General features: G+C 62.8%; 55 protein-coding genes (2 of these 55 only partly in view). 34 read left to right on the forward strand and 21 right to left on the reverse strand.

Annotated features, from left to right (window positions below; genetic code table 11):
• The 7 genes from M0H32_RS12035 to hypF form a co-directional block, all read left to right on the forward strand.
• Positions 1-502, forward strand: partial view of an ABC transporter ATP-binding protein gene (locus M0H32_RS12035; protein ID WP_248154227.1) — the end only. It extends 587 nt beyond the left edge of the window; 502 of the gene's 1089 nt are visible here — the last part of the coding sequence; the start codon falls outside the window, past its left edge; the stop codon is at positions 500-502.
• Positions 499-1368: a carbohydrate ABC transporter permease gene (locus tag M0H32_RS12040; RefSeq protein WP_248154500.1), complete on the forward strand. Its 870-nt coding sequence runs from the start codon at positions 499-501 to the stop codon at positions 1366-1368. Before M0H32_RS12035 ends, M0H32_RS12040 begins: the two co-directional genes overlap by 4 nt.
• Positions 1369-1379: 11 nt before the next feature.
• The gene (locus M0H32_RS12045) at positions 1380-2177 is read left to right on the forward strand and encodes a carbohydrate ABC transporter permease (RefSeq protein ID WP_248154229.1); all 798 of its coding nucleotides are present in this window, start codon (positions 1380-1382) and stop codon (positions 2175-2177) included.
• Positions 2177-2455 (forward strand): DUF2160 domain-containing protein, encoded by a 279-nt coding sequence (locus tag M0H32_RS12050; RefSeq protein ID WP_248154231.1) that lies wholly within the window; start codon positions 2177-2179, stop codon positions 2453-2455. Before M0H32_RS12045 ends, M0H32_RS12050 begins: the two co-directional genes overlap by 1 nt.
• A 245-nt stretch (positions 2456-2700) precedes the next feature.
• A complete protein-coding gene (locus M0H32_RS12055) occupies positions 2701-3096 on the forward strand; it encodes a BlaI/MecI/CopY family transcriptional regulator (protein WP_248154233.1) in 396 nt (131 codons plus the stop codon).
• A complete protein-coding gene (locus tag M0H32_RS12060) occupies positions 3083-4270 on the forward strand; it encodes a M56 family metallopeptidase (RefSeq protein WP_248154234.1) in 1188 nt (395 codons plus the stop codon). The genes M0H32_RS12055 and M0H32_RS12060 overlap by 14 nt, the downstream gene beginning before the upstream one ends.
• 127 nt (positions 4271-4397) lie before the next feature.
• Positions 4398-6749, forward strand: coding sequence for a carbamoyltransferase HypF (hypF, locus tag M0H32_RS12065; protein WP_248154236.1), 2352 nt, complete (start codon positions 4398-4400; stop codon positions 6747-6749).
• 183 nt (positions 6750-6932) lie between these two features.
• Here the strand turns inward: hypF and M0H32_RS12070 are convergent, their stop codons facing one another.
• On the reverse strand, positions 6933-7205 hold the full coding sequence (locus M0H32_RS12070) for a hypothetical protein (RefSeq protein WP_248154238.1): 273 nt from the start codon (positions 7203-7205) through the stop codon (positions 6933-6935).
• An 84-nt stretch (positions 7206-7289) separates the two neighbouring features.
• Between M0H32_RS12070 and M0H32_RS12075 the strand changes: the two genes are divergently transcribed.
• From M0H32_RS12075 to hypE, 10 genes are all read left to right on the forward strand, one after another.
• Positions 7290-9170, forward strand: a complete 1881-nt coding sequence (locus M0H32_RS12075; RefSeq protein ID WP_248154240.1) for an NAD(P)H-dependent oxidoreductase subunit E — start codon at positions 7290-7292, stop codon at positions 9168-9170.
• On the forward strand, positions 9167-9895 hold the full coding sequence (locus tag M0H32_RS12080; protein ID WP_248154242.1) for a 2Fe-2S iron-sulfur cluster-binding protein: 729 nt from the start codon (positions 9167-9169) through the stop codon (positions 9893-9895). Before M0H32_RS12075 ends, M0H32_RS12080 begins: the two co-directional genes overlap by 4 nt.
• Complete coding sequence (locus M0H32_RS12085; RefSeq protein WP_248154244.1) at positions 9892-10461, forward strand: NADH-quinone oxidoreductase subunit B family protein; 570 nt, start codon at positions 9892-9894, stop codon at positions 10459-10461. Before M0H32_RS12080 ends, M0H32_RS12085 begins: the two co-directional genes overlap by 4 nt.
• A 14-nt stretch (positions 10462-10475) precedes the next feature.
• A complete protein-coding gene (locus tag M0H32_RS12090) occupies positions 10476-11918 on the forward strand; it encodes a Ni/Fe hydrogenase subunit alpha (protein WP_248154246.1) in 1443 nt (480 codons plus the stop codon).
• Between the two features lie 251 nt (positions 11919-12169).
• Positions 12170-12628, forward strand: coding sequence for a hydrogenase maturation protease (locus tag M0H32_RS12095; RefSeq protein WP_248154248.1), 459 nt, complete (start codon positions 12170-12172; stop codon positions 12626-12628).
• The gene (gene hypA, locus M0H32_RS12100) at positions 12621-12962 is read left to right on the forward strand and encodes a hydrogenase maturation nickel metallochaperone HypA (RefSeq protein WP_248154250.1); all 342 of its coding nucleotides are present in this window, start codon (positions 12621-12623) and stop codon (positions 12960-12962) included. Before M0H32_RS12095 ends, hypA begins: the two co-directional genes overlap by 8 nt.
• Positions 12962-13771, forward strand: coding sequence for a hydrogenase nickel incorporation protein HypB (gene hypB, locus M0H32_RS12105; protein ID WP_248154252.1), 810 nt, complete (start codon positions 12962-12964; stop codon positions 13769-13771). The genes hypA and hypB overlap by 1 nt, the downstream gene beginning before the upstream one ends.
• Before the next feature lie 11 nt (positions 13772-13782).
• Entirely contained in the window at positions 13783-14049 is a 267-nt protein-coding gene (locus M0H32_RS12110) for a HypC/HybG/HupF family hydrogenase formation chaperone (RefSeq protein WP_248154254.1), read from the forward strand.
• Positions 14046-15197, forward strand: a complete 1152-nt coding sequence (gene hypD, locus M0H32_RS12115) for a hydrogenase formation protein HypD (protein WP_248154256.1) — start codon at positions 14046-14048, stop codon at positions 15195-15197. Before M0H32_RS12110 ends, hypD begins: the two co-directional genes overlap by 4 nt.
• 5 nt (positions 15198-15202) lie before the next feature.
• Positions 15203-16231, forward strand: coding sequence for a hydrogenase expression/formation protein HypE (hypE, locus tag M0H32_RS12120; protein ID WP_425607313.1), 1029 nt, complete (start codon positions 15203-15205; stop codon positions 16229-16231).
• 32 nt (positions 16232-16263) lie between these two features.
• On the opposite strand, the gene M0H32_RS12125 is transcribed toward hypE, so the two are convergent.
• The 10 genes from M0H32_RS12125 to M0H32_RS12170 all read right to left on the reverse strand — a co-directional run bounded on the left by M0H32_RS12125 (position 16264) and on the right by M0H32_RS12170 (position 29477).
• Complete coding sequence (locus M0H32_RS12125; RefSeq protein WP_248154261.1) at positions 16264-16524, reverse strand: hypothetical protein; 261 nt, start codon at positions 16522-16524, stop codon at positions 16264-16266.
• 12 nt (positions 16525-16536) lie between these two features.
• Positions 16537-21003, reverse strand: coding sequence for a helix-hairpin-helix domain-containing protein (locus M0H32_RS12130; RefSeq protein ID WP_248154263.1), 4467 nt, complete (start codon positions 21001-21003; stop codon positions 16537-16539).
• A gap of 213 nt (positions 21004-21216) precedes the next feature.
• Positions 21217-21492: an amphi-Trp domain-containing protein gene (locus M0H32_RS12135; RefSeq protein WP_248154265.1), complete on the reverse strand. Its 276-nt coding sequence runs from the start codon at positions 21490-21492 to the stop codon at positions 21217-21219.
• Positions 21489-22859 (reverse strand): metallophosphoesterase family protein, encoded by a 1371-nt coding sequence (locus tag M0H32_RS12140; protein ID WP_248154267.1) that lies wholly within the window; start codon positions 22857-22859, stop codon positions 21489-21491. The genes M0H32_RS12135 and M0H32_RS12140 overlap by 4 nt, the downstream gene beginning before the upstream one ends.
• Positions 22860-23561: a histidine phosphatase family protein gene (locus M0H32_RS12145; protein WP_248154269.1), complete on the reverse strand. Its 702-nt coding sequence runs from the start codon at positions 23559-23561 to the stop codon at positions 22860-22862.
• A complete protein-coding gene (locus M0H32_RS12150) occupies positions 23558-24658 on the reverse strand; it encodes an HprK-related kinase B (RefSeq protein WP_248154271.1) in 1101 nt (366 codons plus the stop codon). The genes M0H32_RS12145 and M0H32_RS12150 overlap by 4 nt, the downstream gene beginning before the upstream one ends.
• A complete protein-coding gene (locus M0H32_RS12155; RefSeq protein ID WP_248154273.1) occupies positions 24655-25545 on the reverse strand; it encodes a GAK system ATP-grasp enzyme in 891 nt (296 codons plus the stop codon). Before M0H32_RS12155 ends, M0H32_RS12150 begins: the two co-directional genes overlap by 4 nt.
• Positions 25538-27184 (reverse strand): phosphotransferase, encoded by a 1647-nt coding sequence (locus M0H32_RS12160; protein WP_248154275.1) that lies wholly within the window; start codon positions 27182-27184, stop codon positions 25538-25540. The genes M0H32_RS12155 and M0H32_RS12160 overlap by 8 nt, the downstream gene beginning before the upstream one ends.
• Before the next feature lie 279 nt (positions 27185-27463).
• Positions 27464-27880: an NUDIX domain-containing protein gene (locus M0H32_RS12165; protein WP_248154278.1), complete on the reverse strand. Its 417-nt coding sequence runs from the start codon at positions 27878-27880 to the stop codon at positions 27464-27466.
• Between the two features lie 727 nt (positions 27881-28607).
• Positions 28608-29477, reverse strand: coding sequence for a MurR/RpiR family transcriptional regulator (locus M0H32_RS12170; protein ID WP_248154279.1), 870 nt, complete (start codon positions 29475-29477; stop codon positions 28608-28610).
• A gap of 147 nt (positions 29478-29624) precedes the next feature.
• Here M0H32_RS12170 and M0H32_RS12175 point away from each other — a divergent pair, with 147 nt between their 5' ends.
• The 7 genes from M0H32_RS12175 to M0H32_RS12205 all read left to right on the forward strand — a co-directional run bounded on the left by M0H32_RS12175 (position 29625) and on the right by M0H32_RS12205 (position 38088).
• Positions 29625-30410, forward strand: coding sequence for an N-formylglutamate amidohydrolase (locus M0H32_RS12175; protein ID WP_248154281.1), 786 nt, complete (start codon positions 29625-29627; stop codon positions 30408-30410).
• A complete protein-coding gene (locus M0H32_RS12180; RefSeq protein WP_248154283.1) occupies positions 30403-30999 on the forward strand; it encodes a TRAP transporter small permease subunit in 597 nt (198 codons plus the stop codon). Before M0H32_RS12175 ends, M0H32_RS12180 begins: the two co-directional genes overlap by 8 nt.
• Positions 30999-32339, forward strand: coding sequence for a TRAP transporter large permease (locus tag M0H32_RS12185; RefSeq protein ID WP_248154285.1), 1341 nt, complete (start codon positions 30999-31001; stop codon positions 32337-32339). Before M0H32_RS12180 ends, M0H32_RS12185 begins: the two co-directional genes overlap by 1 nt.
• Positions 32340-32457: 118 nt before the next feature.
• The gene (locus M0H32_RS12190) at positions 32458-33507 is read left to right on the forward strand and encodes a TRAP transporter substrate-binding protein (RefSeq protein ID WP_248154287.1); all 1050 of its coding nucleotides are present in this window, start codon (positions 32458-32460) and stop codon (positions 33505-33507) included.
• A gap of 122 nt (positions 33508-33629) precedes the next feature.
• Positions 33630-34997, forward strand: coding sequence for a glutamine synthetase family protein (locus M0H32_RS12195; protein ID WP_248154289.1), 1368 nt, complete (start codon positions 33630-33632; stop codon positions 34995-34997).
• Between the two features lie 232 nt (positions 34998-35229).
• The gene (locus tag M0H32_RS12200; RefSeq protein ID WP_248154291.1) at positions 35230-36618 is read left to right on the forward strand and encodes an aldehyde dehydrogenase family protein; all 1389 of its coding nucleotides are present in this window, start codon (positions 35230-35232) and stop codon (positions 36616-36618) included.
• A gap of 306 nt (positions 36619-36924) precedes the next feature.
• Entirely contained in the window at positions 36925-38088 is a 1164-nt protein-coding gene (locus M0H32_RS12205; protein WP_248154293.1) for an iron-containing alcohol dehydrogenase, read from the forward strand.
• Between the two features lie 224 nt (positions 38089-38312).
• On the opposite strand, the gene M0H32_RS12210 is transcribed toward M0H32_RS12205, so the two are convergent.
• Positions 38313-38858, reverse strand: coding sequence for a carbonic anhydrase (locus M0H32_RS12210; RefSeq protein WP_248154295.1), 546 nt, complete (start codon positions 38856-38858; stop codon positions 38313-38315).
• Positions 38859-38882: 24 nt separating this feature from the next.
• The gene (locus tag M0H32_RS12215) at positions 38883-39989 is read right to left on the reverse strand and encodes an NmrA family NAD(P)-binding protein (RefSeq protein ID WP_248154297.1); all 1107 of its coding nucleotides are present in this window, start codon (positions 39987-39989) and stop codon (positions 38883-38885) included.
• 86 nt (positions 39990-40075) lie between these two features.
• Between M0H32_RS12215 and M0H32_RS12220 the strand changes: the two genes are divergently transcribed.
• Positions 40076-40654: a TetR/AcrR family transcriptional regulator gene (locus M0H32_RS12220; RefSeq protein WP_248154300.1), complete on the forward strand. Its 579-nt coding sequence runs from the start codon at positions 40076-40078 to the stop codon at positions 40652-40654.
• A 55-nt stretch (positions 40655-40709) separates the two neighbouring features.
• Here the strand turns inward: M0H32_RS12220 and M0H32_RS12225 are convergent, their stop codons facing one another.
• A complete protein-coding gene (locus tag M0H32_RS12225; RefSeq protein ID WP_248154302.1) occupies positions 40710-41723 on the reverse strand; it encodes a helix-turn-helix domain-containing protein in 1014 nt (337 codons plus the stop codon).
• Between the two features lie 123 nt (positions 41724-41846).
• On the opposite strand from M0H32_RS12225, the gene M0H32_RS12230 reads away from it, so the two are divergent.
• On the forward strand, positions 41847-42935 hold the full coding sequence (locus M0H32_RS12230; RefSeq protein WP_248154305.1) for an alpha/beta hydrolase family protein: 1089 nt from the start codon (positions 41847-41849) through the stop codon (positions 42933-42935).
• A gap of 71 nt (positions 42936-43006) precedes the next feature.
• On the opposite strand, the gene M0H32_RS12235 is transcribed toward M0H32_RS12230, so the two are convergent.
• On the reverse strand, positions 43007-43519 hold the full coding sequence (locus M0H32_RS12235) for a hypothetical protein (protein WP_248154307.1): 513 nt from the start codon (positions 43517-43519) through the stop codon (positions 43007-43009).
• Between the two features lie 175 nt (positions 43520-43694).
• On the opposite strand from M0H32_RS12235, the gene M0H32_RS12240 reads away from it, so the two are divergent.
• Both M0H32_RS12240 and M0H32_RS12245 read left to right on the forward strand, forming a co-directional pair.
• Entirely contained in the window at positions 43695-44138 is a 444-nt protein-coding gene (locus M0H32_RS12240) for a hypothetical protein (protein WP_248154309.1), read from the forward strand.
• Between the two features lie 107 nt (positions 44139-44245).
• Complete coding sequence (locus M0H32_RS12245; RefSeq protein ID WP_248154311.1) at positions 44246-45124, forward strand: PhzF family phenazine biosynthesis protein; 879 nt, start codon at positions 44246-44248, stop codon at positions 45122-45124.
• A 9-nt stretch (positions 45125-45133) separates the two neighbouring features.
• Here M0H32_RS12245 and M0H32_RS12250 read toward each other — a convergent pair whose 3' ends face one another.
• From M0H32_RS12250 to M0H32_RS12270, 5 genes are all read right to left on the reverse strand, one after another.
• Positions 45134-46711, reverse strand: coding sequence for a serine hydrolase domain-containing protein (locus M0H32_RS12250; protein WP_248154313.1), 1578 nt, complete (start codon positions 46709-46711; stop codon positions 45134-45136).
• A 296-nt stretch (positions 46712-47007) separates the two neighbouring features.
• A complete protein-coding gene (locus tag M0H32_RS12255; protein WP_248154315.1) occupies positions 47008-47484 on the reverse strand; it encodes a DUF6505 family protein in 477 nt (158 codons plus the stop codon).
• A gap of 5 nt (positions 47485-47489) precedes the next feature.
• The gene (locus M0H32_RS12260; RefSeq protein WP_248154317.1) at positions 47490-48191 is read right to left on the reverse strand and encodes a biotin/lipoate--protein ligase family protein; all 702 of its coding nucleotides are present in this window, start codon (positions 48189-48191) and stop codon (positions 47490-47492) included.
• On the reverse strand, positions 48188-49285 hold the full coding sequence (locus M0H32_RS12265) for an Mrp/NBP35 family ATP-binding protein (protein ID WP_248154319.1): 1098 nt from the start codon (positions 49283-49285) through the stop codon (positions 48188-48190). The genes M0H32_RS12260 and M0H32_RS12265 overlap by 4 nt, the downstream gene beginning before the upstream one ends.
• A gap of 6 nt (positions 49286-49291) precedes the next feature.
• Positions 49292-49480: a DUF6494 family protein gene (locus M0H32_RS12270; protein ID WP_248154321.1), complete on the reverse strand. Its 189-nt coding sequence runs from the start codon at positions 49478-49480 to the stop codon at positions 49292-49294.
• A 123-nt stretch (positions 49481-49603) separates the two neighbouring features.
• Between M0H32_RS12270 and M0H32_RS12275 the strand changes: the two genes are divergently transcribed.
• Positions 49604-50335: a c-type cytochrome gene (locus M0H32_RS12275; RefSeq protein ID WP_248154323.1), complete on the forward strand. Its 732-nt coding sequence runs from the start codon at positions 49604-49606 to the stop codon at positions 50333-50335.
• A 16-nt stretch (positions 50336-50351) separates the two neighbouring features.
• On the opposite strand, the gene M0H32_RS12280 is transcribed toward M0H32_RS12275, so the two are convergent.
• The gene (locus M0H32_RS12280) at positions 50352-52319 is read right to left on the reverse strand and encodes a 4Fe-4S binding protein (RefSeq protein WP_248154325.1); all 1968 of its coding nucleotides are present in this window, start codon (positions 52317-52319) and stop codon (positions 50352-50354) included.
• Positions 52320-52546: 227 nt separating this feature from the next.
• Here M0H32_RS12280 and M0H32_RS12285 point away from each other — a divergent pair, with 227 nt between their 5' ends.
• From M0H32_RS12285 to M0H32_RS12305, 5 genes are all read left to right on the forward strand, one after another.
• On the forward strand, positions 52547-53092 hold the full coding sequence (locus M0H32_RS12285) for a DUF3305 domain-containing protein (protein ID WP_248154326.1): 546 nt from the start codon (positions 52547-52549) through the stop codon (positions 53090-53092).
• Positions 53089-53766, forward strand: a complete 678-nt coding sequence (locus M0H32_RS12290) for a DUF3306 domain-containing protein (protein WP_248154328.1) — start codon at positions 53089-53091, stop codon at positions 53764-53766. The genes M0H32_RS12285 and M0H32_RS12290 overlap by 4 nt, the downstream gene beginning before the upstream one ends.
• Positions 53767-53829: 63 nt before the next feature.
• Positions 53830-54438, forward strand: a complete 609-nt coding sequence (locus M0H32_RS12295; protein ID WP_248154330.1) for a TorD/DmsD family molecular chaperone — start codon at positions 53830-53832, stop codon at positions 54436-54438.
• A 52-nt stretch (positions 54439-54490) separates the two neighbouring features.
• Positions 54491-54691, forward strand: coding sequence for a twin-arginine translocation pathway signal protein (locus M0H32_RS12300; RefSeq protein WP_248154332.1), 201 nt, complete (start codon positions 54491-54493; stop codon positions 54689-54691).
• 101 nt (positions 54692-54792) lie between these two features.
• On the forward strand, positions 54793-56907 hold the 5' portion of the coding sequence (locus M0H32_RS12305) for a formate dehydrogenase subunit alpha (protein WP_248154334.1). The gene runs 789 nt beyond the window's last position; the window shows 2115 of its 2904 coding nt (coding positions 1-2115); the start codon lies at positions 54793-54795; its stop codon lies beyond the right edge, outside the window.

Below are 56907 nucleotides of genomic sequence, written 5' to 3' on the forward strand. Positions count from 1 at the left end.
CGTCACCCACGACCAGACCGAAGCGCTCACCTTCGCCGACCAGGTGGTGGTGATGCAGGAGGGCGAAGTGGTTCAGATCGGCACGCCGGTCGAGCTTTTTGAACGCCCCGCGCACACCTTTGTCGGTCACTTCATCGGTTCGCCGGGCATGAATGTGCTGCCCTGCGACGTGAAAGGCGGCGCTGCCTTCTTCGGCGGCGAGAAGGTGGAACTGGAAGGCGCAGTCCAGGGCACCGGCGACGGTGCCGCGGAAATCGGCATCCGTCCGGAGTTCGTCTCGATCTCGTCCAACGGCTCCGGCGTTGCCGCCACCGTGCGCAAGGTCTCCGATATCGGTCGCCACAAGGTGGTCGAGGCAGTGGCTCATGACCAGCGCGTCCACGCCATCCTGGAAGGCGAAGCGCCCAATCACGGCGACGCCGTGAAACTCGACTTCAAACAAACCCAGACCCGGCTCTACAAGGACGGTTGGCTGGCAAGCACGCCGGGAGGGGGTGCCTGATGAAAACGCAAAACCAACGCGCCTGGCTGTTCGTCACCCCGGTGCTTCTGCTGGTCGCCTTCAACGCGCTCATCCCGATGATGACCGTGGTGAACTACTCGGTCCAGGAGACCTTCGGCGACAATCTGTTCTTTTGGGAAGGCCTCGGCTGGTTCGAGCAGATCCTGCGCTCCGAACGCTTCCATGCGGCGCTCGGCAGGCAGCTCTTCTTCACCGTGATGATCCTGATCATCGAGGTGCCGCTTGGTGTCGCCATCGCGCTCGCCATGCCCAAGAAGGGCTTCTGGGTGCCGTTCTGCCTGGTCACCATGGCCTTGCCGATGCTGATTCCGTGGAATGTGGTCGGTGCCATGTGGAACATCTTCACCCTGCCGGATATCGGCCTGCTGGGCTACTTTATGAACCACACGCTGGGCATTTCCTATGACATGACCCAGAACCCGGTTGCCGCCTGGGTGACCATCATCGTCATGGATGTCTGGCACTGGACGTCGCTGGTGGTGCTGCTTGCCTATGCCGGTCTCGTCTCGATCCCGAACGCCTATTACCAGGCTGCGGAAATCGACGGCGCGTCCAACTGGGCCGTGTTCCGCTTCATCCAGCTGCCGAAGATGAAAACGGTGCTGACCATTGCCGTGCTGCTGCGCTTCATGGACAGCTTCAACATCTACACCGAACCGTTCGTCCTGACAGGCGGCGGACCCGGCAACTCCACAACGCTGCTGTCGATCGACCTTGTGAAGATCGCCCTGGGTCAGTTCGACCTAGGACCGGCAGCCGCCATGTCCCTCATCTACTTCGCCATCACGCTGTTCGCCTCCTGGCTGTTCTATACGCTGATGACGATGAACGATAACAAGTCCTGAGGAGACCCATCATGCGCATGAAAAGCCTGGTCCCGATCCTCTACATTCTCTTCCTGATGCTGCCGATCTACTGGCTCGTCGCGATGAGCTTCAAGACCACCAACGAGATCCTGTCAGGGTTCACCCTGTTCCCGCAGACCTGGACCTTTGCCAACTATATCGAGATCTTCACCGATCCGACCTGGTATTGGGGTTACATCAACTCGATCATCTACGTGACCATCAACACGGTGATCTCGATCACCGTGGCCCTGCCGGCGGCCTATGCCTTCTCGCGCTACTCCTTCGTGGGCGACAAGCATCTGTTCTTCTGGCTGCTCACCAACCGCATGGCGCCGGCCGCCGTCTTCGCGCTGCCGTTCTTCCAGCTCTATTCGGCTGTCGGCTTGTTCGACACGCACCTGGCCGTCGCCCTGGCGCACTGCCTCTTCAACGTGCCGCTGGCGGTGTGGATCCTGGAAGGCTTCATGAGCGGGGTACCCAAGGAGCTGGACGAAACCGCCTATGTGGACGGCTATTCCTTCCCGCGGTTCTTCATGACCATCTTCCTGCCGGCCATCAAGTCCGGTGTCGGGGTGGCCGCGTTCTTCTGCTTCATGTTCTCCTGGGTGGAAATGCTGCTTTCCAAGACCCTGACAGCCGTTGAAGCCAAACCCATTGCCGCCGTGATGACCCGGACCGCTTCCTCCGCGGGCTATGAACTCGGGCTTTTGGCGGCCGCCGGGACCCTGACCATCATTCCCGGCGCCATCGTCATCTACTTTGTCCGTAACTACATTGCCAAGGGCTTTGCCCTGGGGAGGGTCTGATGCTTGGATGGATGGCCTGGACCTGGCCGACGGCGCTTCTGTTCGTCGGCATCTTTTCCGCGATCGGTTTCCTGACAGTCGTGGAACTCAAATACCCCGGCGGTCATGCCCGCAAGGGTGTCCTTGGACTGGAGACAACTCGCGGCGACCGCCTGTTCATCACGCTTCTGGGCACGGCCTATATCTTCCTGGCCTGGCTCGGGCTGATGGGTGAGCCGCTGTGGTGGCCGCTCGCGCTGAGCATGGCCTGGGGCGTGTTCTGCTTCTGGAAGGTCTGACGACCGCCCGCAAACCTCCGATGTCGTCATCCCGGCCAAGCGTCAGCGCGAGCCGGGATCGGGGAGCCGGGACACAAGCCGATTGGTGGCTCCCCGGCCCCGGATCTCCGCTCCGCTGCGTCCGGGATGACGAAACAGACGCCTGTCAACAAAGGCGACTAACTAAAGGAATAGTAATTTCCGCGGATCTGGTGCATGAATAAAACGGTAAGCCACATCCAATCCGACATGGACACAAGAGTGTAATGAGAAAGCGCAAGAGCAACGAGTTTTTGACCGAAGTCGAACTGGAGTTCATGACCGAACTCTGGAAGCTCGGCGAAGGCTCCGTTCGGGATATTCTGGCGACCCTGCCGCCCGAGCGCAAACTTGCCTATACCTCTTGCGCCACCATCATGCGGATCCTGGATGAAAAGGGCTTTGTGGACAGCCGGAAAGAAGGCAAGACATTCATCTATTCCCCCCGGCTGACCCGCGATACCTACCAGTCCCGTTCTCTCAGAAACCTGTCGGAAAAGCTTTTTGACGGCACACCTGCGTCGCTGGTGGCCCGGCTTGTCGACGAATACGAACTCTCGGGAGACGATCTGGAGGAGATCAGAGCGTTGCTGGACAGGAGGAGGACAGATGACGCTACTTAACCAGGTCTTCGATGTTTACATCGATCTGAACATCACGCTTGCCATAACCGCTCTGGTATGGCTGAGCGTCAAGCTTCTGATGGCCCGTATCGGAAACAAGCTCGACTTCTCGGTCCAGCTTGGTCTTCTGAACGGGCTGTTTGCCTTGATCCTGTTGTCGCCGCTCGCGGTGGTCGGCTACCAGCACCTGCTGGCGGCCGAAATGGTTCCTGCGGCCATGTCCGTCAACCTGGCAGATTACGCGGTCTCGCAATATCTGCGCGGCGGCGTCGCCATCCCGGCAGAAGACTTCCAGACCCTGCTCGGCATGCGCGCCCGCGTCAGCGAGGATGTGCTGACGCTTGCAAACGGGGTCGGGGTCGGCATCGCGTGCGTCCTAATCGCGGGATTTGTCTGGTTCAGTTCCAGGCTGGTGCTGAGTTTCGTGCGCCTCAACCGGATGCTGGCCTCCTGTCACGACTGGCATCGTCAGGGCCGTGTGCATCTGCTGCTCTCGGATCGCGCCTTGGTGCCGTTTTCCGCGCGCGGCCTTTTCAACCATTATGTGGTGGTGCCGTCTGATCTTCTGTGCGAGCCGGACGATCTGAAACTGGTTCTGAAACACGAATTCCAGCATCTGCGCCAGGGTGACGTCACCTGGGAGATCGGCCTGGAGCTGCTGCGGCCGTTGTTCTTCTGGAACCCGTTCTTCTATGTCTGGAAGTCGGAAGTGGAGCGCCTGCGAGAGCTCGCCTGTGACCAGCGGGTCGCCGAGGACGCCCATGTCGATCTCAGATCCTATTGCATGTGTCTCCTGCGCGCCGCGCAGGCCGGCCTGAAGAAGCGGCAGGACCAGATGGTTCGCGAACGCGAGGTCGGTGTTGCCGCCGTGGCCCTGATCGAAGTGCAGGACCGCCTGTTGCGCCGGTCTCCGGCCCAGAAACTGCGCCGCCGCATCGAGGCGTTGCTGGTGACCAACCGGATCCGGCCGCACTGGAGCTTCATGGGGCTCGCCGTCGTGCCGATGACCGCGGTCATCTTCCTGACGGCTTTGTCGATCCAGAAACCGGCCGACTGGAGCCAGGACCGGCTGATGCTGTCGGCGATCATCAATCTGGAACGGCTGGAAACGATCAACGGCAATCTGGAAAAGATCGAAACCGTCAGCGGCTTCGGCCAGCGCCCTCTGCGCTGATATCTCCAGACCTGTCGACCTTTCTCCGGGCGCCTCTGGCGCCCGGACCTTTTTGCGGCCGGCTTGATTTCTCACGGCAAACACGTTCTGAAATGGAAGCTTGATTTCTCGTGAGTTTCCTCAAGACGTGACCCAAACCGGCAATCTCATCGCAGCAAAGACCATCCGCATCACCGGCCTTGTCCAGGGCGTCGGCTTCCGGCCGTTCATCTGGCGGCTTGCCCGGGAGACGGGGGTCACGGGCCATGTGCTCAATGATGGCGCGGGGGTCCAGATCGAGATCCATGGCCGCCCGGACAGTCTTTCGCAATTCGTCTGGCGGCTGAGACCAGAGCAACCGGTCCTTGCCCGGATCGATCGCGTCAAGGTCCGCGATGCTGAATGCGACGTTCACCCGGATGACTTTCGAATTCTGGAGAGCCGGGAAGGCGGGGTGCAAACGGGTGTCGTGCCGGACGCAGCGACCTGCCCGGATTGTCTGGCCGAAATCAACGATCCCTGCGACCGCCGTTATCGCTACGCTTTTACCAATTGCACCCATTGCGGGCCAAGATTGTCGATCCTGCGGCACATCCCCTATGACCGCGCATCCACCTCCATGGCGGTTTTCGACATGTGCCCGGCCTGCCGGGCGGAATACGAAAATCCCGCCGACCGGCGGTTCCACGCCCAGCCGACCGCCTGTCCGGACTGCGGCCCGAGGCTCTGGTTCGAAGGGGCTGAAGGTGGAGAAACGGAGGGTGACCCGATTACCGTTGCGGCTGGCTGGCTGCGCCAGGGAAAGATCCTCGCCGTGAAGGGCCTCGGCGGGTTCCAGATTGCCGTCGATGCAGCCAACGAAGAGGCCGTGGCCGAGTTGCGCCGCCGCAAGCACAGGCCCGCAAAGCCTCTCGCCTTGATGGCGAGGGACTTGGATCAGATCCGGAAACATGCTCTGGTCTGCGACGCGGAGGCGGCCCTCCTGCAAAGAGCGGCGGCGCCGATCGTGCTTCTGGAAAAGGCTGGATGCCCACTGGCGGACAGCGTGGCCGGCCCTTTCGACCGGCTCGGTGTCATGCTGCCAAACACACCGCTGCATCACCTTCTGATGGCGGAGCTGGACGGGCCGATCGTGCTGACTTCCGGCAATCTCTCCGACAATCCGCAGGAAACGGACAATGCGGCAGCCCGGCGCCAGCTTGCAAGTATTGTCGACGGCTTCCTGATGCATGATCGGGAGATCGTCAACCGGCTCGACGACAGCGTTGTCCGGTTGGACGAGCTAGGCCTGCTGATGCAGCGTCGTGCGCGCGGTTATGCGCCGGCTTCGATCCGTCTGGCGAATGTCTTTCAGGATGCCCCTAAGGTGCTCGCCATGGGAGGGGAACTGAAAGCCACCTTCTGTCTCCTGAACGGGCAGGATGCGATCCTGTCCCAGCATATCGGCGATCTGGAAAACGCGCCGACCTTTGCCGACTACAAGCGTCTCCTGACGCTCTATCTGGATCTCTATGAGTTCCGCCCGGAGGTGATCGCGATCGACGCTCATCCTCAATACCTGTCCAGCCGGTATGGGGAAGAGCTGGCGCGCGAATTCGGCGCGAAGCTGGTCAAGGTGCAGCATCATCATGCCCATCTTGCAAGCGTGATGGCCGAGCGGCAGATCCCGCCGCAGGGGATCGACTATGGCATCATCCTGGATGGTCTCGGCTGGGGCGCGGACGGCACGATCTGGGGCGGGGAGATCCTGAAGGGCAGCTACGCGGCGTTCGAGCGTGTCGGCCATTTCCAGCCGGTCCCGTTGCCGGGTGGGGCCGCCGCCATTCGTGAGCCCTGGCGCAATCTCGTCGCGCATCTTCGTGCCGCGTTTGGCACAAGCTACCGTGAGCATCTTGACGGGACTGGGCTATCGGAAGCACTGTCTGGCAAGAACACCGGGATGCTCGAGCAGATGATGGAACGCGGTGTCAACGCGCCGCTGTCGTCGTCGGCGGGCCGGCTCTTCGATGCTGTGGCTGCGGCGCTCGGAATCTCATTCGACCGGCAAAGTTTCGAAGGCGAGGCCGGCATGCGGCTGGAAGCTCTGGCACGCCCGTTCATGGACGAAGAAATGGCCTACCCGCTGGACATCGCGGGAGGCGAGCCCCTGCGATTATGCTTTGCTCCGCTGTGGCGTGCACTCCTCACGGATCTGCGCAAAGGCGTATCGCCGGGGCGGATCTCGGCTCGTTTCCATCTGGGCCTTGTCGAGGGGGTGGTGGGCATTCTCTTGCGGGTCGATGCGAAGACGGGCGATGCCGTGATGCTGTCCGGTGGTGTGCTCCAGAATGCGCTGCTGCGAGAGAGGCTCCCCGACAAGTTGCGGCGGGAGCGTTTCAAGACAATTACGCATTGGACCGTACCGGCCAATGACGGTGGCCTCGCGCTCGGACAGGCAGCAATAGCGGCGGTGCAGTGCGGGCATCCAGCTGAGTGGCGGCACTTGCCAGCACCATCCTGAGGGGCGAGACGCCGCTGGCGCGGCTCCTCAGGATGACGTTGGAGTTCGTGGTGAGGTGTTTTGTGGGAGGTGGAAAATCACAGACCCTCGCAAATGCCTCCGCCTATTCTGAACAGCCTGATCTGGCTCAAAGACGTTTTCCGTCAGGTTCAGCCCAAGAAAGCCTTGCCACACCCATCAGCGTCATCCTGAGGAGCCTGGCAACGCCAGGCGTCTCGAAGGAGCTGCCACCTGTTCCTGAGTGTGCAGCCGGTCCTTCGAGACGCGCGCGAGCGCGCTCCTCAGGATGACGATGGTGTGTGCGGTGAGGGCGTTCGCGAGGCCGGTAAAAACCTCCCGCCCTTGCAAATCCCTGCCCCGATTTTGAGCAGCTTGATCTGGCTCAAAGACCTTTTGCCGCATCTGGGAGACCGTGACGGCGCCTGAATTTTTCAAAAAGGGGTGCGGCTGGTTCATGTCTTTGTCACGGAACTGTCGTCCCTTTCAAATCGATTTAGCAAAACCGGGTGCCGATCCGGCCAAGTCATGAGGGAGTTCACCATGGAGAACGGTCACAAGACCGGGAATGGTGTTGCCGCGCCGGCCTGCGAGGTCGCAAAAGTGCCGGAAGAAGAGATCGCTGCCATTTGCGCAAGGTACGGCTGTGACAAACACCGCATGCTGGATATCCTCCGGGAAGTCCAGGATCGCTACCGCTGCATCGCGCCCTCGACCATGGACCGGATTGCAGCCGGGACCGGGCTCACACGGATCGAGGTGGAGGGCGTCGCCAGCTTCTATTCCTTCCTGTCGCTGGTGCCGAAAGGCCGGGTCACCATCCGCCTTTGCGACGACATCGTCGACCGTTATTCCGGGCTGGACGCCGTTACCGCCGTCTTCGAAGAGGTGCTCGGCATCCGTACCGGCGAGACCTCCGCCGACGGGGCCTTCTCACTGGAAACGACGCCATGCATCGGCATGTGCGACCAGGCGCCCGCAGCCATGGTCAATGATGTCGTGCTGACCAGGCTCACGCCCGAAACGGCCCGGTCTGCCGCCGAAGCGCTGAAGGCCGGCCAGTCCCCGGAACAGCTCGTCAGTGAGCGCTTTGCCTCGCTGACGCCGCATGAACGGGCGCTGCACATGGTCGGCAACAACATCCGCCATGCCGGCGAGGTGTTGCTCGGCCCGGTGCCGGAAGACGCTGGGCTGAGCAATGCCGTCTCGATGACACCCGCCCAGATCATCACCACCGTCGAGGAGAGCGGCCTCAGGGGCTGCGGCGGCGCCGGTTACACGACAGGCCGGAAGTGGCGCTTTGCCGCCAGTGAGCGCGCCGAAAAGCATTTTGTCATCTGCAATGCCGATGAAGGCGAACCGGGCACCTTCAAGGACCGGGTGCTCTTGACCGAACGTCCGCATCTTCTCGTCGAAGGCATGACCATTGCCGCTCGAGCGGTCGGTGCGCGTGAAGGCATCCTCTATCTGCGCGGAGAGTATGTCTACCTGCGCGAGCTCTTGGAACAGGTGCTGGAGGAGCGCCGGCGGCGCGGGTTGCTCGGCGAGGCGATCCTCGGCGTCAAGGGCTTCGATTTCGACATCCGGCTGCAGCTCGGCGCGGGTGCCTATATCTGCGGCGAGGAAGGCGCCCTGATCAGCTCCTGCGAAGGCCTGCCGGGTGAACCCAAGACCCGGCCGCCTTTTCCGGTCAACCGTGGTTATCTCGGCTATCCGACGGTGGTCAACAACGTGGAAACCTTCTGCCACGCCGCGCGCATTCTCGATCGTGGCGCCAAGTGGTTCCACGCTATGGGCACGGAAGGCTCGCACGGCACCAAGCTCTTTTCCATCTGCGGCGACTGCCTCAATCCGGGTATTTACGAGCTGCCCTATGGCCATACGGTCCGGGAGCTGCTGGAAATGGTCGGAGCGGAGGACGCGGCTGCCGTTCAGGTCGGCGGCCCGAGCGGCACGATGATCGCCCGCGACAGCTTCCACCGCAAACTGACTTTTGATGACCTCGCGACCGGCGGGGCGATCATCGTCTTCAACGGCGCACGCAACATTCTCGAGATCGTCGAATATTACATGTCCTTCTTCGTGCATGAGAGTTGCGGCTACTGCACCCCCTGCCGGGTCGGCAATGTCTTCCTGCAAAAGGCGATCAGCAAATTCCGCAAGGGCCTCGCCAATCCGGAGGACATTGACTACCTCAAGGAGCTCTCCGGCACGATCATCGAGACCAGCCGCTGCGGTCTCGGCATGACCTCGCCCAATCCGATCCTGTCGACCCTGAAGAACTTCCCGCTGGTCTATTCGGCGGTGTCCAAGCCGAGCAAGGACGGCATTCGCGACACGTTCGACATCCAGTCGGCCATCGATGGCGCGCGCAAGATCGCCAAGCGCCGCTCCTATATCTTCGACAAGGATTTCACCCAATGAGCGGCACAAAGAAGGAAACCGGCTTCACCTTCACCATCGACGGTATCGAGATCACGGCCACTGCCGGCCAGACGATCATGGAAGCCGCCGACGAGGCCGGGGTCTATATTCCGCGCCTCTGCGACCACGAGGGCCTGCGCCACCAGGGCAGCTGCCGGGTCTGCACGGTGAAGGCGGGCGGTCGCAGTGTTGCCGCCTGCACCCAGCCGGCGGCGCCCGGCCAGGCAGTCGAGAACGAGACGCAGCATCTGACCAAGATGCGCCGGGACCTGGTCGAGATGCTGTTCCACGAGGGCAATCACCTCTGCCCGATCTGCGAGGCCAGCGGCAATTGCGAGCTGCAGGCGATGGCCTACCGGCTCGACATGACCGAGGCCACCAAGTTTCCATATCTGGAGCCGTGCCGGGCGCTCGATGCGTCCCATCCTGATATCGCGCTCGACACCAACCGCTGCATCTCTTGCGGTCGCTGCATCCGTGCGTCCCAGGATGTCGATGGTAAGGGCATCTTCGGTTATGTCGGCCGCGGCATTCACCGGCGTGTTGCCGTCAATGGCGAGAACCTGGCGGATACGACCGCCGAAGTCACGGACCACGCCATCAGCGCGGAGGTCTGCCCGGTCGGCTGCATCATCCGCAAGCGGGTCGGTTTTGCTGTTCCGATCGGCGAACGGGAATTCGACAAAGGGCTGATCGGCCACGAGATCGAGGAGAAGCGCAAATGAGCGAGCTGCCCAAGGCCAGGATCGCGACCGCGTCACTCGCCGGCTGCTTCGGCTGCCACATGGCGATCCTCGACATTGACGAGCGGCTGATAGACCTGATGAAGCTGGTCGATGTCGACCGCTCGCCGCTGACCGACAAGAAGCGCTTCACCCAGCGCTGCGACATCGGCATCATCGAGGGCGGCTGCTGCAACGAGGAAAACGTGCATGTGCTGCATGACTTCCGGCGCAATTGCGACGTGCTGATCGCGCTCGGCCAATGCGCGATCATGGGCGGGCTGCCGGCCATGCGCAACGCGATCATGCACTCCGACGCGCCGCTGAGGGAGTGCCTGGACGAGGCCTATATCACCGGTAAGTACATCCGCAACACGACCCACCATGTGCCCAACGATCCGGCGCTGCCGCTGCTCCTGGACGAGGTCTATCCGTGTTCCCAGGTGGTCGAGATCGACTACCAGATCCCGGGTTGCGCGCCGAGCGGCGACATCATCTTCGATACGCTGGCCAAGCTCCTGACCGGAAAGTTCCGGGGCTTTGAGCGCGACATGATCAAGTTCGACTGAGGCGGGACCTTAAGATGAGCGAACCCAGACTGATTGAAATCTCGCCGGTCACCCGCGTGGAAGGCCACGGCAAGGTTACCATCCACCTCAACGCGGAAAACGAGGTCGACGAAGCGCGGCTGCACATTGTCGAGTTCCGTGGTTTCGAGCGGTTCATCCGCGGCCGGTTGATGTGGGAAGTGCCGGTGATCGTCCAGCGGCTCTGCGGCATCTGCCCGGTCAGCCATCATCTGGCGGCGGCAAAGGCCATGGACATGATCGCCGGTGTCGACCAGCTGACGCCGACAGCAGAAAAGATGCGCCGGCTGATGCATTACGGCCAGGTGATGCAGTCCCATGTGTTGCATTTCTTCCATCTGGCGGCTCCCGACCTCCTGTTCGGTTTCGGCGCGCCCGCGGAAAAACGCAACATCTTCGAAGTCATCAAGGAACAGCCGGAGCTGGGCAAACGCGCCGTCCTGATGCGCAAATACGGCCAGGAGATCATCGAGGCGACCGCCGGCAAGAAGGTGCATGGCACCGGCGCTATTCCGGGCGGCATCAACCGCAACCTGCCCATCGAGCGGCGCGACCATTTCCTTTCGAGCATCGATCAGATGATCGAATGGTCGAAAGACGCGGTGAAGCTCGCGCGCGACTACACGCTGGAGCACGAAGAGCTGGTCTCCGAATTCGGCTCCTTCCCGTCCAACTACATGTCGCTGGTGCGGGAAAGCGATGGTGCGCTGGATCTTTATCACGGCAACCTGAGGGCGCTCAGCTCCACCGGCGACACGATCTTTGACCAGGTGCCTTACACCAGGTATCACGAGCTGATCGTGGAGGATGTGCGCTCCTGGTCCTACATGAAGTTCCCCTTCATCAAGACGCTTGGGCCCGAGGCCGGCTGGTACCGGGTCGGGCCGCTGGCACGCATGAACACGGCAAGTTTCATCGACACACCACTCGCCAACGAGGCTCTTCAGGAACTGAAGGCGGTCACCAGCGGCACGCCGAACAACTCGACACTGGCGAACCATTGGGCACGCATGATCGAGGTGCTGCACTGCGTTGAAAAGATCCGTGAGCTCTTGAGCGATCCGGATCTTCAGGGCACGGACCTGATCGCCAAGGGCGACCGGCGTGAGGAAGGCATCGGCGTGATCGAAGCCCCGCGCGGCAATCTCATCCATCATTACAAGGTCGACGAGCATGACCAGGTGACCTATTGCAACCTGATCGTCTCCACGACCCACAACAACGAGGGCATGAACCGGGCGGTGAAGGACGTTGCGGTCAAGCATCTCTCCGGCAAGGAGCAGATCACCGAAGGCATGCTCAACCATGTCGAGGTGGCCATCCGCGCCTATGACCCATGCCTGTCCTGCGCCACCCACGCCCTTGGCCAGATGCCGTTGCAGGTCCAACTGTTCGGCGCGGGCGGTGAGCTGATCGACAGCAGAGAGCAGTGTGTTTGAGGTGAGGGGATGAGCGCAATGAACGACAATGCCAAATCAAGATCCTCCTCCCCGGTCGTCATCCCGGCCAAGCGAAGCGCGAGCCGGGATCGGGGAGCCCCAAAACTGTCCGGTGGATCTTGTTTCCTCTCGAAGCCTAGGCTCGCCGGTCCCGGATCTCCGCTGCGCTGCGTCCGGGATGACGAAGGAGAGAATGTTCAGTTTTTTAAGTCGGAAGTGGTCTCCAACGACTTTGATTCGAGGATATGCCCATGCTTCTGATCGGTTATGGCAATCCGGGGCGCGGGGACGACGGGCTGGGGCCGGCCTTTTCCGAAGGCATGGCCGCGCGGGCCTTGCCGGGTCTTGAGGTCGATACCGATTACCAGCTGGTCGCCGAACACGCGCTCGCCGTTTCCGGTCATGAGCTGGTGATCTTTGCGGACGCGGAGATCGGGGGCGCAGAGGCATTTTCTTTCAGGGAAACCGGGCCAGGCGCGCCGGAAGTACTCGGCAGTCACAGCCTCGTGCCGGAAACGGTGCTGGCGCTTTGCGAGACCCTCTACGGCGCGCGCCCGCAGGCCTTTGTGCTCGGCATTTCCGGCTATGAGTACGGCGAAGTGAAGGAAGGCCTGTCAGATAAGGCGGCCGCGAACCTTGAGGCCGCGGAAAGCTTCTTTCTGAAATGGTTAGCTGGCGAAATATCCTTGCGGGAGGCCGCCCATGCATGAAATGTCGCTCTGCGAAAGCATTCTCGACATTCTGAAGGACCAGGCCGCGAAGGACCAATTCACGCAGGTGAAGCGGGTCGCCGTCGACATCGGTCCGCTCTCCTGCGTGGAGCCGGAAGCGCTGCAATTCGGCTTCGACGTGGTCATGAAAGGATCGCTGGCTGAGGGGGCCGTGCTGGACATCGCACGGCCGCCGGCCGAGGCCCTGTGCCTTAACTGTTTCAAGACCGTGCCGGTCAAGGCGCGGTTCGATAGCTGCCCGGAATGCGGATCGGATGCCCTGCAGGTTGTCAGTGGCGAAGAGCTGAAAATCCGGGAACTGGAGGTGGTGTGATGTGTACGGTCTGCGGCTGTGGCGGAAGCCACGATCACAAGCATGAACAGGATCACGAACACGGCGAGTCCCATGTCCATTTTGGCAAAGGTGAAGCCGGGACGTCTGTTCCCGGCATGAGCCAGACGCGGCTCATCCAGATCGAAGCCGATATTCTGGGCAAGAACAGATCTTATGCCGAGCGGAACCGGTCGCTCCTCGCCGACAAAGGTGTGCTCGCATTGAACCTTGTCTCCAGCCCGGGCTCCGGCAAGACGACGCTGCTGGTGGAAACCCTGAAACGCCTTGCCGGCCGGCTGCCGGCCGCCGTGATCGAGGGCGATCAGCAGACGTCCAACGACGCCGATCGCATCCGGGAGACCGGCGCACCGGCCATCCAGATCAACACGGGCAAAGGCTGTCATCTGGACGCGCATATGGTTGGCCACGCGCTGGAGAAACTGCCGCTCGAAGAAAACTCGGTGCTCTTTATCGAGAATGTCGGCAACCTGGTCTGCCCGGCGGGCTTCGATCTCGGCGAGGCCGTCCGGGCGGTGATCCTGTCGGTCACAGAAGGCGAGGACAAACCCCTCAAATATCCGGACATCTTTGCCGGGGCCGACCTGATGATCCTGAACAAGACCGACCTGCTGCCGCATGTCGATTTCTGTGTCGGTGCGGCGGTCGCCAATGCCAGGCGGGTGAACCCGCGGATCCAGGTGCTGCAGGTCTCTGCGCGCAGCGGCGAAGGTCTCGACAGCTGGCTTAGCTGGCTGGAGGGGGCGATGAAAATGCAGGCGGCCGCCGCAACCGGCCTCGCCGCCGAATAGGAGTTTCCAAGATGTGTCTCGCCATTCCAGCCAGGGTCGTCTCCATAGACGATGACGCGATGGCCACCGTCGCGCTCGAAGGCATCCGGAAACCCGTCTCCACGGCGCTGCTCGACGAAGTGGCCGTCGGCGACTACGTGCTGGTCCATGTCGGCTACGCCTTGCACAAGCTCAGCGAGGAAGAGGCCGAACGCACGCTGCGGCTGATGGCGGAGGCCGGTGTGCTTGCCGAGGAGCTGGAAGAGATGGCGGGTGAAGGCGCGGAGGCGGGCGCATGAAATACATCCGCGAATTCAGGGACGGCAACCTGGCGCAAAAGCTGGCCAAGGCGATCCGCCAGGAAGCCGATCCGGACCGCCGCTATCACCTGATGGAATTCTGCGGCGGCCACACCCATGCGATCTTCCGCTATGGGGTGCAGGACCTGGTGCCGGAAAATGTCGAATATGTTCACGGGCCCGGCTGCCCGGTCTGCGTGCTGCCTGTGCGGCGGCTGGACGACGCGGTCGAGCTGGCGCTGACCCAGAACGTGATCCTGACCACCTATGGCGACATGATGCGGGTGCCGGGCACCAAGCAGAAGAGCCTGATCCGGGCCAAGGCCGAAGGCGCGGACATCCGCATGGTCTATTCGACCCAGGATGCTCTGAAGATCGCCCGGGAGAACCCGGACCGTCAGGTTGTGTTCTTCGCCATCGGTTTTGAGACCACCACCCCGCCGACGGCGGTCGCGATCCTTCAGGCCAGGGCCGAGGGCTTGAGAAATTTCTCCGTCTTCTGCAACCACGTCCTGACCCCGCCCGCGATTGCTCATATCGTCAACGCGCCCTCCGAACCGGGCGAAGATCCCGTCAGGATCGACGGTTTTCTCGGGCCTTCCCATGTCAGTTCGGTGATCGGCTGGGCATCTTACGAGCCTGCGGCGCGGGACTTCAGGAAACCGGTCGTGATCGCCGGTTTCGAGCCGCTCGACGTGATGCAGTCGACCCTGATGCTCATCCGCCAGATCAATGAAGGCCGCCACGTGGTGGAGAACCAGTACACGCGCGTCGTCACCAAAGAGGGCAATCGCAAGGCCCAGGCGCTGGCCGCCGAGGTGCTGGAACTGCGCAAGGTGTTTGAATGGCGCGGTCTCGGCTATGTGCCGGACAGCGCCTTGCGGATCCGGGAGGCCTTCGCGGAGTTCGACGCCGAAAAACGCTTTGCCCTCAGCCCGAAGGAATCCCGGGAGGTCAAATCCTGCGAATGCCCGGCGATCCTGCGCGGGGTCAAGAAACCGACCGAGTGCAAGCTGTTCGGCACGGTCTGCACGCCCGACAATCCGATGGGGGCCTGCATGGTCTCCTCCGAAGGCGCTTGCGCGGCCTACTGGACCTATGGCCGCAAGCGCGAGGCGGTCCTTGCCGCCAAGGGAGCGGCCGCATGACCAGCATGGACACCCAGACCCGGTTCCGCACCGGTGCGGTTGACATGACCCATGGCGGCGGCGGCCGTGCCATGACGGAGCTGATCAAAGACCTGTTTCATCGCCACCTGAAGAACCCGATCCTGGACCAGGGCCACGACGCGGCGGTGTTCGACGCGCCTCCCGGCCGGCTGGTCATGTCCACCGACGCCCACGTGATCTCGCCGCTGTTCTTTCCCGGCGGCGACATCGGCGCGCTCTCCGTCCATGGCACCTTGAACGACATCGCCATGGCCGGTGCAAAACCCCTGTCCTTGACGGCGAGCTTCATCCTGGAGGAAGGCTTTCCGCTTGCCGACCTGGAACGGATCGTGATGTCGATGGCGCGTACCGCCCGCGAGGCTGGTGTGCCGGTCGTCTCCGGCGACACCAAGGTGGTGGAGAAAGGCAAAGGCGACGGTGTCTTCATCACCACCGCCGGGGTCGGCGTTCTGCCGGAGGGCGTGACGATTTCGCCGGCTGCCGCGAAACCCGGTCAGGCGGTTCTGCTCTCCGGTACGATCGGCGATCATGGCGTCGCCATCCTGTCGAAACGCGAGAACCTGGAATTCGAGACCGAACTCCGCTCCGACAGCGCGGCCCTGCATGGGCTGGTCGCCGACATGATCGCGGCGGTGCCGGGAATTGCCGTTCTGCGAGACCCGACAAGAGGCGGGCTGGCGACGGCGCTGAATGAAATCGCCCATGCCTCCGGTGCCGGCGTGCTGCTGCAGGAGGAGGCGATCCCGGTCGCGCCGGATGTGGAAGGAGCTTGCGAACTCCTCGGCCTCGATCCGCTTTATGTCGCCAATGAGGGCAAGTTGGTCTGCATTTGCGAGGCGGCCGATGCGGGGCGGCTGCTGGAGGTGATGCGCTCGCATCCGCTTGGCCGGCAGGCGGCCAGGATCGGGGAGATCGTCGAGGACCCGGACCACATGGTGATCATGCAGACCGCTTTCGGCGGGGCCCGCGTGGTCGACTGGCTGTCGGGCGAGCAACTGCCGCGGATCTGCTGACGCGAGCCATCAATGCAGACGGCACGCATCCCTTAAGCCTGCAGGGTCTCCTCGGAGAAATAATCCGAGGCATCGTCTTCCAGTTCCAGCACCTTGCCGGACAGGCTGAACGTGACGAGCCCGTTGCGATAGACCCAGATGTCGCCGGGATCGGTGTCGCTGGTGTCCGGATCCTGCGCTTCCCTGGCCCGGTTGAACCATCTGGATTGCCGTTCCGGGACGCCCAGCTTGGCAAAGACCTCTGCCTGGCTCTTGCCTATCAGGTCGCTGTTCTGCGCTGAAAACGTGGCCATGTTTCATTCTCCTCAGAACGGTTTCCAGAACCCGGTGCCCTTGACGGTGGCGTCCGTCTTGGTGGTTCCATCGGGCTTGACGAGTATGCGTTTGCCGCCGGTTTTCAGTTTCCAGTGGGCCGTTCCGCCACCGCCAGGGCTGTTGCTGGGCGTGCCATGGGTGGTGACATCCGTGTCTGCGGCGATGACCTGGACATTGGCTTCCTTGGCCAAGGTCTTCAGGAAGATGTTGCCGGGACCGGCGCCATGACAGGACTGAACGGCAATATAGCTGTTGCCACCAGTGCAGAACATGCCCTTTAGGATCTGGCCGAATTTCTTGGCCTGGTTGGCGTCCGACACAAAGTCCTTGCCTTCGTTTTGCTGCAGCTTGCCGTCGTTGTTGGTGTCCTTGCCCATACGGAAGCCGCCATGGTTGCTCCAGCCGCCATGGGCGTCGATGATGAGCCCGGTGATGCAGCCGCAGGTGCCGACCCGGGTCTTGAGCACATTGATCATCTCGGTGACATTATTGACGAAGGCCGAGGCGTCGGCGCCGGCATAGGGCAGGTATTTGTATTGTGCCTCGTATTGATGGCTGAACAGGACCGTGCCGAGATTGGTGATGCCGCCGGGACATTTGGTGGCATCGCGGGCCGGGATCGGTGTGATCGTTTCCCAGTCCTGCGGCGCGAACGTCGTGTTCGGCTTGACCGGCAGTTTTTTCGGTCCAGTGGCCTTGGCCGTGCTGGCAGGAACAACGTCGCCTGAACCTTGCGTGACCGACACGGTTTCGTTGGTCGTTGGCGTCGAGCGGGCGACCGTTGCCGATTGTCCGGGTTTCAGCGCCTGCGCCAGATCGGCGCCGACCTTGTCGGTGGGCTTGTCGTTCAGCGAAACCCCGGTCGCCTTGTTCTGCAAAGCGTTATAGTGCTTGCGGGCATCTTCCTTGGAAATGATCCCGGATTTGACGGCCTTGCCGAGCGCGGCCCGCTGCTTGTCGAGATCGGCAGAGGCCTGTTTCATTTCGGCAAGTCTCAGGGCTGTCGCCGAATTGCCGAAGGTGGTGGCGAGGTTCGCGGCTGTGGTCATGGCTGCCGCGGCGTTCTTCTGGGTGCCTTCCAGACCGGCCAGATCGCGGAAAGCTCCACTGCTGCCGACGGTCTTCAGAACGTCGCCGAGACCCGCTGGCGCCGGGGCTGCCGGCGCGTTCTGCAAGTTCACCAGGGCCGTTGGAGGCGCCGTCGGTTTCAAGGCGTCGGTCTGGCTCTGATAGCGGCTGTTGAACAGGTTGGACGGGAAATCCGCCAGCGCCGGGTCCTTGTCGTTGAGCACCCAGTCCGTCGACCCCTGGTGCTCCTCGCACGCCACGCAGGAATCCATCAGCGCCTGCGCATAGGTGCCTTCGGTCGGCAGGCTCAGGCGCATGGGCGGCGTCACCGTGTCGGCCTTGTAGAACTTGAAGGCGGCGGCCGCGTCCTTGTGGCCGTCGATACCCAGGAAGGCGCCGGGCGCTACCCGGAAGACCAGGCTGTTGCCCATGATGGCGACCGGATTGAGATCCACCACCGAGGCGATCGAGCGGAAATTGGTCTTCGATATCGAGAAGCCGTCGAGCAGCGTGTAGAGCTCATCGCGATCCATCGACCACCAGATGGCCTTGTGGTAGTAGAACAGGTCGCTGTTGAGATGCTCCTGCAACTTGTCGAGGGCACGAGCGACTTCTTCCGACAGTTTCAGGGTCTCGTAGGAGGCGAGCGGGAAGGCCACTTCAGCGGAGTCTGCGTCGCCGCTGTCCGGCTTGACGAGGTCGTCCTGTCCGCCGCCGCCGCGGCCGACCCGGCGGCTGTAGGTCTCGGCGGTGAAATCGATCGTGGCGCCGCGCAGATTGGCGACGGAGCCTTTTGGCAGGGACGCGCCGACTTCAGCTGACAGTTTTTCCGTGGCTTCCAGTGTGAGCCGCGCCACATCCGCGCGGGTGACGCCGGCAAGCGCGCTCGACGGCACATTGAAGTCGACGCGAACCGTGCGGTTGAAACCGTAATTGCCGGCCATGGTGAAATCGGCGCCGGTCAGGATGGTGCCGCCGGCGGTTTTCAACACCAGCTTGTCCAGCCAGGCCCGCGCGATCGAGGGCGCAATCTGGCTCTGGAAATAGCGTTCGCGCTCCTGTGGCGTGACCGACAGGTAGTTGGTAACGATTTCCTCAGGCGACTTGGGCAGGAACACGGTGAGCGGCGCCAGGGTCTTCAGCATGGCCTGGCCCGTCGGGCTGCGCAGCAGATCCTCCTTGGCGCCTTCCTCGGTCTCCTTGGCCAGCTTGCCCTCATCCGGGCGCTTGATCGCCAGCTGGATGGTGAAGCTGCCGGACAGGCGGGTGAGCTTCTGGTCGCTCTTCGCGCCCGGAGGCACATTCGGCCAGCCCGCGTTGAACTCGTCGATGTATCGCAGGGCGATGCTCAGGTCGCGGCGCTTGAGATAAGGCCAGAGCTTGTCCTTCCAGCGTTCGATCCGCACCTTGTCGAAGGGCAGGATCTGGAAGGGAACGAACAGGCATTCGTCCACGCCGACCAGCTCCGTGTCGACCCGGATGTGGCGCAGGATCTGGTGATAGATGACGGTGAGCGAATGGCAGTAGTTGGGGTTGCGGATGATTTCCGAAACGCCGGTGACATTTTCGTTCTGCTCGACCTCCTGGATGACGGAGGTTTCCACGCTGCGCAGGCTGTCCGCATATTGCCGGATGGCGTCGCGCAGGCGCTGTTCCTCCGAGGCGGACACCGACCGCCCGCTTTCCTGGGAAGCGCTCGACTGGGCCTGGCCGTGGGAAAAGCCGCCGCCGATGACGAAGCCGGCCATGGCGAAGCCGGCGCCGGCGGCAACGCCGGTCTGCGAGGATTGCGAGCGGCCGCTGCTCCATTCGTTCAGGTTGGACTGGACCGCGTCGGCATAATCCCGGTCACGAAATGTGGTTCTGCCAACACGTTCGGCGTAGTTGCTGTCTTCCTCACGCCGGGCGGATTCGGTCCGGCGCCAGTCCAGCTGGACCACCCGGCGGGTCTGGCGCGGCGCCAGGGTCAGGGACTTCAGCACGTCGCCGAGCGAATAGCCGTTGGAGCGCCAGCGCATGCGGTAATTCAGAACATGGCCCCTGGCGATACTGGCAGCCTGAAAGGTCAGCCCGCCCTGTTCCCAGGGGATGGGGTTGTCCTTGCCGACAGGGGTTCTGGGATTGGCGAGCGCGCCCCAGCGGTCCCACAACGAAACGATCGCGGGGATCCTTGCAAACGGCGCCGTTGTGATCATACCGCCGCTGGCGAGGCCGGACGTATCGCTCTTGGTTTCGCGCAAGGCGGTGTAGACCAATCCACCCGCCTTGGCCTTGGGTGTCTTCTTGGATCCCTCGGCCTCGATCTCGGGCTGTTCGACGCGAAGCACGGTCGAAAAGCTCTTTTCGCCGAGCACGCGGTTGGGATTGGAAAACGGCTTGCAGAAACTTCCCGGGTCGTCGGAAAACAGGTCCGCATTCTCGATCAGCTGATTTTCCGAGAGCTTTACCGTTTTTTTCGCCGGAGCGTCCTTTGCAGCCGGGGCTGCTCCCGGAACGAGAACGACCACACCGGACTGTGCCGTCGCCGGCACCGGCTCCTGCCGGTAGCCGGCAAAATGCGTGTCCGCGTTCGCCAGGTACCAGGCCCAGCCCAGGACCTTGGCCGGATCGGCCAGGGGCAGGGCGAGTTTGAAAGCGCCGTCGAAGGACAGGTCCGTGGTCGCAAAAGGCAGGGCGGAAAGCTGCGCCGTCACCGCGGCATCCAGGGTCAAGGCCCTGGCGCTTCCCTGCAACGGGTCCTGGCCGAGCAACGCTGAAACAAGCTTCTTGTTTTCCTCGGTGACAAGGGCCGCCATCAGCTTGTACCCGTCGAACCGCGTGTCCGGAGCCGCGGCAAAGCGGTAGTGGCCGCTTCTGTCCAGCACGGCGGCAGCCGGAGCCACCACGCGCGGTTTCAGCGCGTCATCTATTGGGCCGGCCGTCGGTATTCTGAGCACCGCGCGCTGGCCGTCGATTTGCGGATCGAGCCGCAACAGGTCAAAGCCCTGGCTGTTTTCCACCAGTGCGCCGGTCAGGGTCTCCCCCGCGATGCCATCCACGGTGAGCTGGGCGGGGCGGGTCAGATCCAGCGGGCTGCGCTGACTGTTCTCGCGGCCATCGGCGGCCTTGTAGGTCAGGCGCAGATGCAAGGTGGCGGGCTGCGTCTCAAGTGGCGGGTCGGGCTCGATCAGCAACTGGAGTTTGGATTGCGGGTCGTCGTCCGTTCCAACCGAAAGCACTTCTTTCAGGACATCCGGCCGGAACCGGTCGTCGATCTCGACAAGCTCCTCCAGGCGTGTGAAGCCACCGCGCTCTTCGCGAATGGCGACCGCCTTTATGGCCAGCTCAAGGGGAACGCCGGTCAGATCCGACAATTCCTTCGCATAAACCAAATTGATATCACGCAACATAGTACCGGCCTCCTCCGATGCCGATCGGGACAATGGCGTGAATGCTATCAGAGGTTTTTACTTACCTTAAGGAAATTATTCAGGATTGTATTTTGCGTGCCGTGAATAGCTTCAAAGTATTTATGCACCAAAAAATTGTACTTTCGGTTGAGGGTGGAGCTAAGTATATGCCAAGAAAGAACTATTCGATGTGTCTGACCGGACGCCAGCGGCCTAACCGCCCTTCACCTTCAGTTTGCCGCTGTCCTTGCCGTTTTCGCTGTCATTGGTCCAGGTGAGGCGCAGGTCGAGGCGGGACTGGCCGTCTTCCTGGGTCGCGGTGACGCGCAGCGTCATCAGCCCCTTGGGCTCCAGGGTGATCTCGCCGGTATCGTCACCGAATTCCAGTTCGCCCTTGGCAATGCCGCGCTTGACCGCGTCGAGCAGTTTCTGGATCGATTTCCTGTCCTGAAGTGACTGGTGCCGGAAGCGGCCCTTGCGTTCCATCATCGCGCCAATCCATGTTGCTTGAGTATCTCAACCGGGTTGAACAGCTTGGCATGGGGAAAGTCCCGGCTGATACCGAGAATGTTGCCGTCCGGCGAGATGATCGTAGCCCCCGTGCCGATGCCGTCCAGACCTTCGGAACTTCTGGAATGGCGGTCAAGGGTGATGTCGGCTTCCAGGTGCAGCAGCCCGTGTTTGGACCGAAGCTCCTGTCCCCTGTGCTGATTGACGTGGCCATGAACCAGCAGCTTGATGCCCGCCAGATGCAGCTCCTCGACACCCCGCTCGGTCAGGGGATGGTCAACATCGCGGTACTTGGTGCGCATCAGGTTGGCGACAGTGCCCGAATAGAAAACGAACGGGTCCTTGCGGCTTTCCTTGCGAAAGCGCCGATTGACGTGGTCGACACCTTTACGGGAAATCTGTTCGGCCATCTTGTCGTCGATGCCGGCATGAACGAACAGCAGCGAACCGCTCTGGTGCGCGGCCTTGAGGCCGCTGAAGAACCAAGTGTAGCGACCGCCGGGTTCGACAAAAAGCTCCCGGCATTTGAGCGCAGCCGCATAGAGTTCGCGGAGGGTCAGGCCAACCTCGGCGGCATGCTCAGCGAACTTGTCGGTCTTCTTCTTGAGGCGCGCCATTTCCTTCTTGATGGCGGCCTCGTTCATGTAGCTTGCCGCCGCCTTCGGGAATTGCCTGGTCCATTTCTTGCCGGGCACCATCAGGCGCAGGCAGTCCTTTTCCGACGGCAGGTCGTTCAAGACCGTATCCGCATCGACATGGCGGTCGAAGATTTCCTTCAGGAGCGGCATCACCTTCTTGCCCATGCGCACGAACATGTGGGCATTCAGCGAGCCACGTTTCACGGTGAGTGCCTCGAGACCGAGAAAAAGCCGGAGATCGTGATTACCCGCAAGCAGCACCACATCCGTGCCGGACCTCATCAGGAAAGAGAGGCTGTCGAGCAGGTCGAGATTGCTCGGTCCCTTGTCGAGACAATCGCCGCCGATGATGATCTGGCAGCTGCGGCCGAAAGCGGTCAGCTCGAAGTCGGTGAGGCCGGAGCTGGTGCGGATGATGGCACGTGCCGCGACCAGCGAGCGCAGCAGGCCCTCGGCGTCGGCATGGAGGTCGGAGATGAAGGTCACCGGCCGGTCGGGCCAGTCCCAGGGGCCGAGTTCGTTTGCCTTGGCGAGGCTCGTGACAAGGTCCGTCGCGGTGTTGTTGGCGAAGGGATGGTCATGGCCCTTGTCGAGCGGCCAGGGCACGCAGCTCCTTGGCAGGTCCAGATCGCTGCTGCGGGTGCAGGCAATCGGCGGCAGCAGGGGCGTGAGGGGCGTGTCGATCATCATGGTGTTTGGCGGTTCCAATCAGTCCAGTCCGGTTTCCAGAAGCTGGCGCTGTTTCCAGGCACCGGTTTCATGCGACCAGCCCGCCTCCGGGCTGAATTTCAGAACAACGGGTTTGGCGTGATGCATGCTGACCTTTCGGATGTCGTCAAAGGCGAGCACGCCGAGATGATGCGCGGCATGGCGGAAGGCAGCGCCGTGGCCGACGAAAATCTGCGCGGTGGCGTCCGATGCGGTGGTCAGTGCCTCGAGCCGTGCGGTCAGAAAGGCGGCGACCCGGCCTCCGGCCTCAAGCAGGCTCTCCGCGCCCTGGGCCGGCAGCTTGTAGTGGCTGTTCGATTTCCAGTCCTCGGGTGGCACCGCGTAGCGCGGATCGTCGGCGAGGATCTGCTCGATCTCGGGGATCGTCAGGTTGGCAAAGGCACCGACGCTGCGCTCGGCCAGCGCTTCGTCCTCGGTGACTGTGTAGGCGGTGCCGGTCAGCTCCGAAAGGGACTGGCTCAGGAGCGTCGCCGTCTGCCAGGCGCGCTGTTGACGGGAGCAGAACACCTCCGGCGAAAGCGCCCAGCCATTCTCCGCAGCCAGCGCCGCAAGTTCCCGGCCGACATCACTGGCCTGGGCCTTGCCGGCCTCGGTCAACGGAAACGGCTGGAATGCGCTCGGCGTGCCTGGTTTTTGATGATAGGCGCCGTGGCGCACCAGGATGGCGTAGCGCGCGGTCATGGCTTTTGCCCCAGAAGGTCGGCGCCGGCCTCGAACAGGGCGTCGAAATCGATATGTCCGGTCACCTCCCACACCTGAACGTTCTTCAGAGCGTTCAGGTAGGCTTGTGTGTTCATCTCGGCATGGTCCGTCCAGAAGACACCGTCAGGGGCCTGATAGAACGGGCCGGGGCTTTTCAGGATCGCGGACAGGAGATCGGGCCGGTCTTCAAGTTTCACCTCGGTCACCGCGGTCGGGTCAGCACTGTCGCGCGACCAGTTGAGCACCCAGAAATCGGTCAGCTGGGTGTCGTGGGAGATCCGGCCCGGGCCATAGATATCGTCGATGAAGAGGTCGTATTTCTCTTCCAGGTGCCAGAGCTCGTCTGGTTCCATGTTGCGCAGCTCTTCCTCGCGCTCCTCGTCGATGATGCCGGCAAGGCGCGCATTGGTGACGATGGTGCCCGGATTGATGCGCGGCAGCTTGGGGATGCCGAGCGCATCTGTGCGCTTGCCGGCATTGCGCACCAGCAGCCTGTCGTTGGTGACATAGTGCGTACCGGCGATCTCCATCAGCCGGAGCATGGTCGTCGATTTGCCGCCGCCGGAGAGGCCGGAAATGGCAAGCCCCTTCGTCGCCGTGCGCACCGCCGCCGCGTGGCAGGCGACCCAGCCCTCGCGCTGGAAATGATTGAGGATCTGGGTGTTGATGAAATTGATGACCTGGTTGGGGTGGGGCTCCGTCGGGCCGAAGGCGATCGCCCAGCCGGGCGCCTGCAGGAACTGCACACCTGTACGCACCTTCAGCACCGTGCGCCCGCCTTCCAGGTCCGCGATTGCGTCCTTGCGTCCGGTCTTGCCCGGTTCCCGCGCCCAGTCGGTATAGTCGACCGTAAACGGCAGCTCCGCTTCACCGAGGACATGGACGGTCATGTCCGGGTCCGCAGGCGCCGAGATGACATGCTGGAAATAACGCAGCAGTTCGGCCAGCAAGGTGGCGGAGGTGCAGCGGACCTCGACAACAAAACCGCCAACCGTGAGGCACACCGGGTCGGAGGCCAGGGTCTCGCGCTTAGGCGCAAGCGCATCGACAACATCCTGAACGCTGATCCCGGTCATGCGCGCACTTTCTCAATCACATGGGTTGCGTAAAGCGTGGCGGCGTCGATCGACGCCCCTTCCAGGGCGCCCTTGAAGCCGCCGAAGGCGGAGACCTCGAAAATGATCGGGCCGTTGTCCGTCAGGCCGATATCGACGGTGGTGAAATCCAGATCGAAGGGGGCCTGGGCCCGCCTTGCCAGTTCGATCAAGTCCGCATCTGGCGCGAAGGGCTCGTATTTGCCGCCATGAAGGATGGTGGTGTTCCAGCTGTCGGTCTGGGCAACCCGGGCATAGGTGCCGAGATATTTGCCGCCGAGAAACACCATGCCGAGGTCGCGGCCGGAGAGGTTGACCTTCTTCTGCAGATACATCACCGGATTGCCGGCCTTGAAGGCCTCGATCTTCTGCCGGAGCGCGGTCTCGCCCTCATCGGCATCCATCAGCGTCATGCCGCGGGCCTTGGTGGAAAAGAGCGGCTTGAACACCGCGCCGCCGAACCGCTGGACCGCGGCGAGCGCCTGATCCACGCTTTCGGTGACGCAGGTGGCCGGCATCGGAATGCCGGCATTGGAAAGCGTCACGGTGCAGCTCAGCCGGTTGACGAGGCCGAGGATCGACCTGGTCGAGGAAAAGATCTTCACACCGGCCGCTTCCGCCACGCGCAGCATTTCCAACCGGTCGAGGGTGGCCGGGCTGTATTGCTGGCTGATCTTCTTGATCACCAGACCGTCAAGCTTTGAGAGATCGGTGTCGCTGGCCATCAGCGAACGGTTTTTCAGGTCGAGCGCGGTATCGGCCATGTCGATCACACAGCGGAAGCCGGTCTCTTTCTCCAGCGCATCGGCCAGCACCTCGGTCGACCACTTGCCGGGAATGCCGATGACGCCGATTTTGAGATCAGTCAACGAAAAGCTCCTTCATCGGAAGCCGGAAACGGGCTTCACCGCCGGGCGGGCAGGCGAGCGCCTGTTCGATCAGATAGCGGGCGCGCAGCCACATCCGCCGGGCATGGGATTTGTCAAAAATGAAACGGGTGGAGCTGGCAAAGGAACGTGCGAGGCCCAAGGCCAACCGGTACTCGAACGTCGCGTCGCCCTGCTTGCGGGCAAAGCCCCGGGCGGATTTGTAGAAATCCTGGGAGACATTCATGATGCGCTTCCGGGTGTCGCGGTCGAGCACCTGGAGCCGGTAGTTCGACACCATGAACACCGAGACGTCCTGGACGTAATCCATGTAGCGGGACCGGTGCAGATCGATGAAATGGATCCGGTCCTCGCCCGGGTCGTAGATGATGTTGTCGACGTTGAAGTCGCCATGGATATAGACCGAGAACGGCGCCGGCACATTGGCCTCCCGTTCTGTGGCCTGTTCGATCAGCTTGTCGAGCGCGGGCAGGCTCTCGCCGGAAAAACTGACCTTCCGGTCCTGGAACTCCGGATGCACCCGGCGCACTTCGCCCAGCCGCTTGGCGAGCTGCTGCATGCTGCCCAGTTCCGCCGGTTCCTGGGCGCGGGTCTGTTTCCAGACATCCTTCAGCGTCCGGGTGAGCCGGTTGAGAGCCGTGGCACACAGGGCGTCGTTTTCACTGAGCACAATATGCTCGAAAGTGAAGCCCGGCAGATGCTCGATCAGGAGCGCGGCGGACTGGTTGCGTTTCTCGTAGGACAGGATCTTCGGGGCAAGGCCCGGATAGATCGAATGCCAGCTCTTCACGCCCTGGCGCTCCTCCTTGACCTTGCTCTTCTCGCCATCCTTGAAGACGGCGGCGACTTCCTCGGTCTTGCGGTCCTTGATGGCGGAGATCGAACTGCCCGAGCGGGTCTCTGCAATGGTCTCGACCGTGAGGTTGCCGACAGGCCCTTCGAGATCCGACATCAGGCTCTGCAGGGCAAAGTACCGCTCGAAATTGACGGCCTGGCCGATATTGGCAGAGATCAGCGCTTCGCTGATCGATTTCAGCGAGTCGCCCATGCGCTGGATCTCGCTGGCGACCAGCAGGCTGTTGGCAATGTCGGCCGGGCGGATGTCCGGGTTGCGCATTTCCTTGGTGTAGATCTTGAACAGCTTGCGGTAATCCGCCTCGATCTTGTCCTGAAGCTGGCCGATCTCGATGGCGAGTTCGCTGTCGCTGTCGGTGAGCGCCTGTTCGATGCTGGCGACGCCGCTGCGAACGCGTTTGACGATGGCCGGATAGCGCTGCGGTTCCAGCGTTTCGAAGGTTTCGATCCGCTCCACGTGGTGCAGGGACTGGCGCGCCAGGTTGGAGAGCCGTTGCAGGTCGGAGGCGATCAGCTCCAGGCTGCGCAAGGTGATGTGTTTGCGGTTGTTCTTCTTCGCACCGGTCATCTGGCGCACGCAGGCGGCCAGGATGCGGCTCTTCAGATTATGCGCATAGCCAGCCCGGTCCTGGATCCGGCGCGCGGTCGCGGCCGTCGGCTCCTTGAAGAAGGCTTCGAGCTGGATCAGCTGGCCGTCAATCTCCGCGCACAGAAAATGGAGATTTTCCCGAATTGTTTTCGGTACACGAGAGCGTTGACCAGTCATATTCACCCTTTTGACCGGAGCGATTTTGTTCGCTGGTTAGGCGGATTGCCTGCCGTGGTGTCCATCACCACAAAGGCAAGACAACGACGCCAGCGGGCAATATCGCCCGGCCCGCTGATCGGGGTTGCCCGATCTGGAACAGTCGTGAACGGGTGAGGTAAACCTGCCCATCGGTGTCGTTGCAGCGCTTGCCCGATGCACCGCATCGCGCTGCGCACTGCGCCTCGCCGAATGAGCAGTTTGACCTCATCAAAAGGTTTAATATGACTGGTCAACGCTCTAGTCATGTTGGGGTCCGAGATAGACTTTGAGCCCCCGCGTACAGCCAAGTGGAAACAGTTTTGTGACATAAAGCGGACGTAGCTGCGCCGCGTCCTCGGCCGTGATCCATCTTGTGGCGACCTGGTGTGGATCCGGGTGGTTGCCGAGTGCCGGCCGGTAGCTGTCCTGAACGGTGCATTCGAAGATCAGATCGAGCTGGTGCTGGCGCTCCGTGCCTTCGGATTTCAGCCGGTAGAGATCGGCAACATGCATGAGTTTTCCGACCGCTACCTCGGCGCCGATTTCCTCCAGGCACTCGCGTTTCAGGGTGGCTTCCAGATCCTCACCCGGTTCCTGCTTGCCACCGGGCAAGGTGTAATAAACCCCTTTCACCGGATGATGTTTTTCCTGCACCAGCAATTTTTCACCGCGCAATATGAAGGCCCGCGGCGTCGAGCGGATCAGGGGGCGGAACGGGGCAGGGGAAAGGTCGCTGGAGATAGTGGTGCGTCCTTTTCTTTGGCGCCGGAATCCAGACTTCAGATGCCTGCGGTACCTTGTGCCCTGTCATGACGTCGTGCCGTTGCCGGCACCCAGGCGAAACTGCTCAAAGTATAGGTGAGTCGCGGACACCCGGCTAACCGATAAAAGCCTGTGAATAAGGGTGAGTTGGGCACGGAAGGGAGCGGCCTCTCAGGGGGCGACTGCAAGTCCATCACCTCGGGAAACAGCAGGCCACCTCCGTCAGCGTCATCCTGTGGAGGGCCGGCCGGCCCGTCTCTAGGGATCTGCGGCACATTCTTGAACATCTGGCCGATCCTTCGAGACAGCGCTGGCGCGCTTCCTCAGGATGACGCTGAACTGGTGGCGATTTGAAACGACGCGTTGCCGCACACTCAGTGGTCATCCCGGCCTTGAGCCGGGACCCACTCGTTTCCAGGGCGGTGGAGTATTGGTTGTTTGGATGTTTGGAACGCTCTGCCCAAATCAGACATCGGAACATGCGGACGCGTGGATTGGATCCCGGCTCAAGGCCGGGATGACCTCGGTGGGCGGGGCGAGGTCGAGCGGATTTGGCTTGGCCGGGAGGGCCACTGAGCGTGCTGTGAGCGCGTGTTCTCGGGCTGGTCAGGAATGACCGCCGTCGGGCGCGGGGACACCCTCAGATATCCGGCCCCATCGCCCGGCCTTCCGTCAACGGATCGATCTCGTTGCGCAGTTTTTCGAGCGCGCGCATGCGTTCCTGGGCGCGGCCCTGGTTCTCGCGGGTGACGCCGGCGATCAGCACTTCGGCAATCGCCATCAGGGCCAGCGAGGAGTCCCAGGGGGAGGGCACCGCGACGCGGGCGGGCAGCACGAAGCTGGCGATCCGGCCGACCGGCGACATCCAGCTGTCGGTGACCAGCGCCACGGTTGCGCCCTGCTTGGCTGCGGCCTCGGCGAACTGGATGATCTCCGCCTGGTAGCGGCGGATGTCGAAAACCACGACCACGTCCTTCGGGCCGATGCCGATGAGCTGGTCGAGCCAGTTGCCCTGCTGACCGGCGACGTGATTGACGTTCGGCCGCACGATCCGCAAATGAGCGGCCATGTAGCGGGCGAGACCGTCGGTGAAGCGGCCGCCGATCAGGTGAACGGTCTTGCGCTCGTCTGCGAGCAGCTTTGTGAGGCCCGTCAGCTCGCCCTTGGGCAGATGAGCGAAGGTCTCGCGCACATTGTCGATCAGCTGGCTGACATGGGGATCGCGGTCCGGCGCGTCGGCCATGCTGGTGCTGCGGGCGAGCGGTGAATTCAACTGGCTTTCCAGCTCGCTGCGCAGCTTCTTCTGGAACTCCGCGAAACCCGGAAAGCCGAGCCGGCCAACAAAGCGCAGGATGGTCGGCGAACTGACCCCGGCGGCTTCCGCGAACTGCGCGACGGTGCCAAGCCCCTGCATCGGATAATTCGCCATCAGGGCATGGGCGGCCTTTTTTTCCGTGGCGGTGAATTCGTCCAGACGGTCGCGGATATCTTCCAGAAGAGGGCGTTCCATGGGCTTGGGCCTTTTTCCCGTCGGCGCCGCTGAATTTCATTTGACAGCGGTCCTAATCTGCGTATCAAATATTACAGAAGTTAGTTAAGTCGGCAATCCTGTAATAAACATTACAAACAGCAGGGTCGATCTTTCAGGGAGTTGGGAATGGGCGTGAACCCCCGGACCGGAGGAATGAACAAGGCCGTCGCGGTTGAAAACGCGGAGGGTGCCGGTCCGATCGTTCTTGTCTGCGATCACGCCTCGAATTTCTTCCCGCCGCCCTATGACACCAGCCTCAATGTCAGCGAGGCCGACAAGTCGGCCCATATCGCCTGGGATCCGGGTGCGCTCGGCGTTGCCAGGGGACTGTCCAGGGCGCTCGATGCACCGCTGGTGTTCACCACCGTTTCCCGCCTCATTATCGACTGCAACCGCGAGGAAAGCCGGGCCGACCTGATCCCGTGCCTGAGCGAGACCACGGAAATTTCCGGCAACCGCGACCTGAGCCCGGAAGAAAAGTCTTTCCGCATCGACCTGGCGCATCGCCCGTTCCATACGGCGATCGACAAGGTTCTGAACGAACGCAAGGACCGGGACCTGCCGAGCGCGGTGGTCTCGATCCATTCCTTCACCCCTGTCTACAAGGGCAAGTCCCGCCCGTGGGAGATCGGCTTGATCTATGAAACCGACCGCCGACTGGCCGATCCGGTTCTGGCGGATCTCGCCGCGCGCGGCGATCTGACGGTTGGTGACAATGAGCCCTATTCGCCGGCGGACGGCGTCTACTACACCATCCGCCGTCACGGCGAAGACCGGCAGCTACCCTGCCTGATGATCGAGATCCGCAACGACGAGATCACGACGCCGGAAGAGGAAGCCCGCTGGAGCGACCTGCTGGCGCCGGTGCTGGCGCGGGCGGCCGAAGCGGTTGCGGGAGGCGCCCATGCTTAAGCTGGCCTGCCTCTATGTCCGCGCCGTCGACGGTTTCAACCGGCGGCTCGGCAAGGTGATCATGTGGGGCATCTTCGTGATGGCGGCGATCCTGCTGTGGTCGTCGATCTCCAAGACCTTCTTCAACCCGTCGCTGTGGACCCTCGAAATCGCCCAGTTTGCCATGGTCGCCTACTATGTGCTCGGCGGACCCTATTCGATCCAGATGGGCTCGAATGTGCGCATGGACCTTTTCTATGCGGAATGGAGCGTGAAGAAGAAGGCCTGGTTCGACGCCTTCACCGTGCTGTTGCTGATCTTTTATCTCTGTGTGCTGCTTTATGGCGCGCTCAATTCGACGGCCTATTCGCTCGGCTATTTCGGCAAGGATTCGATCGGTTTCTGGTGGGATCTCTTTGTTACCTTCATTACCGGTGGCCCGGACGCTGCGGCTGAGAAGCTCGGCTATATCGAGCGCAGCCCGACCGCCTGGCGGCCCTATCTGTGGCCGGTCAAATTCATCATGATCTTCGGTTTCTTCCTGATGCTGCTTCAGACCGTCTCTGAACTTCTGAAAGACATTGCCCGGATCAAGGGAGTGTCTCTCTGATGTCCTATGAGTTGATCGCTCTTTTGATGTTCTCGTCGATGATGCTGATGCTCCTGACGGGGCAGCGCGTCTTCGGCGCCATTGGCGGCATTGCCGCGGTCGCGGCCCTGTGCCTGTGGGGCACGGGCGGCGGCGACATTCCGTTCTCCGCGGCCATGAAGCTGATGAAATGGTATCCGCTGCTGACGCTGCCGATGTTCATCTTCATGGGCTACGTGCTGTCGGAAACCAAGATCGCCGACGATCTCTACAAGATGTTCCATGTCTGGATGGGACCGATCCATGGCGGGCTCGCCATCGGCACGATCCTGCTGATGGTGCTGATCTCGGCCATGAACGGATTGTCGGTCGCGGGCATGGCCATCGGCGCGACCATCGCCTTACCCGAACTTTTGAAACGCAAATATGACAAGCGCATGGTCACGGGGGTGATTCAGGCCGGTTCCTCGCTCGGGATCCTGGTGCCGCCCTCGGTGGTGCTGGTGCTGTATGCCATGATCGCCCGCGCGCCGGTCGGCCAGCTCTGGCTTGCCGGGGTCGTGCCCGGCCTGATGATGGCGGGCCTCTTCATCGCCTACATTGCCGTGCGCTGCAAGATCCAGCCGGAGCTCGGTCCGGTTCTGTCCAAGGAAGAACGCGCTGCTTCTGAAGACCAGAAATACCATCTGCTTCTGGCAGGCATCCTGCCGATCGTGATCTTCGCCGCGATGATGGTGCCGTTCGTGATGGGCTATACCAGCCTGGTCGAAGCCTCGGCCATCGGTGCGCTGACGGCGCTCGTCGCCTCGGTCGTGCGCCGGCGCATGACGCTCGATATCCTGATCCTGTGCCTGAAGAACACGCTTGGCATTTCCTGCATGTTCATGTGGATCATCCTGGCGGCCCTCGGCTTCGGCGCTGTCTTCGACGGGCTCGGCGCGGTCAAGGCTATCGAGAACCTTTTCACCGACCAGCTCGGCCTGTCGCCCTGGATGATCCTGATCCTGATGCAGCTGTCCTTCCTGGTGATGGGCACCTTCCTGGACGACACGGCGATGCTGGTGATCGTGGCGCCGCTCTACGTGCCGCTGGTGGCAACGCTCGATCTCGGCATGCCGGCCGGCGAGGTGCTGATCTGGTATGGCGTGCTCTACACGATCACCACGCAGATCGCCTATATGACGCCGCCTTTCGGCTACAATCTTTTCCTGATGCGGGCGATGGCCCCCAAGGATGTCACCATGCGCGACATTTACGGCTCGATCACGCCGTTTGTCGCGGTGATGATCCTGGCGCTGGTCCTCGTCATGGCTTTCCCGCAGATCGCGCTCTGGCTGCCGGACCTGGTGTACGGCAGATAGAAGGATCTAAGGGCAACAACAACAACGTCCGGAGGAAACGGAGTTGGACCGCGGACAGATCAGAGCCGGAAAACGGCCACACCGCTGAAACTGAAACTGGAACTTAGGGGAACTTGAGATGACCAACAGACGTGATTTTCTGAAAAAAGCCGGTCTCGGCACTGCCGCCGCCGCCGGTGCGACCACCCTTGCGGCCCCGGCCGTCCATGGCCAGTCGCAGATCAAATGGCGCCTGCAGACCTATGCCGGTCCGGCGCTCGCCGAACACGTGATCAAGCCGCATATCGATGCCTTCAACAAGGCCGCCAACGGCGAGATGGTGATCGAGCTCTACACCGCCGACCAGCTGGTGCCGACGGGCGAGCTGTTCCGCGCCATGCAGCAGGGCACCATCGACGCCGTGCAGTCCGATGACGACTCCATGGCTTCGCCGACCGAAGTCACCGTCTTCGGCGGTTACTTCCCGTTCGCGTCCCGCTATTCCCTCGACGTGCCGGTGCTGTTCAACCAGTACGGCCTGAAGGAAATCTGGGAAGAGGAATATGCCAAGGTCGGCGTGAAGCACATTTCTGCAGGTGCCTGGGATCCGTGCCACTTCGCCACCAAGGACCCGATCCGTTCGCTGAAGGATCTGGAAGGCAAGCGCGTCTTCACCTTCCCGACCGCCGGCCGCTTCATGGCCCAGTTCGGCGTCGTGCCTGTCACCCTGCCGTGGGAAGACATCGAGGTTGCCGTGCAGACCGGCGAGCTTGACGGCATTGCCTGGTCGGGCATCACCGAGGATTACACCGTCGGCTGGGCGGATGTGACCAACTACTTCCTGACCAACAACATCTCCGGTGCCTGGGCCGGTTCCTTCTTCGCCAACCAGGAACGCTGGAACGAGCTTCCGGATCACCTGAAGGCGATGCTGCAGCTGGCTATGGATGCGTCCCACTATTATCGCCAGTGGTGGTACTGGGGCGGTGAAGCCAACCTGCGCGTCAACGGCACCAAGATGGAACTGACTTCCATCCCGGACGCCGAATGGGCAACGGTCGAAGAAGCCGCCCTGGCCTTCTGGGACGAAATCGCGGCGGAAAGCCCGACCAAGGCCAAGGTCGTGGAGATCTTCAAGAAGTACAATCAGGACATGCAGAAAGCCGGGCGCCCATACCGTTACAGCTGATGCAGGCCCGGCCGCGCCCGCATAAGTTGGCGCGGCCATACCTACCGGTCCGGAGTGGAACCCTCCGGGCCGGGCTTTTCAAGAACTGACAGATCTAGACCCGCGAAACGGACACGCTGAAAATGCCTGGCAACCTGACCTTCGATGCGCTGAAGTCGCTCGTAACCACCGGCGAGATCGACACGGTGCTCACCTGTATCGTCGACATGCAGGGACGGCTGATGGGCAAGCGCTTCCACGCCCAGCACTTTGTCGACAGTGCCTACCAGGAAACCCATTGCTGCAACTATCTGCTGGCGACGGATCTGGAAATGTACACGGTCGAGGGCTATGCCGCGACCAGCTGGTCGGGCGGCTATGGCGACTATGTCATGAAGCCGGACCTCGACACCCTGCGGCTGGTGCCGTGGCTGGACGGCACCGCGATGGTGCTGTGCGATGTGCAGGATCACCACACCCACAAGGATGTGCCGCATTCGCCGCGCGCCATGCTGAAGGCGCAGGTGGCGCGCCTTGCCGAGATGGGCCTGACGCCGATCATGGCGACCGAACTGGAATTCTTCCTGTTCGAGAAGAGCTTTGACGACATGCGCAAGGGCGGCTACCGCGACCTTGAACCGATCTCCGGCTATAACGAGGACTACCACATCCTGCAGACCACCAAGGAAGAGGACGTGATGCGCCCGGTGCGCAACCACCTCTATGCCGCGGGCATCCCGGTGGAAAACACCAAGGGCGAGGCGGAAGCCGGGCAGGAAGAACTCAACATCAAATACGCTCCGGCGCTCGACACCGCCGAATTTCACACCATCGCCAAGCATGCGGTGAAGGAAATCGCCTGGGCCAAGGGCCGGTCCGCGTCGTTCCTGGCCAAATGGCACCACGACCGCGTGGGATCTTCCTCGCATGTGCACCAGTCGCTCTTCGACAAGGACGGCAACAATGTCTTCTGCGACGACAAGGGCGAATACGGCATGTCGGAGACCATGCGCAACTACGTGGCCGGGCTGATCAAATACGCACCCGATTACACCTATTTCCTGGCGCCCTACATCAACAGCTACAAGCGCTTCCAGAAGGGGACCTTCGCGCCGACCAAGACGGTCTGGTCCATCGACAACCGCACCGCCGGCTTCCGGCTCTGCGGCGAAGGCACCAAGGGCCTTCGCATCGAGTGCCGCATCGGCGGCTCCGATCTCAATCCCTATCTGGCGCTTGCCGTCCAGATCGCGGCCGGGATCAAGGGCATGGAAGAAAAACTCACGCTTGACGCGCCGACCACCGGCGACGTCTACGACGCCCGGAAAGCCAAGGAAATTCCGCACACTTTGCGGGACGCGCGCGAGACCATGCGCAAGTCGAAGTTCCTGCGGGAAGCCTTCTCCGACGCGGTAATCGACCATTATGCCCGCGCCGCGGAATGGGAGCTGGAGGAATTCGACCGGGTGGTCACCGATTATGAAGTTGCCCGCGGCTTCGAGCGGGCGTAAAGGGCGAAGAAAGACGAGAAGGCACGCCTCACCCCACGCCGTCATCCTGAGGAGGGCCGTCAGGCCCGTCTCGAAGGATGGGCGGCACACTCCAAGCAAGCGGCCGATCCTTCGAGACGCCGCTTTGCGGCTCCTCAGGATGACGAGGGTGGGGAAGCGGCCGGACAGGAACACCTAGAGCCAACCACTTTCAGGAAAGCCGCACGGAAAGATGCGGATTTGAGAGGTTCAAATGTCAGATGTGATCAAACTGATTTCGCCGGTCGACGGCTCGGTCTATGCCGAACGCCCGGCGCTTGACGAGGCGGCTGTCGACCGCGTGGTCTCCGCCGCCCGCACGGCCCAGCCAGGCTGGGCGGCCCTGCCGATTGCCGAGCGTGTCGCCTATTGCGAAAAGGCCCTCGATGCCCTGAAGGCGATGAACGACGATGTCGTTCCGGAACTCGCCTGGCAGATGGGCCGGCCGATCCGCTATGGCGGCGAACTCGGCGGCACCATCGAGCGCACCGAATATTGCGCCCGCACCGCCGCGGAGGCTCTCGCCGATATCGAGCGCACCGACAAGCCGGGCTTCAAGCGCTATCTGCGCCGCGTGCCGCTCGGCATCGTCATGGTGATTGCGCCGTGGAACTATCCGTTCATGACGGCCATCAACACCATCATGCCGGCGCTGATGGCGGGCAACGTGATCGTGCTGAAACATGCCGCCCAGACCCTGCTCGTGGGTGAGCGCCTGGCCAAGGCCTTCGAGATTGCCGGCCTGCCCAAGGGTGTGTTCCAGAACATCGTGCTGACCCACCAGGGCACGGAAAAGCTGCTTGGTTCCGGCCTGATCGACCACGTCAACTTCACCGGTTCCGTCGGTGGCGGCCGCGCCATCGAGAAGGCGCTTGCGGGCACGTTCGCGACGCTCGGCCTGGAGCTCGGCGGCAAGGATCCGGCCTATGTCCGCGCCGATGCCGACCTCAACTACGCCGTTGAGAACCTGGTCGACGGCGCCTTCTACAATGCCGGCCAGTGCTGCTGCGGCATCGAGCGTGTCTATGTGCATGAAAGCCTTTATGACCGGTTCGTCGAGGGCTTCGTCGACCTGACCAGCCAGTACAAGCTCGGCAACCCGCTCGACGAGGCGACCACCCTCGGCCCGATGGCCCAGGCCCGCTTCGCCGCCTGGGTGCGCGAGCAGACCCAGGAAGCCCTGCGCAAGGGCGCCAAGGCCAATATCGACACGTCCAAGTTCGAAGCGGACAAGGACGGCACGCCGTATCTGGCGCCGCAGGTGCTGACCGACGTCAATCACCAGATGTCGGTGATGCGCGAGGAAAGCTTCGGACCGGTCGTCGGCATCATGAAGGTCAAGGACGACGAGGAAGCGCTGCAATTCATGAATGACAGCCCCTACGGCTTGACCGCGTCGATCTGGACCGAGGACGTTCAGGCCGCCGCCGAGATCGGCGACAAGGTCGAGACCGGCACGGTCTTCATGAACCGCTGCGACTATCTCGACCCGGCGCTGGTCTGGACCGGCGTGAAAGACACCGGCAAGGGCGCCGCCCTCTCCGAAATCGGCTTCCACAACCTGACCCGGCCGAAGTCCTTCCACTTCCGCGTGGAGCACTGAGGCGGCGAGACACAGATATGAGCAAGCCCGGTTTCCCTCATTTCATTTGGAACTGGGAAATTGGACTTGCTTTCCTCTCCCCCTTGCGGGGGAGATGTCTCCGTCAGGAGACAGAGGGGGGTGTCAGCCCCTCGGCAAACCCGGCACCGGAATTAACACGCACTGCCCGATACCCCCCTCTGTCCGCTGAAGCGGACATCTCCCCCGCAAGGGGGGAGAGGGGCGCAAGCGGTGATGTCGAAAAAGGCAGCTGCGATCACGGTATGTGGTTGCAGAAAAACAGACTTTCAAACCAACGAGACGACCATGAGCTCACTTCCTTCCGTCAACTGGTCCTACCCGACCTCCGTTCGTTTCGGCGCTGGCCGCATCAAGGAATTGCCGGATGCGGTCAAGGCCGCAGGCATGAAAAATCCGCTGCTGGTCACCGATCCGGGCCTGGCCGGCCTGCCGATGGTGGCCGCGGCGATCGAGAGCCTGAAAGCCGCCGGCCTTGAGGCTGCCGTCTTTTCCGACGTCAAGCCGAACCCGGTCGCAAGCAACATCAATTCAGGCGTCGCGGCCTACAAGGCCGGCGGCCATGACGGCGTCATCGCCTTTGGCGGCGGCTCCGGTCTCGATGCCGGCAAGCTGATCGCCTTCATGTCCGGGCAGAGCCGGCCGATCTGGGACTTCGAGGACATCGGCGACTGGTGGACCCGCGCCGATCCGGCAGGCATCGCACCGATCGTCGCCGTGCCGACCACGGCAGGCACCGGCTCGGAAGTCGGCCGCGCGGGCGTCGTCACCAACGAGGCGACCCACACCAAGAAGGTGATCTTCCATCCGAAGATGCTGCCGGCCATCGTTATCTGCGACCCGGAACTGACCGTTGGCATGCCGCGCTTCATCACGGTCGGCACCGGCATGGACGCGCTCGCCCACTGCCTGGAGGCCTACTCGGCGCCGATGTATCACCCGATGTCGGAAGGCATCGCACTGGAAGGCATGCGCCTCGTGTTTGAAAACCTGCCGAAGGTTGCCGCCGACGGCTCCGACCTCGAGGCTCGCGGCCACCTGATGAGTGCCGCGGCCATGGGCGCCGTCGCCTTCCAGAAGGGCCTTGGCGCGATCCACTCCCTCTCCCACCCGGTCGGTGCGCTTTACGACACCCATCACGGCATGACCAATGCGGTCTTCATGCCTTATGTGCTGCAGTTCAACCGCCCGGCCATCGAACAGAAATTCGAGCGCCTGGCGGGCTTCCTCGGCATTTCTGGCGGTTATCAGGGCGTGCTGGATGCGATCCTGAAGCTGCGCGCGGATCTTGGGGTGCCGCATACGCTGGCCGGTCTCAATGTTGATGACGCCAAGCGCGAGCTGATCGCCGAGATGGCCATCGTCGATCCGACCGCTGGCGGCAATGCGGTGGAACTGACCAAGGACGGCGCACTGGAGATCTTCGACAAGGCTCAGGCCGGAACAGTCTGAGGCCTCTGAGGCTCAAACAACAAAAGGCGCGCCGGTTGGCGCGCCTTTTTTGTGAGCACTCCTTCTCCTGCGCCTTCCCGGCCAAGCGAAGCGCGAGCCGGGACCGGGGAGCCGGAAGTCAATGTGTTTTTAGGGTCTTTCTATCGACAGGCGCCGGTTCTCCGATCCCGGATCTCCGCTTCGTTGCGTCCGGGATGACGAGAAGAGGCGGGCAGGCGGTCTGGTCAGACATTCGCGCGCAGATCGCCAAGCTGTCTTGGCTCCGCAACCTCCCGGACGCTTCCGGTTTTGACATCATAAAGAACGGCGGACACCGTCAGCGTGCCAGGGATCTCACCGGCATCGCGCAGCCGGGCGATATCCGTTTTCAGGTCCGTCGCCTGGTCGGTGATGGCCGACGGCGTGACATCGATGCCGAGCTTCGTCCGGATCATGTCCTGAAACTCCGGATTGGCGAAATTCTGGGCGCCGCATTGGGTGTGCTGCATGAGCACCACGTTGAATGCCGGGTGCGGGTTTTGCGTCATCTTCGAAACCATCGCGGCCAGAACCGCGATTTCCTCGATAACGGCACGTGTCACCCGGCCACCATTGTTGCGGACGACGACCGCGTCCCCGAGTCCAAGTCCGAGCACATGGGCGGGGTCGACACGGGCATCGATGCAGGCAACGATCAGTGTGTTGAGCTTGGGCAGGATCGGCAGGTCGGCCTGGTCGAAGCCATCTGAAAAGGTACTGTTGCGTTCGAAGAGAACGGACGTATCGGTCATTCGGGTTTCCTCTGGTTGTCTGAATCAGGCGACGTGGGCGCGGGGGGCAAGGGGCTTGCCGGGCACGCGCGATTGAAGCCATTCCGGCGTGTCCTGGCAGAAACGGGGATCGGCGAGGCGCACATAGTCCCGCTCCGACTGCACCCGGGCGAGGTCAAGCGCCGGGGTAAGGGCGATCTTCATGAAACCGAGGGCCGCCCGGGCCGTGCCCACAGGGCTGCGACGTAAGTCGGGACGGGCGGCGACCAGCCGCCGGACGATGCTTTCAAAGGTCTCCGGCACGCGGCCGCCGATCTGCTGGACGTCGTCGGTCGGAGCGTTCAGTGCAAACGCGCCGCGGCGATACTCCTCCGCATAGATCGCAAGCTGCGAGACGGCGGCTTCGGAATAGTTCGAAGGCGGCAGGGCCCGCAGCGCCTTGGTCATCATCTTTTCGGAAATGTCCATGTAGCGGACCCGCCGGCCGAGCGCCCGGCCCATCGCCCGGGCGATGTCATTGGGCGACAGCAATTCCGGACCGGTCGGCCGGTAGCTCCGGCCCGCATGCCTGTCCGGGTCGATCAGCGCGGCGACCGCGACGCTGGCAATGTCCTCGTTGGACGGCGGCGCGTTCTTTTTCGTATTGCCGTCGCCGAGCGGCATGGTGAACAGCCCGAGATGGGCGGCCATGTCGATCACCATCAGGTAGTTGTCCGCGAACCAGCCGGGATTGACCGATGTCACGGATGCCGCCGGGGACAGGCGGATCAGCGCATCGGAGAGGTAGACTTCTCGCGTGAACAGGGACGGGTGATCTGCCGTGCTGAGCCACTGGCCGAGCGTGACGACATGTTCGACCCTCGCCTCGTTGGCCGCGACCGTGAAGACGGCATTGAAATGCAGGCCGTTCGGCGCGGTCGGGGCGCATTGATAGGCGCGGGTGATTCCTCGCATTGCCTCGCGCATGTCCGACAGGGCGTATTGATCGCCGATGAAGATCTCGGCTCCTGCGCGTTCCAGTAGCTCCGCGCGCCGGTCGTGCCGGCGCAGAAAGGCCCGGACCGGGAATCCTTTTTCAAGCAGTTGCAGAGTGACGGGGATGCCGGTCTTTCCGCCGGCGCTGGTGACGAGAATTTTGGGTCTGACAGTCACGGGACACCTTTTAGATGATTATTGTAATCTATAAATATAGATGATAGACGAAATCTATAATGTCAAGCCCTGGAGAAACTCGTGCCATGCCGCGCATGTCAGAAGCTGAAAAACGCAAGTCTCACAAAAAGATACTGGAGGCGGCCGCGCGCATGCTGCGCGCCCAGGGCACGGAAGCAACCAGTGTGTCGGACGTGATGCAGGCCGCGGGACTGACTCATGGCGGGTTCTACCGGCACTTCAAATCGAAGGACGAGCTCGTGGCGGCGGCGTTCCGAACGGCCGTCGACGATGTCCTGAACGACATGGAGGCGGCGCCGGATGACGGCGCGCGGACAAAGGCGCGCCGCGACTATGTCGAGACCTATCTGTCGAAGGCGCATGTCGACAACCGGGCGGAGGGCTGTCCCCTGGCGGCGCTGGCGAGCGACCTCGGCCGGGGGGAAGACGGCGGTCGGCGTGAAGGGCTGGCCGCGGTGGACCGGGTTGCCGAGCTTCTTAGGACAGGCGGAGACAGCGCTCAGGGAACGGCTTTGCTCGCGCTGATGGTCGGTACGGTCACGCTTGCGCGGCTGGCGGATACAGGAACTGAGGCCGAGAGCATCGTGGCTGCGGGGCGAACCGCGGCGGATCTGCTGGAGAAGGGCTGGCCAGCGGCCCGCTGAACCGGTGCGGCAATGGAGTTGCAACACACACACGCGGGCAGAGCGTATCTTTTTGCTACCGGGACCCGGCTGTCGTCTTCCGCCAGATGTCCGGCGTTTTGCCGGTCACCCGCAGGAATTCGCGGTTGAAATTGGACTTGGTCGAAAAACCGGCGCGGTACATGGCGTCCAGCACCGTGAGATCCGGATCGGCCAGAAGCTCGCAGACTTCCCGGATGCGGTAGGCGTTGACGAAGCGCGAAACATTGTTGCCGGTGACCCGGTTGACCGCCTGGGACACCTGCCGGGCGGGCAGGCCTGCGCGGCGGGCCAGTCTGGCAAGGGTCAGGGTGTCGTCCCTATAAAGCTTTTGGTCCGTCATGAGCCTGTCCAGCCGGCCGACAATGTCTGCATCTGCGGGTGTCGGTACAGGGACCGCCGCCGGGCCGTCTTCAAACGTCTCAGTTTGTGCACGCCCGGCGGCCAGGGCAGCGGCACCGATAAGCAGCAGGCTGACGAGGTTTGCGTTGCTGACCAGAGCGGCGGCATGCACGCCGCCCGAGCGTTCGAAATCCAGCAACACCAGAACATCCAGGCACGCTGAAAAACCGAGACAGGCGGCCGCCAGCCAGATCGCGCGATGGGCATTTGCGGACCCGTCGAAGCGCGCTTGCCGAAGACCGTCCGGACCAGCCAGGGCGAGCCGGGCCAGCAGGAAGGCGGACGCGAGGAACAGCGCGATCAGGGCTGTGTCCACCAGTTCCGGCGCCAGGACAAGAAGCGCGGCGATGGCGAGGGCAGCCGCCGGTGCGACAAGATGAAGATACCACCCCCGATGACGGTCTCCGGCAAGGCCGCTGAAGCAGGCGAGGGTCACCGGAGGCAGCAAGGCGGCCAGCACCGGAATGGCATAGCGCAAAGGCTCGATCCCGTACCCCCAGCGCAATCCGATGAAGACCGATTGCAGGCAGCAGAGCGCGATCAGCAGCAGAAACGGCCTTGTCGCGATCAGGCCGCTGCTCCGCCGCAGCTGGACGAAGACCAGAGCGAGCAGCAGCGCATTGACGAAGGGCAGTGGGACAAACAGCAAGAAGAACACTCTGCTTTGAGGAACTGAAACGCGATTTTTCCGGACTGAATCGCGTTTGAGGACGACGGCCTTGCGTCAGATACCAAATCTCCAGGCATTGCTCCACAGACTGCGAGAAAGCTCATGAAACGGTTTGTCCTATCGACGGTGCTGACACTGGTCACCGGCCTGTCCTCACCGCCGCCGACCGCACTTGCCGGTTCGCCTGCAACGGTCGGCGTTGACCATATCCAGGTTCACTCCAAGGCGAGAGGCGAGGACCTTTCCGTCCTGATCTGGTATCCGGCCGCTCCGGGCGGGACGCCGGTTGCCGTCGGCGAGAACCAGGTCTTTGAAGGCTCGCCGGCCTACTCCAAGGCACCCCGCCGGGCCGGGGAACATCCCCTGATCCTGATGTCGCACGGCTCGGGGGCGAGCGTCGAACGCATGGCCTGGATCGCTTCGGCGCTGGCCGCGGAGGGCTACATCGTGGCCGGTCCCAATCACCCGGGCACCACCAGCGGCGACAGTACGCCCGAAGACACGCCGAAGCTCTGGGAACGCACGGATGATCTTGCGGCCGTGCTCGACCGGCTGCTGGAGGATCCGGCATGGAGGCCAGGGATCGATGCGGAGAAGGTCGGCAGCCTCGGCTTTTCCCTCGGCGGTGCCGCGGTGCTCAGGAGCGTCGGGGCAACCGCGACCGTAGAGGCCTATGCCCAGTATTGCGAGACCTATCCTGCCATGGCGGATTGCCAATGGTTCAGGGGCGGCAGGGCCTATCGGGACGGCGCGGAAATCGAGGTTCCGCCCTTCGACCTCAGAACGGTTGACCGTGAGAAGTTCGAGCAGCCGGAACGGGATCCGCGGGTCCGGGCGGTGGTCTCGGTCGATCCTGCTCTGGCAGCCGTCTTTGACCTGTCGAGCCTGGAGGCGGTCGAAATTCCGCTCCACGTCGTCAATCTCGGTCTCCCGGCAACGGTTCCGGTTGCCGTGAAGTCGGACGATCTGGTCGCAAAGGCACCCAAAGGCAGTCTCGACCACGTCTCCGGTGCCGTCCACTTCAGCTTCCTGCCAGAGTGCAGACCGGGAGCGGCCGGGTTCCTCAAAGAGATCGGTGAGACGGATGCCCTTTGCGCGGATGGCGGGACACGTTCCCGCGCGGCGCTACACCGGGAACTCGCGGACAAGATCGTGGCGGCCTTTCGGCACGCTCTCAAGGTCGGCGAGTGACGACCTTTCAAAAAACTGGCTGCCGCGCGGTCCGGAGAACACGCGGCAGCGAGGGCATTTCAATACGTTATTCAGGCGGCGTTCCGGCTTTCGATCAGCTTCAGCATCGCGACCAGCACGATGCCGTAGAGCACATGGCCAACCAGGGCGACCCAGACGATGCCGGAGAAATTCAGGAAGAACGGCAGGCCGGCCACCGAGGTGATGCCGCCGATGGCAAAGACCCAGAGGCCGAAGCCGTAGATCGCGGAGGGCAGCAGCCAGTATGTGTTGCCGATGATCCGGCGCCAGAGCGGGGCGAAGATATAGAGCCAGCCAATCGGATAGCCGATCAGGCCAACCACATAGAAATGGACGAAATAGCCGGCAAAGGCATTGTTGGGCAGGCCGAGGCTGCCGAGCAGGCTCTGCGCCAGGCCGTGCGGCGACAGGTTGGCGAAGCCGATGCCCGGGCTGACGACCTGGCCCCAGGAATCGAAGGCAATGGTGGCGAAAAAGCCCGAGATGAACATCAGGCCGAGCGTGTTGAAACTGATGGCCGGCAGGGACGCGGAAGCGCGGCTGTTCGAGGCGATGCTGGTCATGTCGGTGTCTTCCCCCAGAGGAACTGTTGCGGTGACAGTCAGGTAGGGGCGCGGTCGATCACATGGAAATAAATTGTCGGGCCCGTTTCGTGACGCGTTTGTGAGCGACGCGTGACCGGCGTGGATGGTGCCTCGGAGCTTTTTCGGAACGCTTCAAGAAGGTAAGGTCCGTCCCATGTCGATAGAATATACAACCGCCCGTGCAATGGACTATCTCACCCGCGTGTTATGTCTCCCGGCTCGTGGCGACGAGCAGGACTGGGAGATAGAGCTTGCGGATGCTGGTCGGCTGGACGAGTTTCTAGACCGCTACTTCGATTTTGCCGGTGATGACGAATATGCCTTCGCCATGGCGGCCCTGATCATCGCCAGCTTCGACAACCTCGTCGCGCTCCGCCTCAATTCCTTTGACAAGGAATATTTCGAGCTCTTTCAGGACGCCGGTCATGATATCCGCGAGATCTATTCTGCAGAGGAATTACGATTGTGGAGGCGGATCTCGTTAATCCTCAAAACCAGACCGGATCTATTCGCAAACCACATCCGGTATTGGGCGCAGATGGAAGAAGAACACAGCGGTTTTGCCTGTTCTTTGTTGTTCAGAAACCAAACCCTTTGAGGAGTGTGAACTTCGCTGGTTCCGTTGGAAAACGTACCTATGCAATTGCCTCCGCCCACGCGTCATGATCGGATGCCCTGATTGCAACCTGCCGTCGAGATCCCGTCATGGAAACCCTTCCCGTTCGCCTCTACGCCGCCTTTGCCGCAGACGAGACCGGCGGCAATATGGGGGCGGTCGTGTTCGAGGATCTGCCGCTCTGGCCGGCGGCGCGGCAGCGGATCGCGGCGGATCTTGGCGCGCCGACGACAGGCTTTGTGCGGCACATCTCAGAAGGGCGCTATGAAACCCGGTTTCATTCCACGCGCTCTGAAATGGATATGTGCGGCCATGTCACCCTGGCGGTGTTCGCTGCTTTGAGGGACGATGGCCGGATCGGGCCCGGCAGCTATATCCAGGAAACACCCGCTGGTGAGATCGGCGTCGAGGTGACACCGGACGGGGCTGTCACCATGCACCAGCCGCTGCCGGTCTTCGATCGGAATGAGGCATCCCGCGAGGAGATCGCGCCGCTCCTCGGACTGGACCCGAACCTGGTCTGGCGGGTCACCGCGTCCTCGACCGCGCTGCGCCACGTTTTCGTGCAGCTGGCCGAGCAGGAAACCCTGGCATCGCTGCAGCCGCAAGACACTGCCCTGCGTGAGTTCTGCCAAGACCGGTCGATCGATACGATCGGCGTCTGGTGCCGCCAGGCCTCCGGCCTCGGCAAGGCCAAGGTGCGCCTGCGCGATCTCTGCCACGGGGTCGGCGATCCGGAAGAGGCCGCCAGCGGCACCACCAACGGCGCGCTTGCCTGCGACTTGTTTCGCTCGGAAAATCTTCTGCCGGGCGCAGGCGGCGCGGCGGTGCTTGTGGCGGAACAAGGCTTTGAAATGGGCCGGCCAAGCATCGTGCGCACGGTACTTGGCACATCCGGCAAAGACATCACCAGCGTTTCGGTGGGCGGCTACGCGGCGCTGCGGATGAAAGGGCAGTTTGTCCTCTAGGAAGGTCTCTCAAACCCTGTGAAACCACACCGGTCCGTCTTCCCCGAAAAGTTCGATCTCGAGGCTTTGCGCCGGGCCATTTTCCATCTCCGCAAAAGTAAGCGTCGAACGGGAGCCTAGAGGCGCGTTTTCGGTGACGAAGTCGAACACCATCACCGGGCCATCCCAGGGGTTGAGCGCATAATGCTGCGGTTCGGGACCGGCCGACAAGACAAGGCCGGTGCCGACGGGGTTGACTTCCACGGTGCCGAAATAGGGATGGGCGTATCGGCCGACGACCTCCGATGCCGCCGGTGGCGGCGCGGCGGCGGCCGGTGGTTCCTGGCCCACCGTTCGGCCGTGCAGCGAGAAAAAGGCCTCAAAGCGTTGCGCATAGCCGGAATACCAGTCGCGGGTCTCGCGGCCGAACTGGGCAAGGTCCGTGAAGGCGGCCGCGATGCCTTCCGCGGCGCCGACCGGGGCGGCATTGGTCAGGACGACAATGCCGAGATCGAGCGAGGGGATCATCGAGAAGCAGGTGCCGGAGCCCATCAGGAAAGCACCGGAATGACCCAGCTTGACGCGGCCCGACGGTTCCACGCCGACATTGAAGCCGAAACCGTAGAACCCGGCTCTTGCATCGGGCATGCGCGGCTGGCCGGAAAAGCTCTGCGGGCTGAGTGCCGGCAGCAGAGCCTCCGGCGCGATGATCTGGTCGCCGCCATGCCGGCCGTTCGCCAGCACCATCTTGAGCCAGATGGCAAGATCATTGGCGGTGGAGCTGACACCGCCTGCAGGCGATTGCGCATCGGGATCGCGTTGGAACAACGGCGCGAAGGTATCGCCGTCACGGGCGTGGGGAATGGCCCGGTTCTCTGCCGCCATAAAATCCTCGAAGCGAGAGCTGGTGCCGGTCATGCCGAGCGGCCCGTAAAGCGCTTCCTCGGAAAGGCTGGCCCAGTCCTTTCCGGAGGCTTGCGCGACCGCCTCGGCGGCGGCCGTCAGGCCGAAATTGGTATAGGCGTAGGAGGTGCGGAAGGCATTGAGCGGCAACAGGCGCAGCCGTTCCAGAATGGTCTGGCGGTCGAAACCGAGATCCTCCAGATCGTCGCCCGCGTGATCGGGCAGGCCGGAGCGGTGGCTGTAGAGATCGCCGATAGTGAGTTTTTCGCTGCGCGCCGGATCGGAGAGAGAGAACCAGGGCAACAGATCGCGCATGCGGCTCTCCCAGGCGACCACGCCCTCACCGACCTGTCGGGCGACCACCGTCGCGCCGACGGGTTTCGACAGGGAGGCGAGCTGGAACACGGTGTCCGGCGTGACCGGGTCGTCAAGGTCGGCGCGCCGGAGGCCATAGCCCTCGGCAAAGACCGTTTGACCTTCGTGGACCACGGCAATGGCCAGTCCCGGAATGCCGCTGCGTGCCATGATGTCCGCGGCAATCCGGGGCAGTTCGGCAATGGCGGCGTCGATCTGGCCCGGAGGAACCTCGACGCCCGGCGTCTGCGCCGGGGACAGGGTCTGGGCAATGCCGTTGACCGGCATCAGGGCCAGGGACGCGGCGGAGGTGCTCAAGAACAGGCGGCGGGAAAGGTCGGTCCGTGGCATGTGTCACTCCAGTTGAGTCGCGTGCTCCAGCCTAGCAGGAACGATCTGCAGGGGCAGAGTAGACATCTGTCAAGGTAAACAGGTGCTGCCACACCCACAACGTCATCCTGAGGAGCCGCTTTAGCGGCGTCTCGAAGGATCCGCCGCTTGCTCCGGAGTGCGGTTGCCGATCCTTCGAGACGGGCTTTGGGCCCTCCTCAGGATGACACTGAGGGGGTGGCAGGAGCTTGGAAAATGCGCTGGCCTTGCTTCAGGGCGAGGTTAGAGGGTGTGCTTTGGCACCATGCCGCCGCGCCTCAATGGCTGTCGCCATGCACGGCGACCATGTCGAGCTCCGCTTCCGGCACCGCAATGGTGCGGAATTCCTCCCGGACGCCCTCTGCCGTCAATTCCCTTTGCACAGCGATCAGCGTGTTTTCCGGGTGCTCCCCGCACAGATCGGCCATGTAGCGCAGCTCTTCTTCGGCGACGCCTTTCGCGGCATCAATGGAGGGCGCACCGTAGAGATCGACGAAATGCTGGGCGAGACGGGTGACCAGGTCCTGGAACTCGGGCGCGCTGACCGGCGTCACGGCCACGAAAGTGACCCGGCCGAACGTCTCCAGGCCCAGCCAGCCATTGGAAAAGGCCTGGCGGGCCTTGCCCTCCAGATCGGCCTCCGACCAGTCGGAGAATTCGAAGCCGCCGGAAAGGCACCATTCGCCGGTGCGGGCGGGCGAGAAAAAGACGTTTCGGTCGCTGTCGTCAAGGTGAATGGCGCGGGCGAGTTTCATGGGGCCTAGGTCTCCAGCTGTGTGGACAGGGGGATCAGCGTGGTGTCGCCGTCCCGGCGCAGCAGCATGCCGAAATTCTCGTCGACGCCGACAAAGGTGCCGGTAGTGCCGTCGATCTCGACCGGCTCGCCGATATTCGGCACCAGGGCACGCCAGTCGTCATGGACCGGGCGCGGACCGTCCTCCAGCCAGCGGTTGATCCAGTAAAGGCTGTGGCGCACCCAGGCCTCCAGAAGATCCGGAGGCGTGATCGCCGCGCAGCCTTCCTCCAGAAGGCAGGTCCGGTCCGGGGTTTCGCCCGGGTTTTCCATAGGGCTGGTCAGCCCAAGCTCGAGGCCGATGACCAGCCAGTCCGGTTCGGCATCGGGAAGCACGGAGGAGGCCTTGGCGCGCAGACGCCCGCAGGTGGCGCCGTTGACCTTCACCCCGCCGTCCCAGGTGAGATGCACCGCGACTTCGGGCGGCGCCAGCGCACCGAGCGCTGCCTGCAGGCCGAGACCGCAGACCGGCAGGGCGGCCATTGCCTGTTCCAGCGGCTTTTCCGGCGTGAAGATCAGACTGGCGCGCAGGGTCGCGCCGTCCAGATTGTAGACAACGGTGCCGGCATCCGTGCCGGCGATGGCGAGCGCGATCGCCCGGTCGAACGGGTCGGCTCGGCCGCTGAGCGGCTCGCCCTGGAAGAGCGGCGGAAATGTCAGCTCGCTCATGCGTGTCCTTTCTCGACCAGTGTCCTCGCCAGCTGCCGGAAGACGGAGGCCTCCGGCGCCTCCGGCGACTGGATTGCGATCGGCGTGCCGCCGTCGCCGGCCAGCCGGATGTTCAGATGCAGCGGCACTTCGGCCAGCAGCGGCACACCGAGCTTTTCCGCTTCCGCCGCTACGCCGCCATGCCCGAAGACATGTTCCTCATAGCCGCAATTGGAGCAGATATGGGTCGACATGTTCTCGATCATGCCGAGGATCGGCACCTGCATCTGGTTGAACATACTGATGCCCTTGCGCGCATCCAGCAAGGCCACGTCCTGCGGGGTCGAGACGATGACCGCACCGTCGACGATGAATTTCTGGCACAGCGTCATCTGCACGTCGCCGGTGCCGGGCGGCAGGTCGACGATCAGGACATCGAGTTTGCCCCACTGCACCTGGGCCATCATCTGCTGCAGCGCGCCCATCAGCATCGGTCCGCGCCAGACAACGGCCTCGTCGCCCCTGGTCATCAGGCCGATGGAGATCACGGTGACGCCGTGATTGCGCAAAGGCAGGATCATCTGGCCGTCGGGTGAGGTCGGCCGGCCGCTGACCCCCAGCATCTTCGGCTGCGAAGGCCCGTAAACATCCGCGTCCAGAAGGCCGACCTTGCGGCCCTCCGCGGCGAGCGCGCAGGCGAGATTGGCAGCCACCGTCGATTTTCCGACGCCGCCCTTGCCCGAGGCAATCGCGATCACCCGGTCAATGCCCGGAACCTTTTGCGGCCCCGATGTCCCGGGCGGGGCCGGGCGGGGCTTGATCGGTTGCGGTTCGGACGGTTTTGTCTCGGCGGGGGGCGGTGCCTGCTCGGAATGGGCGGTCAAGGCGATCTGGATATTTTCGCAGCCGTCCAGCTCCTTGAGCTTGTCCTCCGCTTCCCTCGCAAGGGTTTCCATCTCGGCAACGCGACCACCGTCGATTTCCAGCACGAACCGGACTGTATCGTCCGTCACGCGCAGGGCGCGCATCATGCCGGAGGCGACGATGTTTTCCCCGGTTGCCGGATCGCTCACCGATTTCAGGATCTTCAGAACGCTTTCGCGGTTTAACGGCACGATGGCCTACCCCTCGATCTCGCCGGTGACGACATGTTCCAGGCCCAGTTCCTCGATGGTGATCACGGCTTTCACCTTGTAACTCTTGCCGCTCGCCGGGCCGGCGTCCCGTACCGCATTCTCGATCGCCTGCTGCGAGGTCACGCCGACCTGTTTCAGAAACTTGCGCATGGACATGTTGAAATCGTCGCTCATCTTTTCCTCCTGTTGCAATTGTCAGTGCATTGACTGGGTGATGGTCCGGAACCTACCCTAACGTGATCTGTCAGCAGCGTGAGGGAGGAGCGCGTGGGCTGTCGTCTCTTTTGGGTCGGGCTGTTGAGCCTGACGTTTTTCACGCTGGCATCTGCGACCGGGAATTCCCAGTCCCGGTCCTTTCGGCTGAGCGCGCCCGAGGCGCTGGTTGCCAGCGGTGTCCTGAAACATCTGCTGCCGCGCTTTTCCCTGAAAACCCAGGTCCGGATCGAGCTGGTCGGTGCCGGTGAGGCGGATGCCAGGTTCGCGGCCGAAGGCAAGGGTACGCCCGTGTTTGCCGGCCTCGATGCGGATTGGGTCCTGGTCACCTTGACGCCCGGCAACGAACATGTCGGCCGGTTCGAGGACTGGATCACCAGCGAGGTCGGCCGCAACACCATCGAATCCTTCCAGCCCGGCGGCAAGGCGCTGTTCACGGCGGCGGTCGCGCGGCAGAAAGACGACGAGACCGTTGTGCTCCCGGGCAATGTGGTGGAGGGCGAGAAACTGGCGGTGACCCATTGCGGCCGCTGCCATATGGTCAACGAGGCAACGCGGCTGACGACAATCGGCTCGTCGCCCTCCTTCGCCGTGATGCGCGGCTTTTCCGACTGGCAGGCCCGGTTCGAGGCGTTTTTCGCGCTCAACCCGCATCCGTCCTTCACCCTGATTGACGGTGTCACCGAACCATTCGATGTCAGCCGGCCCTCACCGATCGTGCCGCTCGAGATGACCCTGGAAGAGCTCGAGGCCATTCTGGCCTTCGTCTCGCAGATCCCGCCCGCCGACCTCGGTGCGCCCATCCAGTACCAGTGAAAAGATCCGGTCCGCGTCAATGGTCGCGCCGCTTGCTGATATAGTCGTCGGTGGTGCGCACGCGCGGGCGTTCGCCCATGGCAAACGGGTTGTTCTCCGAATGGTAGACCGCGTTGACCCGGCAATCGTCGCACATCTGGATCAGCTTGACCGCCTTGTTGTCCTGGAACATGGAGTGTTTGCCGGCAAGCTTTTCCGTCAGCCGCATCACCGTCGAGCGCACGCCGAAGGGCTTGCCGCATTCGATGCACTGGAACGGTTCCTCTTCCTTCAGCACAATCGGCCGCAATGCGTCGTCGGCAAGGTTCAGGCGTGGATCGAGCGTGAGCGCCTTTTCCGGGCAGATCGTCGTGCAGATGCCGCATTGCAGGCAGGCATCCTCCTGGAAGCGCAGCTGCGGGCTGTCGGGATTTTCCTTCAGCGCCCCGGACGGGCACAGAGACACGCAGGACAGGCACAGGGTGCAGGCGTCCTGATCGAGCGTTACCGAACCATAAGGCGCGCCGGCCGGCAAGGGCAGGCTGGCACTGCTGTCCGGGCGGAGCGCCCTGGCGGCGAGCCGGGTGATCTGCCGCCTTGAGCCAAGCGGCAGGATCGGCTGGTCGACGAGGGCCGGGTGGACATCGCCATAAAGCGCGGCTTCCAGCTGGTCCGGATCTGTCGGCTCGATCAGCTCTGTCCGGTCCTCGCCCGCAATGGCATTTGCCAGCGCGACCTGGAACGGCAGCCCTTCCACTTCGGTCTCGGGCGAGACCAGCAGTGTGACACTGGCGAAGCCGCAGCCGAGCGCACCCAGCGCCTCGGCGTGGCCGAACCCGGCAAGGCCTGTCATTTCCAACGGAATCACGTCGGCCGGCAGACCGCGGCCATACCGTGCACTCAACCGGATCAGGTCGGCGCCGTGACCGGGACCGTGTACGAGCAAGCGGGCAGGCGCATCGCTGAGCTTGCGCCAGGTGGCCGCCAGCGTCTGCATCCGGGCAAAGGTGTGGGCGACAGGCGGCGCGTCATAGGCAATCGCGCCGGACGGGCAGGCCGCCGAACAGCTGCCGCAGCCGGCGCAGATCATGGTGTCGACGGCGACATGGTCGCCGGCCGGCGTGATCGCGCCGGTCGGGCAAAGATCGAGACAGCGGCTGCAGCCGGTCTTCTGGGCGCGTGAATGGGCGCAGAGCTGACTGTCCAGGCGGATATGGATTGGCTTTTCAAAAGTGCCGACCAGCTGCGAGGCTTCCAGCAGGACTTTGGTCAGAGCCTTGCCGTTGCCGGGATCGGCCCGCAGGTACCCTTCGCGTTTCTCCGGTGCGGGAAAAAGCGGCGGCTCGCGGCGCAGATCCAGCAGGATGCCGCACTCGGTCCGCCCACCCTCGCGCGGCGCGGTCCAGGTTGACGTGCCTCGTCCGCCGGGAACGCGTTCCTGCAGGGCGTCAAATGCGAGCTTGAACTGCCCGAGGCTGCCCGTCGCCGTGCGCAGCCGGCCCCGGACGATGTCGTAACGCCGGTCGTCCAGAAGTGGTGTTTCCGCCTCGGGGGTCAGCAGGACTGTGACGCTGAGGACATCGCAGAGCGCGGTGGCGGCTTCGAGCGCAGCCTCCGGATCACCAAGGATCAGGCAGGAACCTTCGGAAGTGATGTCGACGACCTTTTCACCCGGCACGGGCAGCAGCCCTTCGGCGATCAGGGCGGCCATCTTCGGCGTGACGGAGGCTGTGTCCGCCGTCCAGCCGGCCCGGTCGCGAAGGTCGACAAAGGCCGGGTCGGCGACGTCAAGATCGGCGGCAAGGTCCTCGAAGGCCCGCCGTTCCTGCTGGCAGGCAATGATCACGTCTCCGGCCTGAAGCGCCGCCGCGGCGGCCTCCGCGTCCTTGCGGCAAAGTTCGCCATAAACCTTGGAGCACGGAAGTCCGCTTGATCTTTCAATGGCTTCCGCATCGATCGTCTGACTGCCCAGGCAGTCGCAAAGCAGCAGCTTTGTCTCCGTCATCGCGTGCGCGTCCTCTCCCCCAAACGGATTTTCCGCCGTCCTTGATGCCGGGCGTGTCGGTCGATCCGCTCCTCATAACAAGGGCTCTGATCGGCCCGCGTCAAGTTCGACTTCCGCCGGGCTTGAAATTTGTCGGACATGCGACAGCATTTACGCAATACTGAAACAAACCGGTTCAACCGGCTGGGGGAGGACGGCCCAACGTGAATACGGAACGGACACGGACCATGCCCGTGGGAGTGGTTGTCAGGCGTTTGCCTGGTGTGACGCGCTGGCAGAAATGGAGCTGGCGCGCGGTCGCGCTGATGCCCGGCGCCGGGCCGGCGGATTGGGCGGTCCTGAGACAGGAAGGCGAGGCGGTCGAATATCACGCCGCCACGCTCAGCCTGGAACTGCACCGCACGGAAACGGAGGCCTATCTGATCGCGCTCTCCGACAAGGTGCCCTCGGTCTATGTCATCATGCGCCCGGCGCCGGAGCGGGAGGACAGCGTGCCGCTGGAGCTCCTGTTGCTGACGGCGTCCGCCCATGAAGGGCTGGATTATGCGGATTCCAGCGAAGTCATAGTCGAAAAGGTTCCGATGCCGCCCGGGCTGATTGCCTGGATCCGGGACTTTGTCGACATGCATCACCAGGAGGAGATCTTCTACAAGCGCCAGCGCGACCGGACACGTGTCGATCTGGAAGAAGACGGTATCGGCGATCCGCGCATCCGGCAGCTGGCCGATGTCTACCGGGCACCCGGGCGGACCAAGAAGGACACGCTGCAATGAGCCCGGAAGATCCTCCCCAAAAAGGGTTCTGGAGCCGCCGCAAGGAAGCGGTGCGCCAGGCAGAGGAGGCCGAGAAGGCGCAGGAACAGGCGGCGCTTGATGCCCGGCAGCGCGCGGAGCTGGAGGAAAAGAGCGACGAGGAAATCCTGGAGGAGCTGGGCCTGCCGGATCCGGACACGCTGCAAAAGGACGATGATTTTTCCGCCTTTCTTGGCAGGACGGTGCCGGAACGGCTGCGGCGGCGTGCCTTGCGACGGTTGTGGGTCAGCAATCCGGTGCTTGCCAATCTCGACGGGCTCAACGACTACGAAGAGGATTTTACCGACGCGGCGTCCGCCATGGATGTTGTCAGGACCGCCTACAAGGTGGGGCGGGGCTTCCTGATGGAGGAGCCGGAGGAAAAGGCGCAGGATACCGCGCAACAGGTTCCGGTTGAAGAGACCGACGAGATGCTTTCCGGGCAAAGTGAAACTGCTGCACTGCAGCAGCAAAATCATGCTGCGTCGCAACGCACTTATGACCAAAATGGAAAAACATCTATTCATTTGACGCAAAGTGACGAGGCGGTGCACAGTAGTGATATAGGAACTATTGACTCTGACGAAACTGCGCTAGTTGAACCATTAGGAGAGCGCCTCCCAAGAAGGCGCCGAATGCGTTTCGACTACGAATAATGCTAAAGTCTAAGACGCCGTTTGCGCCAGCTGGAACTGTAAGCGTGGGAGGAGCGGTCTCGAATGTCCGCAGTGGCGAGGGAATACATCATTGATCCCGAGGACCAGGCACGGTCCGAACTCTATGATTTTCTGGGCGTTGTGCTGGCAAGGCCGGCTGACGCGCAGCTGCTTGGCCAGATTGCCGAGCTGAAAGGCGACGAAACGGACCTTGGCAAGGCGCTCAGCCTGCTTGCAAGGATTGCCGCCGTGACCAGCCCCGAAACCGCGGAACGGGAATTCAACGCGCTCTTCATCGGTCTTGGCCGCGGCGAACTGCTGCCTTTCGCGAGTTACTACCTGACCGGGTTTCTGAACGAGAAGCCGCTTGCGAAGCTGCGCCAGGATATGGCGGAGCGCGGCATCGGCCGGGCAGAGGACAAACACGAGCCGGAAGACAATATCGCTTCGCTCATGGAGATGATGGCGGGTCAGATCCTCGGCCGCTTCGGCAAGGTGACCTCCATTGCCGGGCAGAAGACTTTCTTCAACGCCCATATCGAACCCTGGGCGATCCACTTCTTCACCGATCTGGAGGCGAGTGACACTTCGGTGTTCTACGGCGCCGTCGGGTCGCTGGGACGTCAGTTCATGGAGATCGAGGCACAAGGCTTCGACATGCTGCCGAGCTGACAGGACGTTTGCAATTTGGGCGAAAGCCCGCTTGGAGAGGAGAATTGCGACGATGAAAAAAACCGAAACGGCACCGCCCAAAGACGGGACTGGCCGCCGGGACTTCCTGAAGCTGGCGGCGATTTCCGCCCCCGTCGCCGTGACCGCGGTCACGGCCGGCACCACCGCTGAAGCGGCTGCACCCGATCCGTCGTCGGACAGGATGCAGGACACGGTGCACACCCGCGCCTATTACGACAGCGCCCGGTTCTGATCGGACCCTGTGATCTCCCGGCCAAGGTAGCGAAACGCCCGAACGCCGGTTCACACATAACCCAGCCGCATCTTTTCCCGATGCAAGCAAGGTAGGGCAACATGCTTAGGAAAAAGACCAATGGGGTAGCGAAACGCCCCCAGGGTGCAAGTATCCTGAAAGACGCTGCACATAAATCGGTCGACCGCCGGACATTCCTCAAAGGGTCCGGTCTGGCCGCGGGCGGTCTCGCCGCCATCACCGCCACGGGCGGTTCCGTCACCAGGGCCCAGGCGCAAACGCCGGGCGAAAAAGTTGACCTCGTCAAATCCGTCTGCACCCACTGCTCGGTGGGCTGCACCGTGATCGCCGAAGTCTCCAACGGGGTCTGGGTCGGCCAGGAGCCGGGTTGGGACAGCCCGTTCAACCTCGGCGCCCACTGCGCCAAGGGCGCCTCCGTCCGCGAACACGCCCATGGCGAACGCCGCCTGAAATATCCGATGAAAAAGGAAGGCGGCGAGTGGAAGCGGATCAGCTGGGACGAGGCGATCAACGAGATCGGCGACAAGATGCTGCAGATCCGCGATGAAAGCGGACCGGACAGCGTGTACTGGCTGGGCTCGGCCAAGCACAACAACGAGCAGGCCTATCTCTATCGCAAGTTCGCCGCCTACTGGGGCACGAACAATGTCGATCACCAGGCCCGTATCTGCCATTCGACAACGGTTGCCGGCGTAGCCAACACATGGGGCTACGGCGCCATGACCAACAGCTACAACGACATCCACAATTCCAAGGCGATTTTCATCATCGGCGGCAATCCGGCTGAAGCTCATCCGGTCTCGCTGCTGCATGTGCTGCGCGCCAAGGAACAGAACAACGCACCGCTGATCGTCTGCGATCCGCGCTTTACCCGCACCGCGGCGCATGCGGACGAATATGTCCGTTTCCGCCCGGGTTCGGACGTTGCACTGATCTGGGGCATTCTCTGGCACATCTTCGACAACGGCTGGGAGGACAAGGAGTTCATCCGCACCCGTGTCTGGGGCATGGACCAGATCCGCGAGGAAGTCGCCCGGTGGACACCGGAAGAGGTGGAACGGGTCACAGGCACGCCGCCGAGCCAGATGAAGCGCGTGGCGCGGACGCTGGCCAACAACCGGCCGGGCACCGTGATCTGGTGCATGGGCGGCACCCAGCACACCAACGGCAACAACAACACCCGTGCCTACTGTATCCTGCAGCTGGCCCTCGGAAACATGGGGACCGCCGGTGGCGGCACCAACATCTTCCGTGGCCACGACAACGTGCAGGGCGCGACCGATCTCGGTGTGCTTGCCGACACGCTGCCGGGCTATTACGGCCTGACCGCCGGTTCCTGGGCGCACTGGGCCCGGGTCTGGGAAGAGGATCTTGACTGGCTGAAAGGCAGGTTCGCGACCATTCAGGGCGCGGACGGCAAGGACAAGCCGATGATGAACCTCAAGGGCATCCCGGTCAGCCGCTGGATTGACGGTGTCCTGGAAGCCAAGGAAAACCTGGAACAGCCGGACAACACGCGGGCCATGGTGCTTTGGGGTCATGCCCCGAACTCGCAGACCCGTCTGCCGGAAATGAAACAGGCGATGGAAAAACTCGACCTTCTGGTCGTGGTCGATCCCTATCCGACGGTCTCCGCGATCCTGCATGACCGCACAGACGGCTGCTACCTGCTGCCGGCCGCGACCCAGTTCGAGACCCGGGGGTCGGTGACGGCGTCCAACCGGTCGCTCCAGTGGCGCGACCAGGTGGTCGATCCGCTGTTCGAATCCCTCCCCGACCACACAATCATGGCCAAGTTCGCCAAGAAGTTCGGTTTCGAAGATCGCATCTTCCGCAACATCGCCATGGACGGGGAAGAGCCGAACATCGAGGACATCACCCGCGAGTTCAACCGCGGCATGTGGACGATCGGCTATACCGGCCAGTCGCCGGAGCGACTCAAGTCGCACATGGCGAACCAGCACACGTTCGACCGGACGACTCTCAAGGCGGTCGGGGGACCCAACGACGGCGAGTTCTACGGCATGCCGTGGCCGTGCTGGGGAACGGCCGAGATGGGACATCCCGGCACCGCCAACCTCTACGACATGTCACTACCGGTGGCCGAAGGCGGCCTCTGCTTCCGCGCCCGCTTCGGCGTGGAACGGGACGGCCAGAACCTTCTGGCGGAAGGTGTCTCCAACCCCGGCGCCGAA

It is taken from the genome of Roseibium sediminicola (assembly GCF_023156505.1).
Taxonomy (GTDB): domain Bacteria; phylum Pseudomonadota; class Alphaproteobacteria; order Rhizobiales; family Stappiaceae; genus Roseibium; species Roseibium sediminicola.

Bases quoted from the DNA above. Each gene is read 5' to 3' on its own strand.
- M0H32_RS12045 (WP_248154229.1), top strand. From the start codon at position 1,380: ATGCGCATGAAAAGCCTGGTCCCGATCCTCTACATTCTCTTCCTGATG.
- M0H32_RS12050 (WP_248154231.1), top strand. From the start codon at position 2,177: ATGCTTGGATGGATGGCCTGGACCTGGCCGACGGCGCTTCTGTTCGTC.
- M0H32_RS12055 (WP_248154233.1), top strand. From the start codon at position 2,701: ATGAGAAAGCGCAAGAGCAACGAGTTTTTGACCGAAGTCGAACTGGAG.
- M0H32_RS12060 (WP_248154234.1), top strand. From the start codon at position 3,083: ATGACGCTACTTAACCAGGTCTTCGATGTTTACATCGATCTGAACATC.
- M0H32_RS12070 (WP_248154238.1), bottom strand. From the start codon at position 7,205: ATGAACCAGCCGCACCCCTTTTTGAAAAATTCAGGCGCCGTCACGGTC.
- M0H32_RS12075 (WP_248154240.1), top strand. From the start codon at position 7,290: ATGGAGAACGGTCACAAGACCGGGAATGGTGTTGCCGCGCCGGCCTGC.
- M0H32_RS12080 (WP_248154242.1), top strand. From the start codon at position 9,167: ATGAGCGGCACAAAGAAGGAAACCGGCTTCACCTTCACCATCGACGGT.
- M0H32_RS12085 (WP_248154244.1), top strand. From the start codon at position 9,892: ATGAGCGAGCTGCCCAAGGCCAGGATCGCGACCGCGTCACTCGCCGGC.
- M0H32_RS12090 (WP_248154246.1), top strand. From the start codon at position 10,476: ATGAGCGAACCCAGACTGATTGAAATCTCGCCGGTCACCCGCGTGGAA.
- M0H32_RS12095 (WP_248154248.1), top strand. From the start codon at position 12,170: ATGCTTCTGATCGGTTATGGCAATCCGGGGCGCGGGGACGACGGGCTG.
- hypA (WP_248154250.1), top strand. From the start codon at position 12,621: ATGCATGAAATGTCGCTCTGCGAAAGCATTCTCGACATTCTGAAGGAC.
- hypB (WP_248154252.1), top strand. From the start codon at position 12,962: ATGTGTACGGTCTGCGGCTGTGGCGGAAGCCACGATCACAAGCATGAA.
- M0H32_RS12110 (WP_248154254.1), top strand. From the start codon at position 13,783: ATGTGTCTCGCCATTCCAGCCAGGGTCGTCTCCATAGACGATGACGCG.
- hypD (WP_248154256.1), top strand. From the start codon at position 14,046: ATGAAATACATCCGCGAATTCAGGGACGGCAACCTGGCGCAAAAGCTG.
- hypE (WP_425607313.1), top strand. From the start codon at position 15,203: ATGGACACCCAGACCCGGTTCCGCACCGGTGCGGTTGACATGACCCAT.
- M0H32_RS12125 (WP_248154261.1), bottom strand. From the start codon at position 16,524: ATGGCCACGTTTTCAGCGCAGAACAGCGACCTGATAGGCAAGAGCCAG.
- M0H32_RS12130 (WP_248154263.1), bottom strand. From the start codon at position 21,003: ATGTTGCGTGATATCAATTTGGTTTATGCGAAGGAATTGTCGGATCTG.
- M0H32_RS12135 (WP_248154265.1), bottom strand. From the start codon at position 21,492: ATGATGGAACGCAAGGGCCGCTTCCGGCACCAGTCACTTCAGGACAGG.
- M0H32_RS12145 (WP_248154269.1), bottom strand. From the start codon at position 23,561: ATGACCGCGCGCTACGCCATCCTGGTGCGCCACGGCGCCTATCATCAA.
- M0H32_RS12150 (WP_248154271.1), bottom strand. From the start codon at position 24,658: ATGACCGGGATCAGCGTTCAGGATGTTGTCGATGCGCTTGCGCCTAAG.
- M0H32_RS12160 (WP_248154275.1), bottom strand. From the start codon at position 27,184: ATGACTGGTCAACGCTCTCGTGTACCGAAAACAATTCGGGAAAATCTC.
- M0H32_RS12170 (WP_248154279.1), bottom strand. From the start codon at position 29,477: ATGGAACGCCCTCTTCTGGAAGATATCCGCGACCGTCTGGACGAATTC.
- M0H32_RS12175 (WP_248154281.1), top strand. From the start codon at position 29,625: ATGGGCGTGAACCCCCGGACCGGAGGAATGAACAAGGCCGTCGCGGTT.
- M0H32_RS12180 (WP_248154283.1), top strand. From the start codon at position 30,403: ATGCTTAAGCTGGCCTGCCTCTATGTCCGCGCCGTCGACGGTTTCAAC.
- M0H32_RS12185 (WP_248154285.1), top strand. From the start codon at position 30,999: ATGTCCTATGAGTTGATCGCTCTTTTGATGTTCTCGTCGATGATGCTG.
- M0H32_RS12190 (WP_248154287.1), top strand. From the start codon at position 32,458: ATGACCAACAGACGTGATTTTCTGAAAAAAGCCGGTCTCGGCACTGCC.
- M0H32_RS12195 (WP_248154289.1), top strand. From the start codon at position 33,630: ATGCCTGGCAACCTGACCTTCGATGCGCTGAAGTCGCTCGTAACCACC.
- M0H32_RS12200 (WP_248154291.1), top strand. From the start codon at position 35,230: ATGTCAGATGTGATCAAACTGATTTCGCCGGTCGACGGCTCGGTCTAT.
- M0H32_RS12205 (WP_248154293.1), top strand. From the start codon at position 36,925: ATGAGCTCACTTCCTTCCGTCAACTGGTCCTACCCGACCTCCGTTCGT.
- M0H32_RS12210 (WP_248154295.1), bottom strand. From the start codon at position 38,858: ATGACCGATACGTCCGTTCTCTTCGAACGCAACAGTACCTTTTCAGAT.
- M0H32_RS12220 (WP_248154300.1), top strand. From the start codon at position 40,076: ATGCCGCGCATGTCAGAAGCTGAAAAACGCAAGTCTCACAAAAAGATA.
- M0H32_RS12230 (WP_248154305.1), top strand. From the start codon at position 41,847: ATGAAACGGTTTGTCCTATCGACGGTGCTGACACTGGTCACCGGCCTG.
- M0H32_RS12235 (WP_248154307.1), bottom strand. From the start codon at position 43,519: ATGACCAGCATCGCCTCGAACAGCCGCGCTTCCGCGTCCCTGCCGGCC.
- M0H32_RS12240 (WP_248154309.1), top strand. From the start codon at position 43,695: ATGTCGATAGAATATACAACCGCCCGTGCAATGGACTATCTCACCCGC.
- M0H32_RS12245 (WP_248154311.1), top strand. From the start codon at position 44,246: ATGGAAACCCTTCCCGTTCGCCTCTACGCCGCCTTTGCCGCAGACGAG.
- M0H32_RS12250 (WP_248154313.1), bottom strand. From the start codon at position 46,711: ATGCCACGGACCGACCTTTCCCGCCGCCTGTTCTTGAGCACCTCCGCC.
- M0H32_RS12255 (WP_248154315.1), bottom strand. From the start codon at position 47,484: ATGAAACTCGCCCGCGCCATTCACCTTGACGACAGCGACCGAAACGTC.
- M0H32_RS12260 (WP_248154317.1), bottom strand. From the start codon at position 48,191: ATGAGCGAGCTGACATTTCCGCCGCTCTTCCAGGGCGAGCCGCTCAGC.
- M0H32_RS12270 (WP_248154321.1), bottom strand. From the start codon at position 49,480: ATGAGCGACGATTTCAACATGTCCATGCGCAAGTTTCTGAAACAGGTC.
- M0H32_RS12280 (WP_248154325.1), bottom strand. From the start codon at position 52,319: ATGACGGAGACAAAGCTGCTGCTTTGCGACTGCCTGGGCAGTCAGACG.
- M0H32_RS12285 (WP_248154326.1), top strand. From the start codon at position 52,547: ATGCCCGTGGGAGTGGTTGTCAGGCGTTTGCCTGGTGTGACGCGCTGG.
- M0H32_RS12290 (WP_248154328.1), top strand. From the start codon at position 53,089: ATGAGCCCGGAAGATCCTCCCCAAAAAGGGTTCTGGAGCCGCCGCAAG.
- M0H32_RS12295 (WP_248154330.1), top strand. From the start codon at position 53,830: ATGTCCGCAGTGGCGAGGGAATACATCATTGATCCCGAGGACCAGGCA.
- M0H32_RS12300 (WP_248154332.1), top strand. From the start codon at position 54,491: ATGAAAAAAACCGAAACGGCACCGCCCAAAGACGGGACTGGCCGCCGG.